This window comes from Brevibacillus sp. HB1.4B, assembly GCF_013284285.1.
Classification (GTDB): domain Bacteria; phylum Bacillota; class Bacilli; order Brevibacillales; family Brevibacillaceae; genus Brevibacillus; species Brevibacillus porteri.
Window position 1 is genome coordinate 1 of the sequence record NZ_JABSUT010000009.1, and the last position, 57,671, is coordinate 57,671.

At 46.2% G+C, this 57,671-nt stretch carries 54 protein-coding genes, 1 pseudogene and 1 riboswitch (1 of these 56 running past the window's edge); of the genes and pseudogenes, 9 read left to right on the forward strand and 46 right to left on the reverse strand.

Annotation, left to right across the window (positions count from 1 at the left end):
* Nucleotides 1-18: 18 nt before the first annotated feature.
* The 10 genes from HP398_RS20720 to dacB form a co-directional block, all read right to left on the reverse strand.
* A complete protein-coding gene (locus tag HP398_RS20720; RefSeq protein ID WP_173623526.1) occupies nucleotides 19-921 on the reverse strand; it encodes a DMT family transporter in 903 nt (300 codons plus the stop codon).
* A 61-nt stretch (nucleotides 922-982) separates the two neighbouring features.
* Nucleotides 983-2,158, reverse strand: a complete 1,176-nt coding sequence (locus HP398_RS20725) for an acyltransferase (RefSeq protein WP_026043117.1) — start codon at nucleotides 2,156-2,158, stop codon at nucleotides 983-985.
* 127 nt (nucleotides 2,159-2,285) lie between these two features.
* Nucleotides 2,286-3,065 (reverse strand): YqjF family protein, encoded by a 780-nt coding sequence (locus HP398_RS20730; protein WP_254476257.1) that lies wholly within the window; start codon nucleotides 3,063-3,065, stop codon nucleotides 2,286-2,288.
* A 20-nt stretch (nucleotides 3,066-3,085) separates the two neighbouring features.
* Nucleotides 3,086-4,498, reverse strand: coding sequence for an FMN-binding glutamate synthase family protein (locus HP398_RS20735; protein ID WP_106833166.1), 1,413 nt, complete (start codon nucleotides 4,496-4,498; stop codon nucleotides 3,086-3,088).
* Between the two features lie 241 nt (nucleotides 4,499-4,739).
* Nucleotides 4,740-5,924: a DUF418 domain-containing protein gene (locus tag HP398_RS20740; RefSeq protein WP_173623527.1), complete on the reverse strand. Its 1,185-nt coding sequence runs from the start codon at nucleotides 5,922-5,924 to the stop codon at nucleotides 4,740-4,742.
* Between the two features lie 131 nt (nucleotides 5,925-6,055).
* On the reverse strand, nucleotides 6,056-7,399 hold the full coding sequence (brnQ, locus tag HP398_RS20745) for a branched-chain amino acid transport system II carrier protein (protein WP_017248950.1): 1,344 nt from the start codon (nucleotides 7,397-7,399) through the stop codon (nucleotides 6,056-6,058).
* 188 nt (nucleotides 7,400-7,587) lie between these two features.
* Nucleotides 7,588-8,280, reverse strand: coding sequence for a YheC/YheD family protein (locus tag HP398_RS20750; RefSeq protein ID WP_017248951.1), 693 nt, complete (start codon nucleotides 8,278-8,280; stop codon nucleotides 7,588-7,590).
* A 23-nt stretch (nucleotides 8,281-8,303) separates the two neighbouring features.
* The gene (gene panD, locus HP398_RS20755) at nucleotides 8,304-8,711 is read right to left on the reverse strand and encodes an aspartate 1-decarboxylase (RefSeq protein ID WP_017248952.1); all 408 of its coding nucleotides are present in this window, start codon (nucleotides 8,709-8,711) and stop codon (nucleotides 8,304-8,306) included.
* 84 nt (nucleotides 8,712-8,795) lie between these two features.
* Nucleotides 8,796-9,860 carry an Ldh family oxidoreductase gene (locus tag HP398_RS20760; protein WP_106833169.1) on the reverse strand — a complete coding sequence of 355 codons (1,065 nt, stop codon included), beginning with the start codon at nucleotides 9,858-9,860 and terminating at the stop codon, nucleotides 8,796-8,798.
* 166 nt (nucleotides 9,861-10,026) lie between these two features.
* On the reverse strand, nucleotides 10,027-12,921 hold the full coding sequence (dacB, locus tag HP398_RS20765) for a D-alanyl-D-alanine carboxypeptidase/D-alanyl-D-alanine endopeptidase (protein WP_173623528.1): 2,895 nt from the start codon (nucleotides 12,919-12,921) through the stop codon (nucleotides 10,027-10,029).
* A 179-nt stretch (nucleotides 12,922-13,100) separates the two neighbouring features.
* Between dacB and HP398_RS20770 the strand changes: the two genes are divergently transcribed.
* Nucleotides 13,101-13,643, forward strand: a complete 543-nt coding sequence (locus HP398_RS20770) for a hypothetical protein (RefSeq protein ID WP_017248955.1) — start codon at nucleotides 13,101-13,103, stop codon at nucleotides 13,641-13,643.
* Between the two features lie 263 nt (nucleotides 13,644-13,906).
* Here the strand turns inward: HP398_RS20770 and HP398_RS20775 are convergent, their stop codons facing one another.
* Genes HP398_RS20775 through HP398_RS20785 form a run of 3 tightly spaced genes read right to left on the reverse strand, consistent with a single transcriptional unit; the run spans nucleotide 13,907 to nucleotide 16,311 of the window.
* Nucleotides 13,907-14,638, reverse strand: a complete 732-nt coding sequence (locus tag HP398_RS20775; protein WP_173623529.1) for an ABC transporter permease — start codon at nucleotides 14,636-14,638, stop codon at nucleotides 13,907-13,909.
* Between the two features lie 12 nt (nucleotides 14,639-14,650).
* Nucleotides 14,651-15,400: an ABC transporter permease gene (locus HP398_RS20780; RefSeq protein ID WP_173623530.1), complete on the reverse strand. Its 750-nt coding sequence runs from the start codon at nucleotides 15,398-15,400 to the stop codon at nucleotides 14,651-14,653.
* Nucleotides 15,400-16,311: an ABC transporter ATP-binding protein gene (locus tag HP398_RS20785; protein WP_173623531.1), complete on the reverse strand. Its 912-nt coding sequence runs from the start codon at nucleotides 16,309-16,311 to the stop codon at nucleotides 15,400-15,402. Before HP398_RS20785 ends, HP398_RS20780 begins: the two co-directional genes overlap by 1 nt.
* A gap of 152 nt (nucleotides 16,312-16,463) precedes the next feature.
* Here HP398_RS20785 and HP398_RS20790 point away from each other — a divergent pair, with 152 nt between their 5' ends.
* Together HP398_RS20790 and HP398_RS20795 are read left to right on the forward strand one after the other, a co-directional pair.
* The gene (locus HP398_RS20790) at nucleotides 16,464-17,177 is read left to right on the forward strand and encodes a response regulator transcription factor (RefSeq protein WP_017248960.1); all 714 of its coding nucleotides are present in this window, start codon (nucleotides 16,464-16,466) and stop codon (nucleotides 17,175-17,177) included.
* On the forward strand, nucleotides 17,178-18,560 hold the full coding sequence (locus tag HP398_RS20795) for a sensor histidine kinase (protein ID WP_017248961.1): 1,383 nt from the start codon (nucleotides 17,178-17,180) through the stop codon (nucleotides 18,558-18,560). It begins immediately after the preceding gene.
* A gap of 77 nt (nucleotides 18,561-18,637) precedes the next feature.
* Here HP398_RS20795 and HP398_RS20800 read toward each other — a convergent pair whose 3' ends face one another.
* The 16 genes from HP398_RS20800 to HP398_RS20870 all read right to left on the reverse strand — a co-directional run bounded on the left by HP398_RS20800 (nucleotide 18,638) and on the right by HP398_RS20870 (nucleotide 34,022).
* Nucleotides 18,638-19,669 (reverse strand): ABC transporter substrate-binding protein, encoded by a 1,032-nt coding sequence (locus tag HP398_RS20800; protein ID WP_017248962.1) that lies wholly within the window; start codon nucleotides 19,667-19,669, stop codon nucleotides 18,638-18,640.
* A complete protein-coding gene (locus tag HP398_RS20805) occupies nucleotides 19,666-20,424 on the reverse strand; it encodes an ABC transporter permease (RefSeq protein ID WP_106833178.1) in 759 nt (252 codons plus the stop codon). Before HP398_RS20805 ends, HP398_RS20800 begins: the two co-directional genes overlap by 4 nt.
* On the reverse strand, nucleotides 20,424-21,206 hold the full coding sequence (locus HP398_RS20810; protein WP_020477525.1) for an ABC transporter ATP-binding protein: 783 nt from the start codon (nucleotides 21,204-21,206) through the stop codon (nucleotides 20,424-20,426). Before HP398_RS20810 ends, HP398_RS20805 begins: the two co-directional genes overlap by 1 nt.
* Nucleotides 21,191-21,871: a thiaminase II gene (gene tenA / locus HP398_RS20815; protein ID WP_173623532.1), complete on the reverse strand. Its 681-nt coding sequence runs from the start codon at nucleotides 21,869-21,871 to the stop codon at nucleotides 21,191-21,193. Before tenA ends, HP398_RS20810 begins: the two co-directional genes overlap by 16 nt.
* A gap of 7 nt (nucleotides 21,872-21,878) precedes the next feature.
* Nucleotides 21,879-23,174: an acetylornithine deacetylase gene (locus HP398_RS20820; protein WP_173623533.1), complete on the reverse strand. Its 1,296-nt coding sequence runs from the start codon at nucleotides 23,172-23,174 to the stop codon at nucleotides 21,879-21,881.
* Nucleotides 23,167-23,940: a thiazole synthase gene (locus HP398_RS20825; RefSeq protein ID WP_017248967.1), complete on the reverse strand. Its 774-nt coding sequence runs from the start codon at nucleotides 23,938-23,940 to the stop codon at nucleotides 23,167-23,169. The genes HP398_RS20820 and HP398_RS20825 overlap by 8 nt, the downstream gene beginning before the upstream one ends.
* A gap of 5 nt (nucleotides 23,941-23,945) precedes the next feature.
* Nucleotides 23,946-24,149, reverse strand: coding sequence for a sulfur carrier protein ThiS (gene thiS / locus HP398_RS20830; RefSeq protein WP_017248968.1), 204 nt, complete (start codon nucleotides 24,147-24,149; stop codon nucleotides 23,946-23,948).
* Nucleotides 24,150-24,348: 199 nt separating this feature from the next.
* Nucleotides 24,349-24,459, reverse strand: a riboswitch (TPP riboswitch).
* A 41-nt stretch (nucleotides 24,460-24,500) separates the two neighbouring features.
* Nucleotides 24,501-24,884 carry a kinase-associated lipoprotein KapB gene (gene kapB, locus HP398_RS20835; RefSeq protein WP_017248970.1) on the reverse strand — a complete coding sequence of 128 codons (384 nt, stop codon included), beginning with the start codon at nucleotides 24,882-24,884 and terminating at the stop codon, nucleotides 24,501-24,503.
* Nucleotides 24,885-24,917: 33 nt separating this feature from the next.
* Nucleotides 24,918-26,129, reverse strand: a complete 1,212-nt coding sequence (locus HP398_RS20840; protein ID WP_017248971.1) for an alanyl-tRNA editing protein — start codon at nucleotides 26,127-26,129, stop codon at nucleotides 24,918-24,920.
* Between the two features lie 82 nt (nucleotides 26,130-26,211).
* Entirely contained in the window at nucleotides 26,212-26,439 is a 228-nt protein-coding gene (locus HP398_RS20845; protein ID WP_026043118.1) for a hypothetical protein, read from the reverse strand.
* A 96-nt stretch (nucleotides 26,440-26,535) separates the two neighbouring features.
* Nucleotides 26,536-27,819, reverse strand: coding sequence for a glycoside hydrolase family 18 protein (locus HP398_RS20850; protein ID WP_017248973.1), 1,284 nt, complete (start codon nucleotides 27,817-27,819; stop codon nucleotides 26,536-26,538).
* A 64-nt stretch (nucleotides 27,820-27,883) separates the two neighbouring features.
* Nucleotides 27,884-28,192, reverse strand: coding sequence for a thioredoxin family protein (locus HP398_RS20855; RefSeq protein ID WP_017248974.1), 309 nt, complete (start codon nucleotides 28,190-28,192; stop codon nucleotides 27,884-27,886).
* 161 nt (nucleotides 28,193-28,353) lie between these two features.
* The gene (gene lanKC, locus HP398_RS20860) at nucleotides 28,354-30,972 is read right to left on the reverse strand and encodes a class III lanthionine synthetase LanKC (protein ID WP_173623534.1); all 2,619 of its coding nucleotides are present in this window, start codon (nucleotides 30,970-30,972) and stop codon (nucleotides 28,354-28,356) included.
* A 141-nt stretch (nucleotides 30,973-31,113) separates the two neighbouring features.
* Nucleotides 31,114-31,224: a class III lanthipeptide gene (locus HP398_RS31405; protein ID WP_371736766.1), complete on the reverse strand. Its 111-nt coding sequence runs from the start codon at nucleotides 31,222-31,224 to the stop codon at nucleotides 31,114-31,116.
* Between the two features lie 402 nt (nucleotides 31,225-31,626).
* Nucleotides 31,627-32,517 (reverse strand): NAD(P)-dependent oxidoreductase, encoded by an 891-nt coding sequence (locus HP398_RS20865; protein WP_017248977.1) that lies wholly within the window; start codon nucleotides 32,515-32,517, stop codon nucleotides 31,627-31,629.
* 32 nt (nucleotides 32,518-32,549) lie between these two features.
* Nucleotides 32,550-34,022: an aldehyde dehydrogenase family protein gene (locus HP398_RS20870; RefSeq protein WP_173623535.1), complete on the reverse strand. Its 1,473-nt coding sequence runs from the start codon at nucleotides 34,020-34,022 to the stop codon at nucleotides 32,550-32,552.
* A 102-nt stretch (nucleotides 34,023-34,124) separates the two neighbouring features.
* Between HP398_RS20870 and HP398_RS20875 the strand changes: the two genes are divergently transcribed.
* Entirely contained in the window at nucleotides 34,125-36,248 is a 2,124-nt protein-coding gene (locus HP398_RS20875; protein WP_173623536.1) for a helix-turn-helix domain-containing protein, read from the forward strand.
* Between the two features lie 45 nt (nucleotides 36,249-36,293).
* Here the strand turns inward: HP398_RS20875 and HP398_RS20880 are convergent, their stop codons facing one another.
* A complete protein-coding gene (locus HP398_RS20880; protein WP_173623537.1) occupies nucleotides 36,294-36,467 on the reverse strand; it encodes a hypothetical protein in 174 nt (57 codons plus the stop codon).
* A 63-nt stretch (nucleotides 36,468-36,530) separates the two neighbouring features.
* Here HP398_RS20880 and HP398_RS20885 point away from each other — a divergent pair, with 63 nt between their 5' ends.
* The gene (locus tag HP398_RS20885) at nucleotides 36,531-37,688 is read left to right on the forward strand and encodes a GNAT family N-acetyltransferase (RefSeq protein WP_173623538.1); all 1,158 of its coding nucleotides are present in this window, start codon (nucleotides 36,531-36,533) and stop codon (nucleotides 37,686-37,688) included.
* 55 nt (nucleotides 37,689-37,743) lie between these two features.
* On the opposite strand, the gene HP398_RS20890 is transcribed toward HP398_RS20885, so the two are convergent.
* A complete protein-coding gene (locus tag HP398_RS20890; protein WP_017248981.1) occupies nucleotides 37,744-38,748 on the reverse strand; it encodes a phosphotransferase enzyme family protein in 1,005 nt (334 codons plus the stop codon).
* A gap of 132 nt (nucleotides 38,749-38,880) precedes the next feature.
* On the opposite strand from HP398_RS20890, the gene HP398_RS20895 reads away from it, so the two are divergent.
* Entirely contained in the window at nucleotides 38,881-39,618 is a 738-nt protein-coding gene (locus HP398_RS20895; protein WP_017248982.1) for a MerR family transcriptional regulator, read from the forward strand.
* A gap of 81 nt (nucleotides 39,619-39,699) precedes the next feature.
* On the opposite strand, the pseudogene HP398_RS30975 reads toward HP398_RS20895, so the two are convergent.
* Nucleotides 39,700-39,888 (reverse strand): annotated as a pseudogene (locus HP398_RS30975) (serine hydrolase domain-containing protein); the annotation flags it as partial.
* A gap of 19 nt (nucleotides 39,889-39,907) precedes the next feature.
* Between HP398_RS30975 and HP398_RS20900 the strand changes: the two are divergent.
* The 3 genes from HP398_RS20900 to HP398_RS20910 all read left to right on the forward strand — a co-directional run bounded on the left by HP398_RS20900 (nucleotide 39,908) and on the right by HP398_RS20910 (nucleotide 42,712).
* Nucleotides 39,908-40,570 (forward strand): methyltransferase domain-containing protein, encoded by a 663-nt coding sequence (locus HP398_RS20900; RefSeq protein WP_173623539.1) that lies wholly within the window; start codon nucleotides 39,908-39,910, stop codon nucleotides 40,568-40,570.
* Between the two features lie 158 nt (nucleotides 40,571-40,728).
* A complete protein-coding gene (locus HP398_RS20905) occupies nucleotides 40,729-42,240 on the forward strand; it encodes an MFS transporter (RefSeq protein ID WP_017248985.1) in 1,512 nt (503 codons plus the stop codon).
* A 106-nt stretch (nucleotides 42,241-42,346) separates the two neighbouring features.
* Nucleotides 42,347-42,712, forward strand: coding sequence for a winged helix-turn-helix transcriptional regulator (locus tag HP398_RS20910; protein ID WP_017248986.1), 366 nt, complete (start codon nucleotides 42,347-42,349; stop codon nucleotides 42,710-42,712).
* A gap of 67 nt (nucleotides 42,713-42,779) precedes the next feature.
* Here the strand turns inward: HP398_RS20910 and HP398_RS20915 are convergent, their stop codons facing one another.
* From HP398_RS20915 to HP398_RS20975, 14 genes are all read right to left on the reverse strand, one after another.
* Nucleotides 42,780-43,343 carry an NAD(P)H-dependent oxidoreductase gene (locus tag HP398_RS20915; RefSeq protein ID WP_017248987.1) on the reverse strand — a complete coding sequence of 188 codons (564 nt, stop codon included), beginning with the start codon at nucleotides 43,341-43,343 and terminating at the stop codon, nucleotides 42,780-42,782.
* 179 nt (nucleotides 43,344-43,522) lie between these two features.
* Entirely contained in the window at nucleotides 43,523-43,999 is a 477-nt protein-coding gene (locus tag HP398_RS20920) for a GNAT family N-acetyltransferase (RefSeq protein ID WP_371736767.1), read from the reverse strand.
* Between the two features lie 122 nt (nucleotides 44,000-44,121).
* The gene (locus HP398_RS20925; RefSeq protein WP_173623654.1) at nucleotides 44,122-45,630 is read right to left on the reverse strand and encodes a fatty acid--CoA ligase family protein; all 1,509 of its coding nucleotides are present in this window, start codon (nucleotides 45,628-45,630) and stop codon (nucleotides 44,122-44,124) included.
* Between the two features lie 63 nt (nucleotides 45,631-45,693).
* The gene (locus HP398_RS20930) at nucleotides 45,694-46,953 is read right to left on the reverse strand and encodes an MFS transporter (RefSeq protein ID WP_173623541.1); all 1,260 of its coding nucleotides are present in this window, start codon (nucleotides 46,951-46,953) and stop codon (nucleotides 45,694-45,696) included.
* Between the two features lie 46 nt (nucleotides 46,954-46,999).
* Entirely contained in the window at nucleotides 47,000-48,301 is a 1,302-nt protein-coding gene (locus tag HP398_RS20935) for a CapA family protein (protein ID WP_173623542.1), read from the reverse strand.
* Nucleotides 48,302-48,341: 40 nt separating this feature from the next.
* A complete protein-coding gene (locus tag HP398_RS20940) occupies nucleotides 48,342-49,229 on the reverse strand; it encodes a MurR/RpiR family transcriptional regulator (protein ID WP_173623543.1) in 888 nt (295 codons plus the stop codon).
* Between the two features lie 553 nt (nucleotides 49,230-49,782).
* Nucleotides 49,783-51,291 (reverse strand): YcdB/YcdC domain-containing protein, encoded by a 1,509-nt coding sequence (locus HP398_RS20945; RefSeq protein ID WP_254476260.1) that lies wholly within the window; start codon nucleotides 51,289-51,291, stop codon nucleotides 49,783-49,785.
* A 45-nt stretch (nucleotides 51,292-51,336) separates the two neighbouring features.
* Complete coding sequence (locus HP398_RS30980) at nucleotides 51,337-51,477, reverse strand: hypothetical protein (protein WP_254476262.1); 141 nt, start codon at nucleotides 51,475-51,477, stop codon at nucleotides 51,337-51,339.
* Nucleotides 51,478-51,743: 266 nt separating this feature from the next.
* Nucleotides 51,744-52,409, reverse strand: a complete 666-nt coding sequence (locus HP398_RS20950; RefSeq protein WP_017248994.1) for a DUF1266 domain-containing protein — start codon at nucleotides 52,407-52,409, stop codon at nucleotides 51,744-51,746.
* A 13-nt stretch (nucleotides 52,410-52,422) separates the two neighbouring features.
* Nucleotides 52,423-54,279, reverse strand: coding sequence for a J domain-containing protein (locus HP398_RS20955; protein ID WP_173623544.1), 1,857 nt, complete (start codon nucleotides 54,277-54,279; stop codon nucleotides 52,423-52,425).
* Nucleotides 54,279-54,629, reverse strand: coding sequence for a hypothetical protein (locus tag HP398_RS31410; protein ID WP_371736771.1), 351 nt, complete (start codon nucleotides 54,627-54,629; stop codon nucleotides 54,279-54,281). Before HP398_RS31410 ends, HP398_RS20955 begins: the two co-directional genes overlap by 1 nt.
* A 328-nt stretch (nucleotides 54,630-54,957) precedes the next feature.
* Complete coding sequence (locus HP398_RS20965; RefSeq protein ID WP_173623545.1) at nucleotides 54,958-55,332, reverse strand: hypothetical protein; 375 nt, start codon at nucleotides 55,330-55,332, stop codon at nucleotides 54,958-54,960.
* Nucleotides 55,333-55,859: 527 nt separating this feature from the next.
* Complete coding sequence (locus tag HP398_RS31415; protein WP_173623546.1) at nucleotides 55,860-56,483, reverse strand: DUF2997 domain-containing protein; 624 nt, start codon at nucleotides 56,481-56,483, stop codon at nucleotides 55,860-55,862.
* A 12-nt stretch (nucleotides 56,484-56,495) separates the two neighbouring features.
* Nucleotides 56,496-57,671, reverse strand: partial view of an AAA family ATPase gene (locus tag HP398_RS20975; protein ID WP_017249000.1) — the 3' portion only. It continues 435 nt past the right edge of the window; 1,176 of the gene's 1,611 nt are visible here — the last part of the coding sequence; the start codon falls outside the window, past its right edge; its stop codon occupies nucleotides 56,496-56,498.

Below are 57,671 nucleotides of genomic sequence, written 5' to 3' on the forward strand. Positions count from 1 at the left end.
CTTAACGACAGCGCCAGTCTACAACTTTATTTTTACGGAACATATACGACGAGGCTGCTGTGTACCGATAAAAATGGAGGCGAGCACCAGGATCATCCCCACTCCATGCATCCAAGTAAATGCTTCGTTCAAGAAAAAGACAGCCACGAGAGCAGCACTTATCGGCATCATTCCAGTGAACAAGCCAGCTTTGGAGGCCTCCACCTTCTCCACTCCTTTGTACCAGAGAAAGAAGGATAAGACGCTAGCCGTAATCGCATAGTACACAAGAAGCCACCATACATTTGCAGGTACAGCACTCCAATCAAACCGCAAGCTTTCCCAAATCGCAAACGGAAGAAACAAGACAAAGCTGATGACATTAATTGCAGCCGTCATTTGGAAAGGCGTAATTTTCCCAGAAAGTCTTTTGGCGAAAATCGTAAAAAGCGCTTCGCTGACGACTGCAAAAAATACGAACAAATTGCCAAGCATGCTTACCCAGTTTTGCTCCACTCCGCTTCCTGTGAACGTAATGAAGCCGATGCCGCCCACTGAGAGACCGATCGCAACTAAGCTGTTGACGTGTAATTTTTCCTTGAGAATCCAGAACGAAAACAAAGCGATGCAGGCAGGTACCGTACTCGTAATGATACCGGCCGCAGTAGCCGTCGTCCACTGAACGCCGTACAGCATGCAAATACTAAACAGAAACACGCCGAAAAACGACTGCCAGAATAGCACCTTGCCTTCCTCACGGCTCCAAGACGTTTTCCATTCCCCACGCATAGCCAGCAGCGGCAATAGGATGATGATCGCGAGCAAAAAGCGCAGCTCCGAAAACAAAAACACAGGAACATGGGAAACAATTTCTTTACCGATGGAGATGTTGCTTCCGACCAAGGCCATAGCCAAGGCTAACTGAATGTAAGCTAACAGCATGACGACTCGCTTCTCCCTTCAACCTCCTACAATTCTCTACATATGGCCAAACTGCTTGCGATTAACCCGCGTTTTGCCATTCTTTTTGAGATGACGGGATCTTTTTTGTCTTTTTCTCTGCTGCCCCCACCAGCCAGGAACCAAACGGCAGTTTTCCCAGCCCATATGATATGGCAAAAGAAAGAATGGAGCACAAGGCGAATGCTACCATACTTCCCCACACGCCCGTGTGAAAAAGCTGAAGCTCGCGCAAAATCTTCATCAAGTACGTCAAGATCAGCGCATGAATCAAATAAGCTCCGTACGAATATTTCCCAAGGAGCCCTAGCCAATGTGTCCATTTGGACTGCTTTTTGCTCATCCATAGGCAGAGAGCGTACACAGCCAATAAACAAGCCATCGTATAGAGGAACATGGACGGTTTCAAGGATGTCGCTACGTTTAAATTGATCTGGCCTTGCCCTGAATCACGGAAAAGTTCATAGCCAATGACTGCGTACAGGACACCAACTGAAACAATGATCCATTGCCAGTATCTTTTCAGGAGTGCACGAAATGCAGGCAGCGTGACAGCGACCAAGCCACCGAACAAAAAGTAATAGAAATAATAGAACGCATTTCGATCGCGGTATTTGATGAAATATGTATCAAGCCAATTCATATCGAATCGGAAACCGTGCGCGGGGATGTACCGCGCTGAAAACCACATGAGGCCCCCATAAACCAATCCGGAGACACCAAGAGCGACAACGAGACGAAAGCGGCTTGTCACGAATCTGCGGAAAAGTTCAAATACTCTTTGCCAAAACGGATACAAAAGATAGAACTGAAAAATCATCACGACGAACCACAGATGATACGAGGATGTCCCTGTCAGGAAATTTTTGCATACATTCCAAAAAAAACCTGCTCCCTCCCCCAAGGGCTTCTCCATCAAGTAAAGATAAACCACCGACCATATTCCATACGGAACCAAAATCTCCGTTACCCGTTTACGTGTAAAGGAAATATAGTTCACTTTTTCGGAGTAGTTGTAAAACAAAACAAGACCCGTGATGAAAATGAATGCAGGTACCGCGAATTTTAGCAAATGAAACAACATTCCGTAGACGATCGACACCTGCTCTGTCAGTCCCGGCTCACGGATATACACGCCTATGACATGCTGATAAACCACAGCCAAGAATGCAAAGGCCCGGATTAGATCCAACTCACCAATTCGTTCTTTTCGAGCCATAACCAAATACCAGATCCTTCCTGTTTTTCGAAAAAAAGTGCTATCTCTCATCTTACCGACCAAAAGTCAGTCTGGCAAGCCTCAAATCCAAAAGACTGATACCCTTTTGTACTGGTATCAGTCACTACTATCCACCTTGATCCGAAGACAGATCCGCTAGACTTCGAATCGGCCAAATAAGACTTTGTACTCCACGTGAATACAGGGCTAGATGCGGAGAATCCGTGAGTGGGATTGACAGGTTTTCGGTCATCGAGTTTTCACGAATATGAAAGGCTGTCTCCTGTAGTTGCCACGGCTCGTGCACCACATCCGCATACATCATTTGCTTCGTTCTGTTACACCTGCAAAAGAGCGTGTATCGCTCCGTCAACCAATGCATCAGCGTTCCCTCTTTGACGAAAAATCTGTCAGCGAGAGGCTGGTAGCTACCTTCGAACCAGGGTGACTGAGGTAGACCAGATAGCCGTCGAGAGGTAAAATCGATCCGATTCCCTTGGCGATGAAAAGTCATTTGGGCCCGATAATAAGGCAGTCGGTACCAAAATTTCGCAATCTGGATTACGAGGGGATTCGACGTATCCAGCGAAAGAAAATACACGCCTGTCTTCCCTTTCGCCTTCACATACGTCCGCACGTTGATTTCAGGGAAAGTCGTCGTGAATGGTACGGATGGCATCCGATGCAAACGCACGCCACTCAGCAAAAACGGGATAATACTGATCCATGCCTTGCCATCATATGTATCGAGCTCAAGTCCTGCTGGAATGAGCGCTTTGATAGACGCTGGTGAAATCGCCCAATGTAAAAAAAGAAGATGCTCCCACGTCTGTGTCATGGTCCATCCGTTGTACTGTGCGGCCGACTTGATTTGGATGATCCTCTGTTCGATACGAATCCCTCCCATTCGTACGTCGATCAAGCATTTTAACTGGAAGAGGATGAATGATAGGCAAGGGGTACTTTCGTCACTTTGCTCGTCATCTCATCGAGTGAGACGAGATCCGCAGCCGTAACTTCACGAAGAGACGTTTTCCCCAGCGCGAGGATGGCAATTTCCATTTCATCCACAAACGAAAGAAAAAAGTTAGCCAAGTATTTCGTGGCTGAATCGGGGTCAAATTTGTTTTTCAAGCTCCCAGGATAGGTGGTCAGCTCTGTCGGTGGTTCCCACGGTATTGCTTTTGTCACCTGATCATGAGTCATCGCCCACAAAACAGCCGTCCCCATAAATATGCCGTCTGCTCCCAAAGCAATTGCTTTCAGGCACTCACCCGGGGTATTATATCCGCCCCCAGACAATAAGGTAATTCGTTCTTTCACACCTTTCTTCTTCAAATAGCGCACGGCCCGGGTCAGCGCATAAATCGTTGGCAAACCGAAATCATCCTCCAGGATGGGAGGTCCTCCTTTTGTCCCCGCTTGTCCGCCATCAATACTGATAAAATCTACACCGGCTTGGATTACAATCTCCAGGTCTTTTTCAAGAATCGCACTGGCACAGATTTTGACACCAATCGGAACGCCGTCTGTTATTGTGCGCAACTTGTCTACGAGCTTCTTGAGATCCTCCGGCTTCGATACTTCCGGATGCCGCGAAGGAATGATAATCATCTCTTCATCCTGAACCCCCATGATTTCAGCAGCTCTTCCCTGGATATATTCAGCGGGGATAAAGCTCGCGGCAGCTGCAGTCGCCCCCTGCCCAAAATGGATTTCGATGGCGTCAGCCTGTCGCAAAATTTCCGGCTCCTTTGCCCACTTTCCCGAGTTGTATTGGAGAATCAGGTGTTTGGCGAATTTCCTTTCTTCCGGCAATAACGGGCCTTCACCCGTATTCGTCAAAGTCCCCACTGCGGCCGTTCCTTTTGCAATCGCGATTTTCACATCGGCACTTACACCGATACCGTACCCCATTGCCCCTACCATGAGCGGAATGTCCAAGGTTAACGGCTTTTTTGCCATGGGGCCAATCGTGATTTGCATGTCCACTTCTGTATCCTCACTCGAAGGCAGCTTGGCCAGCTGTGCAGGAGAAAATATCAAGCTATCGAAGTTCAAGAACTTGCGCGGACTTCCGAAAGGACGTTCGATGGCTTGTCCAGTAGCTGCTCGCAAGCTGTTCTCCAGGACGTAGCGTGGACTGACTTTGGTCATGGCGGAGACCATCTCAAAAATATTTTCCGGATAGCGGTCTGACATAAGGCGCTTCATGAACTTGGCGAGCAGCCACTGGGTAAGAGGTCGAAAAAGACAGATCAAAAGCAGTCCCACCACGAGGAGTGCAGCTATCGATCCTACAAAGGAGCCGATCAAAAATGAAATCCAATTGCCAGCCATCCTCTTTCTCCTTCCTACTGTCAGAGCGCTGCTGCTGTTACTAGGTATGTGAGATAGGAAAATTTTGCCCCAATCATGCCACTTTTATCCTACGCTCTCCCCTGGCCATTAAAGCTAGAAAAAACGCCCAGATTAACTGGACGTTTTCGAGCGAAGCCTTTTCCATAAATAAAAATAACAGGACGTCAGCACAAGCACGACAGCCATTGTCATGATAGTGTCAAATCGCATGAGATCCTCCTTATCGTTTCATTGGTACAAATTTGCCGTATGTCAAACAGCGCCACAGCCATTCTGCAGGACCAAACTGATAGTTGGCGAGCCACCAGCGACTAACGAAGATTTGCGCAGTGAAGATCACCAAGCTATACACCAATCCGAGAGCCAACCCAGGTGTTCCGTACAAATGTCCAACACGCACAACCAATACAGCGATGATGCTTTGGCTCAAGTAGTTGCTTAACGCCATTCTGCCTACCGGTTCCAAATACTTCAGCATGCGCTTGACTCTCTCTTTCCGATACAGAAGCAGAAGTGAAGTAATGTAAAAAGCGCTCAGGGAAAGACCGCTCCAGGTAACAAATGTCTGAACGGCAATCGAGATCGAGGCTGGAAATGTAACAATGCCGAATTGAATAAGCGGAATCATCGGTACAAGCACAGCACTCAAGCCCAGCGCAATCCACCATACGCGACGAATGGCCGGAATAAACTCTTCCGTCCTCTCAAATACTCCCCGCTTGGCTGCCAGAAATCCGAATAAAAAGAGCGGCAGAACAGATAGGATAACAATAAACTCAAGGGAGAAAACGACCGGAATTTCGTAAGCAACCCGGAATTGCAACCACTCGATGATCGAGCCATTGGTATAAGCATCGATTGCTTTTTGTATGAGCAGTGATTGATCTGGCATAGGAACGAGGTCTTCAGGAACGGTCAGCATAAGAGCGTACATGGCCTGCACACCGATCAAAAGCGTCCACGCCCACCTTTTGATCGTCTTTTCTTGCCTGTGGTAAAACAGCAACAGAAGAAAACCAGCTAGGGCATACGTATGAAGAATGTCTCCATACCAGAGGAAAACAAGATGTGCCATCCCCACAATCAAGAGCACCAATAATCTGCGAGCAAACAGTCCCTGATAAGGCAGCTGTTTGCTCTCGGCACGATGCATAAACAGAAAAAAGCCTACGCCAAACAAAAACGAGAAGATAGTGTAAAACTTCGTCTGTACAAACATGTTAAACAAGAGCCGTATCCAACCATCCATTTCTGAATGGGTATTGACCATCCCTGCATCTGGTAAGAACATGATGGGATACAAAAATGACGGCATATTCACCAGCAAGATCCCCAAGAGGGCAAAGCCTCTAATCCCGTCTAGCTGCCGAATTCGCTCACCTTCCGCAACAGGTGCTACTTTCACGTAAATGAACCTCCCCAACTGCCCCTTAGGCTTTAACACATTTAATACGAATGAACCTCGAAAAAAGTAACAAATGCTTCTACCACAACAAGAGAGCTTCGCGAAAACGAAGCCCTCTCTTACGTGCTGCCTTATTTTGATGGGGAAGTCTTTGTTCCTGTTCCTGTGCGGTTTGTTCTATTCTGAAAATCGAGCAGAATACCGACAAAACCAGCAAATATTGCGGGCATGATCCAACCGGCCCCTTCCTTATAAAAAGGAAGAACACCCAAGATATCGTTCCAGCTCTGATTAAAAAACGTAAGATTCATCAAATCCACGACACCAAAAACCGTCACAACTGCGACAGTCGTCATATACACAGACGAATGAGCAGGTATCCAGCGCTCTAGCAACGCCAACAAAATGAGCACGATCGCAATTGGGTAAATTGCGCCCAAAATCGGGACAGATACGCTTAAAATCTCCGATAATCCCAAGTTTGCGACTCCCATGCTCAGGACACAGAGAATCACTGCCCATCCTCTGTAGGACAAACCTTTGAATCGTCCATGAAAGTATTGGCTGCAAGAAGTTACGAGTCCAATCGATACACAAAGGCAAGCGACGGTAAAAATGACACCAAGAATCAGCGTACCGCTTGTCCCAAATAGCTGCCTCATGATAGCTGTTAGGAGCAGCCCGCCATTCTCCGGCCTACCTAAAGAGGCTCCAGATGAACCGAGCAATCCCAAAATGACATAGATGAATGTCAGCAACATACCTGCTCCGAGACCTGCTTTGATCATATTCGCAGACAATTGCTTTTTGTCTTCGATTCCCTTGCTTCGCAGCGTATTGGCAATCACGATACCAAATACGAGTGCAGCCAAAGCGTCCATTGTTAAATACCCGTCCAGAAAACCTTGCACAACTGGATTGGAGGCATATTTTCCTGCTGGTACCCCCGTTTGGCCCAGTGGTGTGAATAAGCTCTTGATGTAGATCAAGGCAATCATGGTCAACAATGCAGGAGTCAGTATTTTCCCAAAGCGATCAATCAATTTGGAAGGAGTCAGACTAAACCAAAAGACAATGCCAAAAAATACGATCGTATAGAAGAAAAGACTCCAGGTGGAATCAGCGGCTTGTGCCGGCAAAAACGGCGCCATTCCCATCTCGTACGCGAGACTGCCTGCACGTGGGATAGCAAGTGCGGGTCCAATCGACACATAAATCAAAATAGGAAAAATAAGAGCAAAGCTTGGATGAACACGACTCGCTAATTGGTAAAAGCTCCCTGCTTTTGCGATGGCAATCACCCCAAGGATAGGAAGACCGACAGCCGATAATACAAAGCCTGCAATCGACAGCCAAACATAGGAACCAGCCTCTTGACCCAGATAGGGTGGAAAAATAAGGTTCCCTGCACCAAAGAACATCGAAAACAGCATAAAACTGACCAGCAACATTTCTTTCTTAGACAAGGTTATCATCGACGTGTATATTACCTCCCATCGTATTGAGAGGCATTCTATCAACTTTTGCGTTCCTTCGCTAGTAGCAAAGCCATAGTTGTAATTGCAAGATCATTATCATTTTTCCTACAATAATTGAAAGTAGAAAAACAAAGGAAACCACCTGCCATTTCTTACCGTTTGAACATCGACAAGTGGTTTTCCTCTTATCGTTTTCTCATGGAGACAATTCGTTTGTAAAAGGACTGATCCTCTAGCTTTTGAAAGAGAGAAAGAGCGGGTCGGAAGTTGGCTTCAATAATCCACGGTTTGCCATCCACATCAATCCCTAAGTCTAAACCGATCTCCCGGAGTGTCGGATAGGCTCTTCCCAATCGATTAGCTACCGCCGTAGCTACCGTGCGGATGTCACTCAAGAGATGCGGACCTGCTTCTATATTCGACAGCTTGATTGCCGTGCCGATGGGTAAAACTTTTCCACGACTGCGAGCTACATTTGTCACAACATAGCCCGGACCTGCAAGCTTTGCACACCACCCTGTTATGACCCAAGGCTCCTTGTAGCTCCTACGCTGGATCATGACACGCACATCAAAAGGTTTGCCGTTGATTCTACCAAGCGGGATAAGTGGCTGGAGCAGGTATGTTTTTGGCCGAAACAACGATTCCACGTATCGTCTCGTGGCTTCTTTCCCATCCACGAGACGACGGCGACTTCCACTATGAACCAAATACTGCTCTTCTCCTCGCGCCGTTACTTGAATAATTCCTGCCCCACCGCCGCCTCCTGAAGGCTTCAGCATCACGTGTGTAAACGCTTCTGCATACTCCCATAGCTCTTCAGGAGAGTACACGCGGGTTTTGGGCAAATACTCCTGCAAAAGTTCGTCTTGGACCATGTGCTTATGCTTGCCCCATTTTCCTACGTTTGGCGGTTTAATGGCAGTGTCTCTCCATTCTTTATTAGATGATGCTCCTCTATTTTCGTGATACGATTCTGTTCGTCCACAAACACGACCTTGGGGACAAGCTGTTCGATCTCGGATTCATCGTACATGCCCATACTCAAAATGATGACTAGATCTCCTGGCGAAAATAGGTGGGCAGGTGGTCCGTTCAAACAGATGACTCCGCTACCCGATGCCCCGGGTAACGCGTATGTTTTCCAGCGCGTGGCATTACGCAAACTGGTTATTTGCACGATTTCATATGGCTTGATATCTGCCGCATCCATAAGAGCAACGTCAATTGTGATACTCCCCACGTAATCCAGTTCGGCCTGTGTAACTGTCGCCCTGTGAATTTTGCCTTTGCACATGTGTCGTTGCATTGGCGGTTCACTCCTTTCCAAACCGATGACATTAGTCTATGTGCAATGTATTGTCCATGAAACCTACCACGATAGGAAATCTGGTTAAGGGACATGATACGCAGCCTGCAAATCGACGCCATAGGTGCGGCATAATTGGCTTAGTTCTTTCGTCAGATTCGGATCGAAAGGAATACCGTTTTCCATACGTTCTTGCTTTTTTCGGCTCTCGATCTCCCCAGGAATGAAAATTTCGGATACCCCTTTCTTCGTAGGTACGCTTTTCACCTCACGAATGTATGCATCCATACTGGCGCAAAAATCGGGCAGTGGCATAAATCGTTCAATATCCACCGTCAAGAATAGATGTCCAACGTTTTGTGGATCGTTCCAATTGTCATACAGGCTTTTTACATGTGGTCCCGTTGCTGCACCCGTTAGCAGCCCACACAAGATATCAATGAACATTGCCAATCCATAGCCCTTTGCTCCCCCGATCGGCAAAAGTGAGCCAAGCAAGGCTTGTGTGGGATCAGTCGTTTCCTTCCCATCGGGATCGATGGCCCAATCGGCAGGAATCGTTTCCCCTTTTTTTACGGCTAAGGCGATTTTTCCCCTGGCAGCGACACTCGTAGCCATATCTAACAAAAAGGATGGCTCTTCCCCTGCCGGTATTCCCACCGCAATTGGGTTTGTTCCGAAAAAAGGGCGTATCCCTCCTGTAGGTGCCATTGCTTCGGGGGCATTGGAAAGGACAAGAAGAATCCTTCCTTCTGCGATCGAGCGTTCTGCATAGTACGAACAGGAGCCAAAGTGGTTGGAATGACGAACACCAACAACCCCGATTCCCATCTGCTGTGACAACTTGATCGATTCCTCCAAAGCCGCCACCCCGACTACCGCACCCAACTGGTTTTTGCCGTCTACCAGTGCTGTTGCCCCCTCCTGTTTCCATACCACTGGTTCATCGTTCAATTCAATCAAGCCTGTTTCGATTCGTTGGATATAAATCGGCAGCCTCGCCAGACCATGGGACTCGATGCCGCGCAAATCAGCATGGACGAGAGATTCTGCGACAAGCCTTGCATGCTCGCGTCTGGCACCTGCCTGTACAAACACTTCTGTTACGACTTGCTCCAAACGCTTCCAATGAAAGAGTGCAGGGTGCATCTTCTCTTTTTCCCCTCCTTCACCGCTGTTCTGTACTTCGCCTGCTTCCTAATCTGAATATAGATATGTCACCCACTGATTGACCGCTACAGGCATTGACCCAGTTCAATCGACGGTCAACGCAAAAAAGGAGCTCCCGATAGTGGGGCTCCTTTTTACTTGACTCCTATTCATAGCTGGCCAGTATCGTGATGATCTGGTCCTGCATCTTGGTAAACAGCTCTTCATCTTTGACATAGCCATTAAACATAATCGAAACGACGAGCTTCTCCCCGCCTTTGGTCGTGATATAGCCCGACAGTGTATTCACACCCGTCATCGAACCTGTTTTCGCATGAAGATTATTAGCGGCAGGTGTGTCCTTCAAGCGGTTTTTCAGCGTACCATCAATGGCCGCTATGGGTAAAGATTCATCATAAGGAGCAAATGTCGATTCCTTCGTCATTCCCTCTAGTACGGATGCGATGTGCCGAGCAGAAATAAGATTGTAGCGCGTCAATCCTGATCCATCCATCATGTCGAAGCTGGTATTCCCGCCGAGCGAAGATACGAATTCCATAACGATCTCTGCCCCAGCCGCTGCGCTCCCTTCCCCTTTCTTTGCAGCTCCGATTGTCTTGAGGAGCATTTCGGCGTAGTAATTGTCACTTCGCTTGTTGAGGTACTGAACGATTTCCTTCAGCGTCAGTGACTCAAATTGTGTCCATTTCACTGCTGCTGGAGGAACTGGCTGGATCAGCACTTCGCTTTTCGGAGCAAACGTAATTCCTTGCTGCTCCAACGTTTCCTTCAGTACGGTCCCCACGTACTTGGCTGGCTCTTCCACAGGCACACGCTCGTAATCGCCTTCGTGATCAAGTGGGAGGTTCCCTGACAGTCTGATGGTATTTGTGCCACGGTCCCGCAGGATAGCAAACGTATTTTCTTCTCCTTTTTGTACGGTCTTGGCTTCATTGATCACTTGCACGTATGCTGTTTTGGGAAGCACGTTGATTTCTACTGGTTCGCCAGCATCGTTAGCGGGCTTGAATTCGATCATAACCGTCCCACGGTTCAATGCTAGAGCCCCAATGGTCGGGTTGTAATAATAGCTCTCGTCATCCCATGCCCAGCCGAGGCCAAGCCGTTGTTGGTCAAAGTAGCTTTCATCCATCACGAGATTCCCATTGATACGTGTGATTCCTTGTTGCTTGATCCACCCTGCTATTTTTTCAATCGACACACCTTCCTGTACCTGAAGCGCATTCTCTGTGTGCAAAGCAGGGTCACCGTATCCTTTCACATATAGATTGCTTTTTTGTACGCCTGGTGAGGTGATTGGTGCGTCTCCATACAGCTCCGTTTTGAATACGTAATCCGAACCAAGCTGATTCAGCGCTGTGGCAGTTGTCAACAACTTCAGATTCGAAGCAGGGGTAAGCAGTGTGTCCGCATCCCGCTCGTATAAGACGGAATCACCTGTTGAATCCAATGATTTGATCATGATGCCTGCCGTAACACCTGCTGCTTCCGGCGTATCGAGGATGGGATCGATCAAAGAAGAGAGTGGGTACGTCTTTTTCTCTGGAGGGCTGAACCCTTCCGGTGCTGCAATATCCGGGTAGGTTGTTAACAAAATCCCGATTTGATCCTGTAGCTCCCTCGCATACTTCGATTTATAGATGCCGTTGATCAGAATCGAAAAGGCCAGCTTATGACCATTTTTTGCCGTTACATAACCAGACATTGTGTTAACTCCGCTTAATGAACCTGTCTTAGCAGCTAGATTCTTTTCCGCACTGGTTCCTTTCATGCGGTTTTTCAAGGTGCCGTCCACCCCTGCGATTGGGAGTGATTTTTCCAGCTCCGTTCGATATTCTTGCTCTTGCAAAAAGATGAGGGCTTCGATCATCTGTTCTGGAGTGATCATATTAAATCTCGATAACCCCGAGCCATCTACTTGGCGGAAGCCCGACTCAATGCCAGCGCGCTCCATCACGTCCGCTACCGCTTCACTGCCTGCATCAAAGCTCCCCTCACTTTTCTGGGTAACCCCCAGCGTCTTTACAAGCATCTCCGCATAGAAGTTGTCACTATCCTTGTTGAGCTCCACCGTGATCTCACTCAACGGTTTGGATAAGTGGGTATAGAGCGGCACTCCGCTTTGCAGCACTGTTTTTTTCACTTCGATCTTCGAATGTAAGGCAATCCCTTGTTTCAGCAACTGATCCTTCCATAGATCGCCCACATAAAAAGCCGGGTCTTCCATCGTGACATCTTCTTCATAAGGAGCTGCTTGCATCCCGATTGTACCGGATACGATAACTTCATTTTTTCCGCGCGGACGCTCGACGAGCACGTTGCTCTCCTTGCCCTCTGTCGTTTTTAACTGGTTTGTGACTGTTATGTATGTGGTAGCCGGATTCATGGTCAGGACAGGGGCATCGTTCACCGTTTTACCGGGGGTTGCGGTTAGCGTCGTAAAGTTTTTATTTACGGCTAATCCACTTACCTGAGCGCTGTACCCATACGGTTCATCATCCCACATCCAGCTCGTACCCAATCTGGTCTCATCGAAATAGCTGTCATCGAGAAGCAGGTTTCCATTGATTCGTTTGATCCCTAAATCCTTGATGGCTTTTGCCATTTGCTGCAAATCGTCTGGCTTCAGGCTAGGGTCCCCATAGCCTTTTAAAATCAAATCCCCTTGCAACACGCCACCGTTATTTATCTTTCCGGAAACAAACACTTCAGTCTTCCACTGATAATTCGGCCCCAGCTTATCCAGACCCGCAATGGTCGTAAACAGCTTCATGTTGGAAGCCGGGATAAAATTACGTTCGGCATTGTGCTTATATACGTACTTTTTGTCGGTTAGATCGTAAACCGCGATTCCAGCGTACATGCCCTTGCTATTCTCGTCATTTTTCAAATCGGCGATGAATTTTTCTATGCTGAGTGCCAGAGGACTAGTGGAAGTGACCTCTTCCCTGGCTAGTGCAGGCAAAGCTGCTACCTGCAACAAGAGAGCCAACACGAAAAACCACGTACCAACACGTCGAAAAGCAAACAAATGATTCATGATAACCTCCTTGTCATAGTCTGGGCGATTTCAACCAACAAATCACAGTACGCCATCATGATAGCACGTATTCTATTTATTCGGAATATTACCATTATACTAAAAGTCTACAGGCATGAACGATACCCTTTCCGTTCATACTACCTTCAAAACTTCTTTTGTTTGGAGGAAATGGCTTCATGTTCTATCGATTGCTGCTCTGTTTGTCACTTCTCTGCGCCTTTTCATTCTCCGCACTTGCCCAAACTGACATCGGTCGTGTACAAGTAGATCCCGCACCGTATCCTTCTCTTGCCGATCTAGTAAAAAGGTCAGACTTGATCGTCATCGCATGGGTAAACGGTGCTCATCAGCCTTATCCAACGGGACGCAGCGTTCCCCAAGGCAAGATCGTGAATTACACACAAAACCTCCAAGTAAAAAGAACGATAAAAGGCAGGTCATCCAGACCATTAACTGTGATTAGCACTGGTGTAGAGCCGCTTCCCGATGCCTCCAGTCCGCTCAACCTGCAATATCCTGGACCGCTGTCGGAAGGGAATTATTTATTGTTTTTGCGAAAAGTGAGAGGATCACAGCTGTACAGTACAGCAGGTCTCTGGCAGGGCGTTTACCCGATCTACCAAGGAAAAACGATCGCCCTGTCCAATCTTGGCTTTACGGAGTTGAACCAGCTGTCACAAGAAGAAGCCGTCCGAAAAATAACAGCGATATCCCGCTAACGCCACAGCAAAAAACCGCTCTCATATACGAGCGGTTTTTTGACATTTCCACCCTGTGCTGTCAGTTGCGCATCACGTAGATGAAAATCGCCATAGAAACAGCACAAGCGAGTACGCTGAGAATAAAACCCCAGATCACCCATTTGCTATTCGTCTTGTTTATGTGTTTGTCGTCCATGGAAACTTCTCCTCATTACAAGCATTCACCTTCTATTATAAGGTTGTTTGACAGGAAAGGGAAACCGTTAATGTGGTGAAAACTGTTAAAGACCTGCTCTCGTCAGATGGCGAATCCCCAGTGCACAGCCGGTCGTCACAAACAGTACACACATGACTGCAAACGTCCCCAGCTCTCCTAGCGATAAACTCTCTTGACTGAGCACGCCCATGCCAATCGTTAAAATCGACAGAGGAAAAAACATCCCGAGCCCAGACACATACAAGCCTAGCCCTACAAAAACAGCACACACACTAATGCCGACAGGTACAGCAAAGCTCTGTATCCGCGTGGAAAGCCATAGTTGGAAGGCGATGATGGTGAGCGAAGCCAGCCAGCCTCGTATGATCCATCCGAACACTTCCGGAGGAAACGAAAAATGTGCGTGTAGTCCAGCGATGAAACCCGCGCAAATATACAGCACGAGGAAAAAAAGCTGCACAGCAAAAAGGAGAACGCCAACCACTACCAGCTTCGCGAAAAAAATCGTTGGAGTCGATACAGGCGCTGCCAGTATCATGTTCCAGTTCCGATTTACATGCTCCAGTCTGCACACGAACGAACAGCAGATCGCGATGAGAATGGGCAAGAAAAATTCTCCGTAGAACAAGCTCACCTGCGTCCACAGGCTATACCAGCCATTTTGCAGGATCGCTTGGTTCATCCAGTAGTTAGCGAAGCCGATCAGCGTACTGAAAACAGGAAGCACAAGCAAAACGAGCCAAATACGAGAACGACGCAGTTTTACCCATTCAGCTCCCAAACATCTGAGTAGCATAAAAAATCCTCCCTATACGTCTTGCCGGGATACGTGAATGCTCCCAGCAAGGTAGAATGAGATGCCCATGAGTACGACGATGATCGGCAAATGAACGCCGATTTCACGCGTAGTAAACAGCATGGTTTCGTTCACGTACTGATACGTAACGGGCGAAAAATCTACATAGTACGACCAGATGAAAAGGCGTCCGACTTGTGGCGGAAACAAGCTCGCTGTCATCCCAATGAACCCCCCGATCATCCCGAGACATAGGCTAAATGCCTGATTTTTGATGGCGAGAGAGATCCATTGTTGCAGAGCAATCACCACGAGATTCGTAAGCGTTGTCCCTGCTACAAAGCGGAGTAATAGGCCAATCGGGACTGGCTCTGCTAAACCATAGCCAATGCCAAATGCCACGATCGCCACTACCTGTAAAATGACGGCTCCCCCGATCAAAACAGCCGCAGAGACGAACTTTGCCGCATAAACCGCTTTTCGACTGACAGAGGCAGCCAACAGCAGCTTCCACGTACGCCCTTTGTGTTCCATATCACAAATCCGTGAAACAATGACAGCCGAACCGATCGGCAAAAACAATCCGTTCATGGCTGTAATCGTGACCAGAATGGCGCTCCACGTCGTGGCATCCGGATTTTTCGTCATAGAGGTACTGACAGCCATAAACCCCCATGCCAGTTCGATACTCAAAAGAATGGCGAGCATGAGAAACAAACGCTTATGTCGAATTTTATAAAACTCCAGCCAAAGCGTTCCCATTACAAGCTCCCCTCCTTGCCTGTAAGGGAGAGGAAAATGCTCTCCAAGCTTTTTTTGTGCTCTTCAATCCGATAAACATCTATGCCCGCCATAATCAGCGCCCGGTTTGTCTGTGCTACCTCTCTATCCCCCATGCCTTCCATGACCAGGAAGCCATCTTGGAGACTTGGAGAAAGCTCCATCTCTTGAAGAACTCTTCTCGCTTTTTCATTGTCCTGCGTTTTCATCCACACATGAGGCTGACTATCCCGTTGCAACTGCTCCATACTCCCTTGAAACAGCAGTTTTCCCCCGTGAATAATGCCGATGGACGTGGCCACTTGCTCGATTTCCGAGAGCAGATGGCTGGAGAGCAAGACGGTCATTCCATACTCGTGTGGCAACGATTGAATCAATTCCCGAATTTCACCGATTCCCGCAGGGTCTAGACCGTTTGTCGGTTCATCGAGGATGACGAGCTTTGGAAAATGCAGCAAAGCCATGGCAATTCCCAGTCGCTGCTTCATCCCGAGAGAATACTGATCTACCTTTTTGTTCTTTTGTTTTTCCAAACGGACGATTTGCAAGGCTTTTTCTACATGTTTGTCCGGTACATCTCGCAGTCGCTGCATGACGCGCATATTTTCCAGGCCGGTAAGATGACCGTAATAGGAAGGAGCCTCGATCAAGGAACCCGTCTGACTCAAAATCTCAAGTCGGTTCCTGCTAAAATCCTTCCCGAATACAGATACACTCCCTTCACTTGGCTTGACTAATCCTAGCAGCATTTTAAGAGTCGTCGATTTTCCTGCACCATTTGGACCGAGGAAGCCATATACCTCCCCTTCTCCTACCGCAAGATTCACCCGCTGGACGGAATAGACCCCTCCATAGCGTTTTGAAAGGTTTTCCGTTCGAATCACCGTATTCATCTTTTCTCGCTCCTATCTGTTGGTCTCTCCTACGAAATCATAGAGTCCCAACCCGTCGATAAGCTGACAGGAACCTTACAACAACCTTAAATTGACTCTGAGTGGGTAGAACACACAATTCGAGCGAGTATAATGAATACGGGTGATTCAATATGGAAGAATGGAAACAGAAAAAAGTGCTCATCGTGGAGGATGAGCTTGAAATCAGAAATATGATCGATGGATTTTTGCGTAAGGAAGGATTCTCTCGTATTTTTCATGCGGGTAGTTGTAAAGAGGCGTTAGTGATTTGCGCTTCGGACAAGCCTGATGTCGCGATCCTGGATGTCATGCTGCCTGATGGAGATGGATTTGGACTTTTGACGTTGATCCGTCGCTTCTCGCAAATCCCTGTCATTTTTCTTTCAGCGAGAGGGGAAGATGAAGATCGATTGCTCGGACTTGGCCTGGGGGCTGACGACTATATTGTGAAGCCATTTTTACCGCGCGAGCTCGTTCTTCGTCTCCTGGTCATTTTACGACGCGTTTATGCGCCTCCCCAAATCGATCGTCTGCCCGTTTTCCAGCTTGGTGACAGTACGATCGATTTGGAGGCGGCAATCGTGACGAGAGATCACCGCGAATACGCTTTGACCGCCAAGGAACACGCACTCTTGCGAAAACTCTATGAAAATCGGGGACGAATCGTCACGAGTGATGCCCTGTGCCAATCTGTATGGGGTGACGATTACTACGGGTATGAAAACACGCTGATGGTTCATATGCGGCGCATTCGCGAAAAGATCGAGCCATGTCCGTCCACCCCTGAATATTTGCTGACGGTAAGAGGACTCGGATACAAATTACTCGTAAAGGAAGAGTTGTAGATGGATGGAGCCGCACGAATTTTACGTCGTTATACAGGTGCTTCTATCCTGATCGCCGTCTTTTTGCTCATCGTCAATTACATTATTCTTGGTACATTTGTTTTCAAAGGCATGAACGAAGGCTCTTCTCCCGTTCACGTCACACAAACTGTCGCAGAAGGTCTTCACAAGAACGGTACCAGCTATACGTTGGAACCAAATGCACAAGATTGGTTACAAAAGAGCCAGGCTTGGGCCATGCTGATTACGAACGATGGGAAAGTCGTCTGGGAGCAAGCCATACCGGACCAATTGCCCCGCGCCTATTCTCTGGCAGAAGTGGCGCAGTTTTCGCGGAATTACTTACAGGACTATCCTGTTTTTGTATGGGAGAATGAGATGGGGCTGGTCGTCGTGGGCTACCCGAAGGATAGTCTCGCCAAGTACCAGTTTCATTTCCCGATCAGTTGGATAAGTGATTTGCCGTATCGATTACTGGCTTTGCTTTTCGGAAATATACTACTTGCCGCTCTTCTCTCGCTTTTCATCGGCTCTCGACTCATTCGGGCAATCCGCCCACTGATTAGCGGGATTCACGCTCTGTCAGAAGATCAGCATACACATGTCGAGGCAAAAGGAATGTTCAGCGGGATTGCCAAAAGCATCAATCATGCATCGTCGCTTCTGCAAGAAAAGAACGCTTTGCTAAAAGCAAGAGACGAAGCACGCTCGAACTGGATCGCTGGAATCTCCCACGATATACGCACGCCATTATCGATGGTGCTCGGGTATGCCAGTGAATTGGAAGAGAGCAACGCAGTGCCTTACGAACAGCAGCAAAAAGCAAGCATTATTCGAAAGCAAGGGGAAAAACTCCGGTCTTTGGTCAGCGACTTGAATCTCGTTTCCATGCTGGAATACGAAATGCAGCCCATACATACCAAACCGATTCGGCTATCGACACTTGCGCGGCAAATTGTCACTGACTTTTTGAACAATGATTTGGCAGAGAGCTTTACCATCGAGCTGGATGTCACGACTGAGCAATGCTTCGTGATGGGCGATGAAAAACTTCTTGGACGCGCCATCACGAATCTGGTTCAAAACAGCATCGTGCATAACCCATCAGGCTGTCACATCCACGTGCAAACAACCCTGTCAGCCAATCAGCGCAATGCTCTCCTGATTATCACTGACAACGGAAAAGGCATCGAGCCATGCATGCTGCCTGACTTGGTGGAATTGCCTTATTCATCAAAAAGAAAATCTCCCTCACACAATGGTCATGGTCTCGGTTTGCCCATGGTTGCGCGTATTGCTGCCGCTCATCATGGACGCCTGCTGTTATCAAGCGATACAGGAAAAGGGATGATAGCAGAACTTTGTTTCCCCCTCTCCTCTTGATCGAAAAAGCACCTCCTCTGTCTCGCCAATGAAGAGTAGACTCTCAAAAGCGTGCAAAGGGGGTGCTTTTTGACTGATTACTTCGCGAGATCGCGCATGATCTCTTCTGCTTTCACGTCAGCCGTAATCAACTTCTCTTTTTTCATCCAATCAATCAGTGTTTGCCATGATTCCACCGTCTGGTATCCAAAAGGCTTTTCTCCCGCATCCATTAACGGAATCAGGATATCCAAGCTTTTGGTCTCAATGTCTTGTTCCAGCGGGAAATCGGCAGCCTGTTTGGTAAACAACAGATCGAGTGCCTTTTCCTTATTATGTTTCACATAGTCCTGGCCCTTGCCAATCGCACGCAGGAATCCTTCCACAGCTTTCTGCTTTTTGCCCAAAGTATCATCACTTGTCGCTAATACGAGCTCATAGTAGTCCGGTACACCAAACTCAAAAGGCTTGAACACATTGACTGGAACGCCGTGTTTCTCCAAAATCGGTTGCTCATGGTTGATATAGCCACCTACTACAGCATCGACCTTTTTGGCTGTCAACGCTGGAACGATGTCAAATCCGATATCCGTGAAGGTCAGTCCGGAATCATCGCCACCATTATGCTTCACGACTTGACGTACGATCGATTCATCGAGTGGAAGTGATGGATAACCGATATTTTTTCCAGCCAGCTTTTGCGGCGTATCGATTCCACTGTCCTGGCGCGTCATGATGACGTTTAACGGATGACGAACGAGTGCACCTATAGATACGACAGGTACTCCTTCTGCACGAGCTTGGATGAGCTGTGGTTGATAGCTGATTGCCAAATCCACTTTACCCGCCGCCGCCATCTTCAACGGATCATTGCTGTCTGAAGGCATTTGCATGGTCACCTTGAGGTTCTCGTCTTTGAAATAGCCTTGCTCCTCTGCGACGTATAAGAAGGAATGTACAGCATTCGGATACCAATCGAGCGCAATCGTCAGCTCTGTCGGCTCCGCTCCTTTATTAGCAGGGGCTTGCGTCTGACCAGCATCCGAGCTCGCCTGATTGCCGCAAGCGGCAAGACCTGTTGCCAATGTGAGTGCCATGAATGCTTTCGTCCATTTGTTGAAAGGTTTCATTGTTGTTCTCCTTTAGTTTTCATATGCGGGGAAAAATGACGTTCGATTCGTCCAACCAGCCAAAACAGCAGCATGCCGAGAATCGAGAGCAACAGGACCGAGGCAAACAACGCGGGAGCCTGAAAATTGCCGGATGCCCGTCTGCCAAAATACCCGAGACCCTCGCTCGCCCCAAGCCATTCTCCGATCGTCGCCCCAGCCACACTGTAGGTAGCTGCCACTTTGAGACCACTGAAGAAATGGGGTAAACTCGACGGGAGTTGCAGCTTGGTGAAAATTTGTCCGTTTGTTGCCCCCATCGTTTTTAACAACTGGAGCATTTCCTTGTCCGTCGAGCGAAGTCCATCATACGTGTTGACGACGATCGGAAAGAAAGTAAACAGAATCGTAACAGCGATTTTTCCAGATAAATCATACCCGAACCACAAAATAAATACGGGTGATAATGCAATAATGGGGATCGTTTGGGAGATGACGATATACGGATAGACCAAGCGCTCGACAATCCGACTGCGAATCATCGCGAAGGCAAGAGAGATTCCAAACACAATCGAGATCGATAGTCCTAGTAACACTTCCTGTAACGTCGCCCAAAGATGGACACCTACTAGAGAGGCACGTAAATCCCACAAAGACACAACGACAGCGCTAGGCGGCGGTAAAATGAATGGCGGCACTCCGAAGAAGCGACATACCGCTTCCCATACCAGGAGAAAAATGGCGATGGAGATGCCAAACCAGATGCCTCTCCCCATCATGCTTCTCTCCTCAACGGCTTCGTTGCTGCTTGGCGCTCCTGTCGCAGCAGTTCCCAAATTTGTTCACGCAATGCCAAAAATCCGGCTTGATTGCGACTACTTGCCGTCCGAGGTCTGCTTACCGGAACGGTTAATTCGATCGGCTTGGTGATCGGACTACCCGAAAGCACGATAATACGATCTGCAAGTAAAATGGCTTCGTCGATGTCATGTGTAATCATCAGCATCGTACTGCCTGTTTCCTGCCACTTTTCCATCAGCCACTCTTGCATGTCCATTCTCGTAATTCCATCCAATGCACTAAACGGCTCATCCAACAGCATCATCTCTGCACCAGAAAACAACGCCCGCAAAAAGGAAACCCGCTGACGCATCCCACCAGAAAGCTGGGCTGGATAGCTGTCAGCCCAATCCTGGAGCCCGTACCTTGGCAATTGCTGTCTGACGCGCTCATGCGCTTCTTTTTTCTTCATACCTTTGATTTCTAGCGGCAAAGCTGCATTTTCGACAATCGTACGCCATGGCATGAGCTGATCGCGTTGGGGCATATAGCCGACCTGCCCCAAACGATTTGCAACTGCTACACTGCCTAGTCTGATTTCACCTTGCCCCGGCTCAAGAAGACCTGCGATGAGCTGAAATAAGGTGCTTTTCCCGATCCCGCTCGGACCGATCAAGCTGACGAACTCTCCTTTTTCCACACGCAGATCAAAATGATCAAGAATCTGCTTGTCGCCATACGAAAAGCTGACATCGGCGAAAGCTAGTTGTTCTCCCACGGCCACATTTCCTCTCTGTAGGACATGTCCCAGAACATGTACTCCATTTTGGAGGTATTGACAAAATACTCTTCCAGTTTGGCCAGCTCTTGCTCGCTCTTTCCTTCCGCCAATTGGTTCATGATATCCATCAGCCAGATCGCCAGCTGCCCAAACTCATCGGAGCTGTACATGCGTACCCATTCCCCGTACAGTTCGTGTTCCAACGCCCCTTCTACTTGTGCCAAGCGCTTGCCGATTTCCCAATAGCTCCATGTGCATGGGAGTAGTGCACTCACCAATTCTGCCAACGACCCTTGATGAGCGACACGCAGCATGTAGCTGGTGTATCCCAGCATGACAAACGAAGGCTCTGTCGCTTCCAGCTCCGCGCGAGAGATGCCAAATCGCTCAGCATACTGACGATGCAGCTCCATCTCTGTGTTCAGCGTCGATTCTTGCAAAGCAGCGAATCTGGAGCTTGTTTCCAGATCGTACGCCTTCACACTCGCAATCGCGAACATTTTCGCATAATCAATCAGATAGATGTAGTCTTGTTTCATGTAATATTTGAATGCACTAACGGGCAGGCTGCCATCTCCAAGTCCGGTGACGAAAGGATGTTGATGAACACGCTCCCAGATCGGGGCTACACTTTTTCTCAAACGATCAGTAAAGGTTGTCATGCGATACTCACTCCTTCGCTTCCTTTGGGGTATTGCACCAGGTGGCAATAAATCGGGCCATAATCTGGGCAAAATGAACAAGCTGGTCAGGATCAATGGATTCATCTACGGCATGTGCATACGTGAGCTCACCGGGCCCGAATAGTACAGCCGGAATGCCTGCATGCGCAAACCAGCCTGCATCCGTCACCGTAGGCGACATATTAACGACAGGCGCTTGATGCATGTGACTTTCATAGGCGGATTGCAGCATTGCCAACCCCGGATGTTCCGTATCCAACTCCAGTGAAGGGAAAATTTCACCGCGCTCCTCAATCATCGAACGTCCTCCCCACCGGAATGTTGGAGGATTGTCTCTCAACCAAAGATCAGCTGCTGCTGCACGCCCGACATGATCCTCGATCTCTCGGATGATCTCTTCGTAGGATTCATTCGGATAAAAATGAACAGTAATCCATAGTGCGCAACGGTCTGCGATGAACGCTGCGTGACGACCACCCTCGATGACTGCGGGATTGATCGTATTGCTGCCTGGTAGAAAGCCGGGGTAGGACTTCATGACAGCCCAATCCCGTTCCAGCTCCTGTAGTGCGCTGATCACCTTCGTCATTTTTTCAATGGCAGAAGCTCCCCGTACGCGTCCGCCTGCATGAATGGTCTGTGCGCGCATTCCGTCATGCAGCGTCGTCGGACTCTCAATCGTGATCCAGCCTGTGATGACCCCGCCCTGTCCTTGCATTTGGAGATTGCTCGTATCCACTACAACGGCGTAGTCAGCTTGATAGCCTCGCTCGATGGCGACCAATGTCCCCGCTTCACCCGCTTCTTCTCCGATGACGGATTGAAAGAGCAGATCTCCTTGGAGCTCCATTCCGTGTTCGCGCAGCATTTGGATCGCAAACAAGCTCGCTGCCAGTCCACCTTTCATATCCGCAACACCACGGCCGTACAGGCGCCCATCCTTGCCATGTGTCAGAGTAAACGGTGGATAGGTCCACCCCGTGTCATCTCCGACTTCAGCCACATCGATATGCCCGTTGACAATCAAACTGTTTGCCTGACTAGAGGCACTCCCTGATAACCGGCCGACGATATTGTCGTCTCCTGGATATACCGTCCAGCGTTCGACCTCGAATCCCATCGCTTGCAATCTGTTGGCGATTACTCCTTGTGCGGCATCGCTGTTTCGCGCGGGAGGACTCACAGTCGGATGAGAAACGAGCTCTGCCAGTAATGCGAACAGCTCTTCTTTGCGGCTGGCAATCGATTCTACCGCTTCTGTCAGTCGATCCACGCTACTCAATCATCCCTTCAGTCGGGCTGCTTGCGGACGCGTAGCGCTTTTTCGCGATACGGCCTGCCAGGAAGCCTTTGCGACCTGCTTCCACCCCGAGCTTCATCGCTTCTGCCATCAAGACAGGATTGTCAGCGAGTGCGACTGCTGTATTCAACAAGACACCGTCAGCACCTAGTTCCATCGCTTTCGCGCAGTCTGCTGGCGAGCCAATTCCTGCATCGACGATAATCGGTACCTTAGCATCCTCGATGATAAAGCGGAGGTTGTTTTCATTGACAATCCCTTGTCCGGAACCAATTGGTGACGCACCTGGCATAACCGCATGTACGCCGACTTCTTGTAAACGTCTAGCAAGAATCGGGTCGTCATTGGTGTAGGTCAGTACGATAAAGCCTTCTTCCACCAAGATTTTCGAAGCCTCGAACGTACCAATCGGGTCAGGGAGAAGGGTTTTCGGGTCTCCAATGACTTCTACCTTGATCATGTCACACAATCCTGATGCTTTAGCCAAACGAGCAATGCGCACTGCTTCTTCAGCTGTATAGGCACCTGCTGTATTAGGTAGCAAGGTGAATTTTTTCAAATCGAGCTGTTCCAAAAAGTTTGGTTCTTGCGGATTTTCCAAATTCAAGCGACGAATCGCAAATGTCAAAATCTCTGCTTCCGACACCTCTACCGCTTTCCCTTGTGTATCCAAATCAGCGAATTTACCTGTCCCGAGAAGCAAACGGGAGCGAAACTCGTAAGGTCCAATTTTCAATGTATCCATCATAATGATCATCCTCCTCCGACAAAATGAACGATTTCTATGCGATCTCCGTCTGCAATCGGTGTTTGTTCGTACGTGGAGCGATCAATAATTTCACCATTTCGTTCTACGACGACAATCTTCTCTTGCAGGGAATAAGAAGCAAGCAAGGCTCGCACTGTCGTGATCTCTTCCGCCAACTCTACTTTTTTCCCATTCAGCTGAACAATCATTGATTACCTCCTTCTACTGGAAAAAAACGGCTTCCCCCGCCTGCCTGAGTCGATTCAGACAAACAGAAGAAGCCGTATACCCATCCCATCTCCCCAGACGAATGGCATAAAAAAACCATCCGCCTCGGATGGTTGAGTGAGATCTGATCATGCATGCACGCAAACAAGCATAGTTCTGCTCGGATGCGACACCGTGATACTGATTCCAAATACCTCTTCCTCCGCTGGCATGACCCAGGTCAGGTTCAACGGTCAGTAACACACTCGTTACAATCTCAGCCAACGTTGCTTGGCCCCCGTTTGGTAGTAAAGCTATGCAATTGTCGTACATTCGAGTACTACAGTACCACTCTATTTCGTGTTTGTAAAGGCTTCCTTGTGCATCTTTTCCAGCTCAATGAGACAACGCTCTGCCCAAGCTGCCATTTTCGAAAGCTTTTCCATTTCTCTCTCCATCGCCTGACGCACAGATTCCTTGTAGTCCGGAATCGCGCCATTATAGCGAATGACCCCTTGGACAGGCGTCATGAATTTTTCCATGTAAGAGAGTGCTGGACGCTGGTGAAACAGCGGCACATCTACTTCGTAGGAAGAATGCAAATCGCCTTGCGTCGGGTATTTAGTAACGGCCAACACTTTTACCAGCAGCTTCGAATCGTGGATTTCCAATACTTCTGCAATATATTCTCCAGTTCGCTGCGCCACGCGAACGATATCTCCCGGATTCCAGTTCATCGCGGTTTCCTCCTTTTATTCAATCAAATGTATTTACATTAGTGAGGCTTCCAGCAGTTTGCGAGCATGCAGCAATACTTCTTCCGCATCCACTACTGACTGACCACCACCCTGTGCCATGGCAGGATTTCCTCCGCCTTTTCCTTCAATGACCGGCAAGGTTTCTTTCAACACTTGATTGATGGCTACGTTGACTTCTTGCCCACGAGCAAACACGATTTGCATTTTGTCTTCGGTAGTAGCAGCTAAAAGGCAAATCGCATCTGGCGCCAGAGCAGTAGCCAGCTGTGCGAACTGCTGAAGCTGTTGAATGGTTTTGTCCGTGAAGGTATGCATAATGAGGCGAGAATGACCGAGTTGGCTAGCAGCAGATAGTTGTTGATTGACTTCCACTTCTAACAGCTGCTTATCCACTTCTGCCAATTTTGCCTTCAAGGTGTCACGTTCTGCAAGGAGGCGTTCCGTCTGTGCGATCAGTTCACCTTCATTGGTAGCGAGCAGCTTCGCCGTATCACGAACGACAGCTTGCTTTTGGTTGTAGTCCCGCAAAGCTCGCCAGCCACAGATGAATTCCAGACGAATGTTTCCGCGATGTCGCTCCCAGCCCAAGATCTTGATCATCCCGACTTCGCCCGTACGTGCAGGATGTGTTCCTCCACATGGGTTGTAATCAAACTCAGGAATCATCACGACACGAATGTTTTCAGTAACGGTCGGCTGTTTTTTCAAGGGCAGCGTTGCCAACTCCTCGTCATCAACGAACCGCGCTATGATGGGGTGGTTTTCCAGAACAATCTGATTCGCTCGCTTCTCTACCTTCTCCCATACATCTGTTGTCAACTCATCTAGTCGTACATCAATGGTGACACGTTCTTTGCCCAAGTGAAAGGCAACAGTCTCCGCTTGCACGACTTCCAGGAAGGAAGCAGATAAAATGTGTTGTCCAGCATGCTGTTGCATATGATCGAAGCGACGGTCCCAATCGATGTGACCCGTTACTTCCGCTATGCTTTCAGATAAGGGAGCTTCCAGTCTATGGCGAATTTCGCCTTCTACCTCTTCCACATCTACCACACGAATCTCTTCCAATACGCCCAGATCGGAAGGCTGTCCACCTCCAGTAGGGTAAAAAGCCGTTTGATTTAGTACTACGTAAGGTGTCCCATCTTGCTCGACACCAGCCCTCGTCACCTGGGCCGAAAACGTTCTTGTATAGGCATCCTGATAATAGAGTCTGTCGTCCATCGTTACTCCTCGCTGCATGGAACCATGGTTCCAGCCTGATTCTCCCACTTGGGGGCAAAACAAAAAAACGTATGTATAAAACTTAGCCAAACAAGTGATCCATTTGTTTTTCGCGCTCTTGGCGCTCCTCTGGGCTTGCCAGGTCATACTTTTTCAATAAATGAAACAGTTCATTTAGACGCTCTTGGCTGAGTTCGCCATTCAACTGATTCTTGAATTGACTCACACGCAACTCCGACAGATATGGAGTTTGTTCTGCCAGTTTTTTGTGTACGTCCTCATGGCTGTGATCCAATTTGCATTCTCCCATGATTTCTCCCCTTTTCCTTACTGTCATCTTCATCATACCATGATTTTTCATTCGAAAAAAAGGCGTACAACCCGCGATGGAATGTACGCCAGATGACTATGCGCGCTTACGAACGCGAAAGTTCTCCTCGATCAACAGCCAATTTTGCGGAAATGGCAAACCGAGTTTCCAGTAGCTGACGCCTCTCAAACCAAGTTGTTTAACTAGATTGAACTTAGCTTGGATCGACCGCGCATCCTCAAACCACACCTGATGTTGCTTGCCTTGATCATCGGTGTACGTAAAAAACGGAGCCTGTGCGCGATAGTCATACCGGATCACTGCATTATGCTGCGCAGCCAAAGCAATTGCGGCTTGTGGACTTAGAGCTTTCGCTGTCGTTCCTCGCTCGTACGGTAAGGTCCAGTCGTATCCGTACAGATTTTGGCCCATCAAAATTTTCTCGGCTGGTATTTCGGTAATAGCGTACTGCAAAACACGCCGCACCGGTCCGATCGGAGAAACCGCCATGGGAGGACCACCACTATAGCCCCATTCATACGTCATGATCACGACAAAATCGGCAAGCGCTCCTATCGCTTTGTAATCATGGGCGGAATACCATTTGCCAGCTTGCTCGGCACTCGTCTTCGGTGCGAGCGCAACAGACATCATCAATCCTGCTGCATGTATACGATCCCTTGCTTTTCGCAAGAAGTTCGCGTACGCTTCAGCACCGGTTGTGGGCAATGCTTCTAGATCAAAATGGATATCCCCCATTCCCAGCTCACGGGCGGTCGCGAGAATATTATCCAACAATTTGTTCTGGAGCTCTTGATCGTTCAGGATGAGTGCGCCCAATTCCGTACTGAACTGACCTTTTTCCAAATTCGTCACGACCATCATAAGTAGTACTTGGTTTTCTTTTGCGATCGCCGGAAAATTGTTCAGCGTTGGTCGATCGAGGGTGCCATCCCGTTTGATACGAAAGCTGAACGGTGCCAAATACGTCAGATGAGGAGCAGCCGTCCGAACATCCGCTTCCATCGCTGGTGGGACAGTGCGGCGCGGTTCCACATATGCATTGAAATCAGCCGCTCGTCTAGGGCGAGGCGGGATATAAAGTTTTTGCCCGACTTGTAGCGGTTTATAGGGAGAAATCCCATTGACGCGAGCAAGCTCTGCTGCGCTGATCTGGTAACGCTGACCGATGGTATACAACGTATCTCCTTGTTTGACCCAATAGTAGCTTCCTACAATCGGGATCACCATCGCCTGTCCGGTTGCCAGCTTATTGGGATCTGGCAATTCATTCGCCTTGGTGATCGCTTCTGCCGTCGTGCCGTACGTCTCGGCGATGCTCGCTAAGGTTTGTCCTTCTTCCACCACGTGGATTTGCATACGCCTCCTCCTTCGCATTTCTTCTCTCTCTGTCATATTCATGGCGAAGGAAATAGGTGTATGTCTAGGCCAGAGGTTTCAGTACATCGTATAAAAATCCAACGGACTGGATGGCATAATGGCGTTCCAACAATTCATTTCTGTGAAAAATAAGCAAGGCGGGAACGCTGGTCACTTGCCATTGTTCTGCCAATGCAGGCGCCGTATTAATGTTGATCTGATACAGAGGAACGGTAGGTAATGTTTCTTGCATGATGCCGAGCATACGTGCTGCGAGCTTGCAGGTCCCACACATCGGTGTATAGACAAAAAGAGCGACCGACTCCTTTTCTTGCAGGTATTGGATCAGTTCTGTTGAGGTTAGTTCTTGCAAGTCGTATCTCTCCTTTCTGCACATTGGACATGATACAGGATCTAAACAACCTTTTTCTCTTTCGCAAACCAAAAACGACAGTAACCAACCATAAGGTAGCACTGTCCATTTGGTACTCTTATACAATTATGGAACAAAGCCAACCACTACTCTACGCCTCATTACTTGATTGTAGTTGGGGCGGCATTTACACATGCTACATCTTGGCTATATTTTGTATTTTTATAAAAATCATCGATATTTATTAATGGAAGCCAATATAATGGGTTATCTTTCAATATCCCCTCTAAAGCTAGTATAATACCAGAACTCCCTGTTTGAAAGTCATCAGATAAACGATAACAAAACTGCCCTGGAAATAAAATATGATTTTCCTTAGGAATTAAAAATAGACGTAACAATTCAATTACACAATCTTTTTTGTTTGTATACGCAGAATCACTTTTTCCTAGGAGCGGCGGTATTATCAAAAAGCTTCCAGCGCCATCGTAAAGCCCCCCGCTTATGCTACATCTAACACGATATAAATTCGTAATTAAGCTCAATTCTCTTTCGTAACGTTTTTTATCACTAACATGATTTAGGTATACGATTGCTATTCCTATGCCTAACGATCCCCCTGAAAGGTAAGGTAATAAGCGATTGGAGTCATCAATCGTTTGCAATGTGCTTTTGTCTTCTTTGGTTTTTTCTAAATCTTTATCAATGCATTCGATAGATTTCAAGTAATAATTTTCCTTTTTGGTGACTGCATACAAAGCCGAGTAAAACAACGAGACTCCAGACCAACCATCCATTATACCGATTGGAATCCCGGCCCAATCCTGAACTTTTAACTCTTTCTTCTCGCTCATAAAAGTATCAATGATACTCGCTACAAATATTGCTTTGTCCAGAACACGTTCATCTTTTTCTTCTAAATAAAGACTAACGAACCCAAGACCTATACCTGACAATCCTGACCTTAAAGATAGATCAGACGAATTAAGATTCATGTTTGCAAAGATGTTCATTGCTTCTTTTTTATAACCGATTTCATACAATGTTGTCCCTATGCCTGCTTTACCTGTTAATAATCCACCTTGTTCAATAGAATCGATGTTTTTCATTAATTCATTTTCAATCCAATGGTTTATTTTCTCACTCACAGTACCAGATCTAAAAAATGCTAGCGCAGCTCCAGTGCCTCCATTTTGTACATTGTATTTCCCAGCTTTGCTTTCATATTGCCTGATATCCCCATGAATTAATTTTTCGCTAGGAACAAAATTTTTCTCAATACCATTTCTGAGACCTTCAATAATGGAGGAAATATCCTTTTTCATCACATTTTTATTTATGGCATGCGACCTACTCTCTTCTCCTATAAATGATAAATGCTGATTACATTTTTCCCTTATCATTTTTACAAATAGTAGAAAATCCTCTCCATAAACCTTTTCAATCCATTGATCTTGATAATCATACATATCAGAATCAATATCCTCGATTGGTCCAATTGGCAATAAGCAATGTCGTAGGATTTTCTTTATTGCATACCAATCCCGCTCTCCGTTATTTTTATTACGTGGATGAGAGAATCCGTATGTTTGCAGTGTAGGCTTTCCTTCCAAATCCTTAGGTCGTGCTGTTTCAAAGTCAATCAGAGTCACGTTTAAATCTTCGGATATGATAATATTTACTGGTTGTAAATCTCCCATTCCTACACCATTTTTATGCATTTCTTCGACAATAGACACCAATTTAGTAAGAATATTATGTATTTTGTCCTTATAGACTTTGACATCACCATTATTAATAAAAGGGTAGTTCGCTACAATCCAGGAATCTAAGTCCATTCCATCCACATACTCTTCCACAAGAAAACTATGTTTCCAATATGTAAAGTAATCTAGTATATTTACAATTCCATCTACTTTCGATAGCTTTGATAAAGCATCAAGTTCGATTTTTTGTCTTTCTAATGCATCAACTTTTTGACCATCCAATCCTGATTTTGGCCTTGCTTCTTTAATAATGACTTTCTTTTTATCTTTCTTCCTTTCTGTTACATAGATTCCTCCACCATTCGTAAAGCGAAGTGCAGTTTGAAATTCGTATTCTTCAAATTTATTATTTTCTACTTCAGCCTCAATAGATGTGGTATTTAAAGTATCTAAATACTGATCAAATTCTTTAACAAAAGAAGGTACTTGATAGTAAGGAACTCTTTCGTCTACAAGCAATTCACCATTCTCATCTTTTATGCACAGTTCGCCTTGTTCGTTGAATATCATTGCAAATCCACCATACCTATAGTAAACATTGCTGTTTTTCCAACACTTGTCACTCAGAATGTAGGGACCACTCTCAAAAGAATGAAGGGTGGTATATAGTAGATCTAATAAATGTAAAAAATCATCATCACTAGGAGGATAGATCGTAATAAACTTTCCCGAACTTGCTCTATTTGCGATCTTTGAGTTTGAAGTGAAATAATCCCATTCGCTTGCAAGATGTTTGAAATAGACTTTACGTTCAACCAATATATGACTGACCTTCTGTAAAATCTGTTCTGCATTATCAAGTGTTGCACTAATATGGATTTTCCAACCTTGAGCTTGCAAGGATCGTTCTTTAAACTTGTACATTTTCCATACAGAATTTTCTTCCCTGCTAACTACACAATCATCTGATAAATTTGTCACATTAAATTCTCTCTCAGTAACGATTGATTTGTTAGGAGTGAAATATTTCGAGTTTTCATTTAAATAATCATAATAAACCATGTCTGCCTTCATGATATACTCTCCTCTCATAAATGATTTATGAACCTCTCCCAATAATTTGTAAGCTACATCTTATGTATTCGTCTCAATCAAAAGGACCTAGTTGAAGTTACCCTTCAACTAGGTCTTCTCTGAAGAAGCACTTAACAACCATTACCCCCATGGCCAAGGGCAAATGTTACTATACAACGACCACCTAGCAGCTGCTTCACTTGCCTCGTTTTGAGGAAGTTTTTGTAAATTCAGTACTTGATTCATTATCATTCACCTCCTTCCAAAATTTAGATGAAATGTCGTGCCTATTATTTTTCAAAGCTATAAAGCTTGTACTATATTAATACTCCGGTCTTCATCGCGAACTAAAATTCTAACCACCTTTAAATCGAATCTATATTACATATTTTAACAATAAGTGATATTATTGTCAAATGAATTCGGAATCTGCGATAGATTCAGAAAATTTCTCAAATAGCTGATGGTACCTATATAAGGGCTTTCCAGCGCCACTTGCCCCACAATAGCTGTCACTCGGTTACAGAAGATTCTTGGAGAGTCACCGCTACTGAGTTTTTTATCTTTTATTTGGGGAAGAGAAGACCTACGAAGAAAAAAAGTAGACTACAAGCAATAGTTGCTGTAGTCTACTTTCTCTTTCAGATTCAACGCTTAACGCGCAATCGTAGTATGAGCCAACTCCTCCGTCACGGTACAGACGGCACTCGAATCCCAGCTACCCTTGCCTTGTGCTTTTGCTGCCTCATACATTTGCGCAACCGTACCACCAACGAGAACAGGCACTTGTTGTTCACGTGCGGTTTGCGCATAGAGCTGCAAATCTTTGTGCATATGATCCAATGAAAAGACCGTATTTTCATACGTACCGTACAAGATGTTAGGCCCAAAAACGGAGAGCACACGATTGTGGGCAGAACCTTTGTCCATGACGGCTGCCAGCTTGTGTGGATCGACACCTGCTTTTACACCGACACTGAACGCCTCGCCCAATGCTGCTGTGATGACGGCAACGACAGAGTTGTGGCAAAGCTTCGCCACTTGTGCAGAGCCAGATTCCCCCAGATAAAAAATTTCCTTTCCAATTGCCCTGAGATAGTCCATGATTTCTGGAAGCTTTGTCTCATCTCCGCCGACCATAATGGTCAACGTTCCGGCCACAGAACCCGCAGGTCCTCCACTCACCGGACAATCGTAGTAGTAGATCCCTTTTTCTACGCCGTGCTGATTCAGACGTTTTGCTGTAGTAGGATCAATCGTACTTGTATCAAATACGAAACTGCCCTCCCCTAATGATAAGAAAAGTCCGTCCGCACCCAGCATAACTTCCTCAACAATCGCAGGACCTGGAAGCGAAGTGAAAACGACACGTGCTACGCTACCCACTGCCTGTGGAGACTCGACGACTATCGCTCCTTTTTCCTTTGCCCAGGCTTTTGCTGCTGGACTTGGATCATAGGCATACACGTGGTAGCCTTTTTGCAACAGATTGCAGACCATCCCTTTACCCATTGCACCGATGCCGATTACACCAATCGCTTCCATCTTCGCTCCTCCTGCTTTTCCTATACTTATTCTTATGGCCGAATATAAACCGTTTTGGTCTCGACGTAAAAATCGAGCGCTGACTCCCCTTGCTCTCTCGGACCCAATCCAGATATCTTTTTGCCACCAAACGGAAACTGTGATTCAAAATGAGTCGACGGCATATTAACATGCGTGACACCTGACTGAATGCCTTTGACAAATTGGAAAGCTTTTTGTAAATCGTTCGTAAAAATCGTGGAGGACAAGCCAAATTCAACCTGGTTAGCCACTTGCATGGCATGTTCGAAAGAATCCACATCGATCACGGCGATCATAGGGCCAAAAATTTCTTCGTTGGCAATCGTCATCTCCTGCGTAATACCGGTAAATACCGTCGGCGCGACGAAGTAGCCCTGGGCGAGATCACCTTCTACAAGGCGCTTACCGCCGCATTCCAGTACGCCACCTTCTTCGATCCCCTTTTGTACATAATGAAGATACAAATTGAGCTGATGCTCGTCCACTACTGGCCCGTTATGATTGTCTGGATCGAAACCATTCCCGATTTTCAAGCCCTTCGCTCGCTCAATCAGTTTTGCTTTTACTTGTTCGGCTACTTCGGGAACAACCAATACGCGACTGGTCCCTGTACAACGTTGGCCATTATCGAAGAATCCACTCAGTACGATAGAATCGATAGCGAGGTCAATATCAGCGTCCGCGAGAATGATCGCCGGATTTTTCCCACCCATCTCTGCCTGAATCTTGCCTCCTCTGGCTCCAACTGCTCTCCCTAAGGCAAGTCCCACTTCCGAAGAACCCGTAAATGAAATCCCTTTGACCAGTGGATGATTCGCTAATTCATCACCGATGACCGCACCCGGTCCTGTTACCAAATTCACGACACCACTCGGAACGCCGCTTTTAATCAGGAGCTCCATCAGCTTTACGCTAATCAAGGAGGTGTTGCTCGCCGGCTTGAACACAACTGTATTGCCTGCGAGGATGGCTGGGACGATCTTCCACAAGCCAATCCCCAGCGGAAAATTCCATGGCGCAATAATCGCGAAAACCCCGATTGGCTCTCGCACCGTGTAACCAATTACCTGTTCATCAAAGGAAGGCACCGTTTGACCTGTCAAGCGAGTAGCTTCCCCAGTCAACTGCTTCATGGAGGTGATAGTCTTGGCGACCTCGCCTCTCGCTTCCCGCAATGTTTTTCCGACTTCACTGGTGATCGTTTCTGCGAGCTCTTCTTTGTGTTTTTCCAATAAGTGAATGAGGGAGAACAAGAATTCTCCACGTGTGGGAGCGGATTTTTGTGACCATTCACCAAAAGCATTGGCAGCAGCTTCAATGGCAGAACGCGCATCCAGCCCGTCCGATTTTTGAAAAAAACCGAGAACCTCTTTCGTATTGGCAGGGTTCGTGCTTGGGAAAACCTGTCCAGTATGGCTCGTCACCCAAGCTCCATCGATGTAGTTATTGTAGGTTGCTGTCAAATCGTCTCCCACCTTCCGCATCTTATAGGGTTATTGTATATAGTAAAAATTATGAATACAATGTATATACAGACACTTATTTCCAACTATTAATGTGTATTTCTCTACATGGAGGACACGTGGATGAATTCATTTTCGCTCCTGCTTGAAAAGCTGCATGAATGGTTTGGCGATCAGCCTTTTTCGATCTGGTTCCAATTTTCGCATGATCGACATTTTCGGCATATTTTCTCTTCTTTTCATGAAAACGCTACCACGAAGATTCCCCCTATGACAGTACCTCTCTGTGACAACGATGCTAGCCACATGCGTTATGCATATGCCCAACAGATGTACCGTTTTTTCTACGAAAAGGAAGGACAAGCTGTTATTTGCCTTTCGCATAAAGCAAGCCAACCGACCATCCTTACCTCTGACCAGTGGGAACTTTTGTGGTTCGGGATTCGCCTGTTGTTGGCAGAAGAAAAAATGACAGCAAAAGCGGAGGAAAGCAAGAAACTCTTTGAAGGGATTCGCTCGATATCTGCTACCCTTGACGTTCACCAAATCATCCGTGGCATCATAGGTAACGCACTGGCTGTTATCCCGGCTGCTGACGCAGGTCTCTTGCACTTGTATGATCCCTCTATCGACCTTTTGATTCCGAAAGCGACCGTCGGTTTTCATGATACGGTGTTCAAAGATCTCAAAATGCGGGTTGGCGAATCTATCGCGGGCAAAGTGTTTGAGGACGGAATCCCACGCATGTACAAAACCAGCCAAGAAACAACCCACGCGATGAAGGACATCTCTGCTGACAACTTTCACTCGCTGAACCACGCCAAAACATTGCGAGACTTGAATGGGTTGCTATGCGTTCCGATATCACGTGAAGAAAAGCGTATCGGCGTGCTAGTCCTCCATCAGTTTCATCAAGAAAATGTGTTTACGGAGTACGACCTCGACCTCCTTCAAGGCTTCGCAGACCAAACTTCCATCGCCCTGCAAAATGCAGAGCTCTATGCAGAAGTCAAGCAAGCGTATGAGCAAATGGCTGCCATTAGCGCCCAACTGCAAGCCAAGCACGATGATTTGATACAGCGCAACCATATCCATGAATCCATCAAGCAGTTGTCCTTGCAAAATAAAGGGGCAGAAACAATCGTAAAAACCCTCGGCAAAATGACAGGCCATTCCATCTATTTTGCCGATTGGCTTGAGCAAAAATTGTATCCTGAAAAGAGTGCTTTATTTTTTAGCTGGGATGAACTGTATACATTGCTGAACAAAAGAAGACAACCTGTTTCTGTCAAGCTGTACTCTCCTGATACTGGTGACAATCAATGGTTCTGTTTGTATCCGTTGATCAATGGAAGCATCTTTCTCGGAGGTCTCATGATTCCCTTAAACGAACGCGGGCTATCTGATCTCGCACGAATGACGGTCGAGCAAGGGAGTGCAGTGCTCATACTCGATTTAGTGAAAAAGCAATCGATCAGCTCCGTGCTATACAAGCGAGCACATGATCTTTTTCAAGAGCTGATCGCAAGCAAAGGCAATGAACTGATTGACCGCGCTCGTTCGATGGGGTTACAGCCGCAAGCAAAATACTACGTGGTTTATGCCCATCTGACACAGTGCCACGATCTGGCCTTGCTAGAAGCAAACATTCATCGGCTCATTACTCGTTGGAAATGGGAGTTCAGTAAAACTCAGATGTTTGTCTACGGCTTCCATAACCATGTCACCCTCCTCATCCGGTCTCTCGGCTCCCGAGATGGCAAGGACATCCGGGAGCGGCTGCAGCAGGCGTCTTATGAGTGGGAACTGGGCAAGGAAGCATCGTTATCGATTGGCGTGGGAAGTATGGCAAGCGGGATTGAACAAATCAGCAAAAGCTACGAAGAAGCCAAGAAAGCCGCTCACTACTTGACCAACCGCAGCCGTTTTGGTGTGCTGCACTATAAAGACCTGGGTGTCAATCGCCTCATGCTGAACCAGAGTCAGGACGATATTGATGCATTCATTCAAGATGTGTTTGCCCCTTTCTGGCAAGACCCGGAAAAATATCAGGAATGGGAACAGACGATCATGGCCTATATGAAATGTAGTCAATCTCCTCAATTGACCGCCAAAGAGCTGCACATTCACGTCAATACGTTGTATCAGCGATTGCGTAAAGTCGAGGAGCTTCTTCACATCGATTTGCGCAATCCGGAAGACTTGCTGAAATTACAGCTCGCTTGTCATTTGCGCCAGGAAGGATAAATCGAAAAAGGCAGGAGTTGGTTTACCATAATTTTGTTATGTTAATTATTTCTCCATGTAAATCGTGAACAGCAGACGCTTATTTTCTCTTGTAATATTTGGATAATCATCCATAATGAACATGGGGGCATCAGGCACCAGACACCCCAGAGATTCGCGCCCTACTACAGGTAAAGGAGTGATGATGTTTTGGATTCGCAAAAACAAATGGAAAAGCATATGAGAGGTTCCAAACGATAATTTCATCCCTTCTCTCATATGCTATGGGAGGAAATGAACGAAATGTTTGCTCAAAAGATGGTTCAAGGAACGGAACTCACAACCGATTGCTTCCATAGCGCGACCAATCTGTTCGAAGCATTGAAGCATCATGTATCCATCAAAGGGGTCATTACAGGTGTTATTCCTGGTAGAGTATTCCTGTCAAATGACGCGAGATCAGCCTTGTTGACAAGCCCCCAAGGTATTTTTCTAGGAGGCAGTGTTGATAATCCCCTCTTCTTTGAAGAAGTGAATGCATTGCTCAAAGAGGAGATTTTACCGCAGCTTGCTGCTGATGAACAGCTTGACTACGTCCTGTTTTATCCTACTGATGAGAAGTGGGATGACATTCTCGATATCGTGATGAAAGATATATTACCCATGAGAAGCGGGCGAATGATCTTTACTCACCATCTACAGGATCTATCCCCTCCTGCTGACGATTATATTGTCCCGATAGACAGCACCTTGTTGAAGCGTAAAGAATTGATAGGTCTTGAGGATGTTATCGATGAAATAGCGGAGAACTGGCCATCTATAGAAGCCTATGAAAACAAAGGATTCGGTTGTGCCGCGATTCAAGATACCGATGAGGGGCCTACCATTCTTAGTTGGTGCATGACGGATTGGGTAGTAGAAGACGAATGTGAATTGGGTATAGAAACCGATGAAGACTATCGGGGTAACGGATGGGCTCGAAAGACAGTATTGGGTGCTCTCTCACTCGCCAAACAACGCGGAATCAAAAGAGTGGGATGGCAGTGCTGGTCAAATAATATAGGTTCGCAGCGAACAGCCTTGTCTGTCGGTTTCGAGCTGCTCGCGGATTTTCCGGTTCTGTTCGGTTGGAACCTTCCTTTAAACAATTTCCTTGTCAACGGCAACCACTATATGCGTGGCGATCTGAAATATGGCGTGGAAAAAGACTACGCCCGCGCCGCATGGAGTTATGCCCAAGCACTCGATAAAGGCTGGGATTGGGATGGTGATCCGGCCTTGTATTGGAATGCTGCTTGCTTGTTCTATCTGAGTGGTGAAGAGGACCGGGCAAAGCATTACTACAAAAAGGCTCTCGAACTTGGCTGGGTAAGCATTCACCACCCGCATTATCATGATTATGTGTACAGAGAGCAGGACAGCGATCAGATCGGTCGAATTCTTGCTGAATTAGTAATCTAATGGAATTGGCCGCCGTTTTATCGGCGGCTTTTTGCTGAGCTCAACCATTTTTCCTCTACTTTTCTACCTTTGAATAAAAAAGAAATGGCTTGCCGTTCAAGTAGTTTTTGATCATAGGTATTGCATAGGGCTGTTCTTCTTTTAGCCCCTCGGTTTCCCTGGGGTCAGGAGCATGATGACTATAATTTTCAATCATGACCATCACCGTGAAGCTCTCAAGTGTGGGGAGCCAGTCCCCTTCTAGTTTCCGCAAACTCTCGTAGCCTTTTATGACAAGCTCTCTTTGTGCAGGATATATACCCAAAAGGGTATGGGCGATATCATAAAGATAGTAACCAAACCCACATCTTCCAAAATCAATCGGACGAGGATCTCCGTTGTAAAAAACAATGTTACCTTGGTGCAGATCGCCGTGAATGATTCCGTAGTTGCTGCTATTCTTGTCCATTTTGGCAAGACAAGTGAGTATTTTATCCGCCGCCAATTCATATAGCTCGAACTCTTCGTCTGTCAGAAATCGTTGGTAATGCTCCTTCAAACGAGTCATGGACTCCTTGAAGCGATCCTCTCCCCAGATCGGACGAGCAAATTCAGGGGTCAATTGGAAATCCTGGGATACTGTATGAAGCTTTGCTAGCAAGACGCCCTCTTTGTAAACTTGGTCTTCCGTAAGTTCATCATCAACATGCTCCCCTTCGACCCAATGCATGACGGATACGAAGACACAGTCACCATTCGCAAGATCAATGCTCACTGTCTTGGAACCATTGCGGCACGCTATTCCCGTTGGAATCGCTACCTCTATTTTTTCATGCAAATAGCGGAGCCAGGCAAGCTCGGAATCAATTTCATTTCTGTTCTTGTTTCCGTGAATACGGAGTAAATAGGTACCATCCTTCTCTGTTTCTATCACAAACGTGCAAGTGTCGGACAGTTGGTTGAAACGAATCTGTTCCCCATCCAAGTCGTATTCGTGCATTGCCTTTTGTGCGATTTGCTTGAACTGGGCCACTACGTTCTCGATGTCATCTTCAGAATCCAACTGAAATAACCTCGTCATGCGAATCCCCCATCCAATATATGGTTCATATGCTTACATTCGTTTGATTTTCGCCATACTCCTCTTTTCTTTTTTTCGCTTGACTCCAACCTAAGGTCAGACTGCAAACTCAATTTCAGGAGGTGAATCGCCATGTTGTATACCGTTAACGAGGTAGCCAAACTGTCTGGTACCACAATCAAGACACTGTACCATTATCAAAAGATTGGCTTGCTGATGCCCGAAATTGTTACAGAAAATGGATACAGATATTATGGTGAGAATGAACTCAAGCGGTTACAACAAATCTTGTTTTATCGTGAGCTGGATTTTTCGTTGGACAGCATCAAAGCTGCACTTGATCACGAACCAGACAGACTTCGTTGTTTATCTGAGCAGCAAGCGATGTTAAAGGCACGCCAGCTTCGAATGGAGCGCATCTTGCTTACTTTAGAAGAAACGATTCGACACGAAAGGAAGAGAGGAAATATGTCCACTGAGAAAATGTTTGATGGATTAAACGAAGAAGAATGGAAACAGGCATTCACTCAACAAAATGAGCATTTGCAGGAAGCCTACGATTTTCAATTGGATACAGAGAATCTGGACGTAACTTCCATGAATGAAAAAGCTGCCGAAGCGACTGCTTTCATGACATTTATGGCAGAGGCGTTGAAAAACAACAAAAGTATTGATGATAAAACGGTTGTTTCTGCAATCGAAAATCATCTTGCTTTTTTGCAAAAAGACCATCCGATTGATGCGAGAGCTTTCGCCGAGCAGTCAAGGTTTTTCCTATCAGATGAGTTCCACCGCACTATGTTGGAAGAACAGCAAACGGGATTAAGCTACTACATTTGCATTGCTGCCGAAAATTTTGCTTCCAAGTAACGTATAGTTAAACGATCGTTTAACAGTTAAAACGGGTGAGCTGCAACTCCCCGGTTTTTTGTTTCATCCCTATCTGATGCCTTAGATTACCGCCCCGATAATATGCTCCTTGATTAGCGTCCATCGATCCCGAGGATTCGGCATGAATTCCGATGCAATGGCTACAACGAGGTTTTTTTCTGGGATGCAACAGATAACATGACCGCCATCGCCTATTGCTGCGTATGCAAAAACACCGTCCTCTTCACGCAACCACCATAGATACCCGTATAGACAGGATGCCGAGTCGATGCTGGATATGGGGACCGGCGGCGGAGAGCTGTTGTCAATGTTGAGGCCGTGGCCGAAATTCGTTTGCGCCACCGAAAGCTATCTGCCGAACTTGTCCGTCGCCAAAGAACGATTGGAGCCGTTGGGTGTGACTGTCCTTTCTGTGGATGATGATCGTCTTCCTTTTGAGACCGATCAGTTCGATTTGGTGCTGAATAAGCTTGAATCGTATTCGCCGCGGGAGGTTCGTCGGGTGCTCACCGATGGCGGGTACTTCCTCACCCAACAGTCGGGAGGCACCGATTGCTTCGAGATCAACGAACGATTCGGCGTACCGTTACATTCAGCATTTGCGGAATGGAAGCTCGATGCCGCCATACATGGAGTGCGGGAGAATCACTTTGAAGTCGTGAAACAGTCTGAGCAGTTTCTTCGTCAACGCTTCTATGATGTCGGCGCATTGATCTATTATTTGAAGGCCATTCCGTGGCAGATTCCGGATTTCGAAGTCGATAAATACAGAGAAGAGCTACACAGCATTCATCTGCATATTGAACAGGAAGGTTACTTTGAGGTGACACAGCACCAGTTTTACTTGCTGGCAAAAGCATTGTCTTCGGTTATATTTAAATGTAATCAAATGGATTTCTTGGAGCTTGTCGCGCAGCGACGGCTCCTTTAACTTTTTTATGGCCAGCTTTTCGAATACGCGTGGAATGTAACGATGTAAAGTTTGATTTGCAACTGTTCTTTCCCTATTTTTTGGCAACGAATGCACAAATAATAGTCTTGTAGCGAAGTTTGCTAAATGAATAGAAAAGAGATAGGAGTTCGCTTTTTATGTCACGATCCGAAAAACGTAACCGCTTCATTATCCTTGCAATGGCACTTGGCCTATTGATGTCTTCCCTCGACAATACCATCACCTCGGCGGCCATTAGTCACATGATTAAAGATATCGGTGGCTTTGAAAGCATGAGCTGGGTTTTCACTTCGTACGTATTAGCCGCAACCAGTACGATGCTCATCTTCGGGAAAATGTCCGATCTTTTTGGACGCAAGTTGTTTTACTTACTTGGCATTACGATTTTTCTCATTGGCTCGGCACTTTGTGGCGTTGCCCAAAGCATCGAACAGCTAATTGCTTTCCGTGCCCTTCAAGGAATTGGTTCAGGAGCTCTCTTTCCGATTACTTTTACAATCTTATTTACGCTATCCTCTGATCCGAAATATACGGCACGAATCTCTGGCGTGTTTGCCGGAATCTTTGGGCTCTCTTCTATAGCCGGACCTCAAGTCGGGACCTTGCTCTCGGATTACTTGGGGTGGCGCTGGTGCTTTTATGTCAATGTTCCGATCGGTTTGTTGTCTCTTTTCACTCTTCTGTTTTCCCTGAAAGAATCCCGTTCTCATACAAAGCCAAAGATTGACTATTGGGGTACCGCTACATTAATCGTCGCCTGTATAGCTGTCATGCTGGCGCTTGAATGGGGAGGAAAAGCATATGAGTGGTCTTCGTGGCAAATCATTTCACTGTTTGCCCTGGCCGGAATAGTGGGGATCGCTTTTATTCTGGTAGAACGTCATGCACAGGAACCGATCCTTCCTTTCCAGATTTTCCAAAACCGTATGGTGGTCGCGACTTGTATCGCTTGTCTTTCTCAAGGTGCCATCATGTTTGCTGCCATCACTTATTTGCCTATTTTCGCCGTGGTCGTGCTCGGGTATCCGAACTCCAATAGTGTTTTGACCCCGTTGATGCTCTCTTTGACGGGAGGTGCCGTGGTATTCGGAATGTTGCAAACAAAATTTTCCTTCCGAGCTCTCATGGCGTTCTCTATGCTCGCTTGTGTAGTAAGTTCTATTTTACTTATGTACGTTTCAACGGGCATTTCCTTCTTTTACTTAACACTCTTGATGATTCTGTTCGGGTTTGCTGCAATCGGGCCGTTGATGAGCGTTGCACAAAACGCGATCGTGCATTCGGTCGATAAACCATATATCGGTATTTCTTCCTCGATCGTTGGGTTTTGTCGAAACCTGGGGGGTGTACTCGGTGCATCGATCACGGCTGCTGTTGTGAACCAAAATTATGCAAGTATCGTATCCACAGGGGCATCATTACATGGCATTTCCTCGGAGAAAGTAGCTTATCTGCTTAATCCTGAAGTTCTCATGCGTGAGCCGTTAAAAATCGAACCGAGTGTTCACTCTTTTCTGAGTGACTCTCTAGGAAGTGCCATCAATCATGGTTATATCGTGGGATTGATTTTCGCCGTTATAGGTTTCTTTTCTGTACTATACGCAGGCCCTGGCAAGCTAGAGCGCCATCAAAAGAGTGTCGAATCATAAAGGTCCACGGGTTTCTTGCTCGGCATCACTTTCCAAAAATGGCAGTATGATATATGGTAAAGTATATGTATTTACTAATCATACTTCCCAAAGGAGAGTGTGCTTTGTGCGTGAAACCTGTGTTCCGACTGGCGTGGAGCTGAAAGACACTGGCTTTGGATATACGTTGTCTTTAATAGGCGGGAAATATAAAATGATCATTTTGTATTGGCTCGCTGAAAATAAGGTGATGCGGCATAATGAGCTGAAGCGAAGTATCGGTACCATTTCCTTTAAAACGCTGAGCTTGATGTTAAAAGAGCTGGAGGCAGACGACTTGATCATCCGCAAGGAATTTCCCCAAGTCCCTCCCAAAGTGGAATATTCCTTATCAGAGCGTGGGCTATCTCTCATCCCCTTGTTAAATATGATGTGCGACTGGGGAGAGAAAAACAGCTTGCCCTCTCAGGAGGATGTAAAGCAACAGGCATAACAATTGTTTCTAACAGGAAAAGAAGTATCTCCCGAACGAGGAAATACTTCTTTTTTCATGGGTCTTCTTACAGGCTATCAATGAATTTCACATAATCTTGCGCGCTCTTATCTAATACGCTGCCGGTCGCCTCAAGTTCTTCACCAGGTACATTTTCGCCTGACTCAGTCTCCGTACCATAATACGCAAAGAATGAACGATAATCCGCATGGCAGTAACGGAAGGTTGTTTCAAAAGGGGTCAATATTTGCTCAAGTGTATACCGATATCTTCCCTCTTCCTGATAATCCTCTTTCCTAATTCCAGCAGATACGGCTAATGCAGCTTTGCGATTCTTTAATTTATCGCCTCCCTTTGAACCGTATGCCCAACCATATGCGAAAACATCGTCAAGCCATTTTTTCAGGAGCGGCGGACAATTAAACCAGTAAACCGGGAACTGTAAAACAAGATTCTCATGCGATTCAATCCATTGCTGTTCTTTTTCCACATCAATGTTTCCATCTGGGTATGCCTGATGCAATTCATGGACGGTATACTTTTCTGGATATTTTTTGAGTTCTTCTACCCATCGCTTATTGATGACGGATGTTTCGATGCTTGGATGAGTGACGATGACAAGAGTTTTCAAAGTAGGTTCCTCCTTGAAGGTTTGTTGTTTTATGAGTATAAAATGCTTGCTGCAAATTTGTAAGTATGCACATTTTGTTCAGTTACTTACATAAAGGTGAGTGTAAAGAACAGAAAAAAGCCTCCCCTCGACCTAATGATTCTAGGTTTGTATCGTTGGGAGGCCCCTTTGCAATTGTTTTATTTGAGCTTTTTCTCCATATACAACGTGCCTTCAATCGGATTAAAACGATAGGGTTCAATTGGATAAAATTCCAATGAGCGGTACAGCTGAATCGCTTGTTCCATCGTAGGAAGCGTATCTAATCGGATGAACGAATAACCTCGTAATTTTGCTTCGTCCATGATCGCCAAGGCTAATTTTTTCCCTAAGCCTCTTCCCGTCCATTCAGGCTTCACGTACAATCTCTTCATTTCGCAAACTTGATCATCTATTTTTCGTAAGGCAACACATCCTGCTGGCTGCTCGTTATCTAACGCCAGCAAAATACAACCGGCAGGGGGTACGTATTCGCCCGGTATATTTTGCAATTCGGTTGCAATGTTTTGAAAGCTCAAATCCACTCCTAATGAATCTACATACTCCAAGAAAAGTTCACGTGCTTGATCGTATTCATATTCCTCCGTTGCATGAATCAAACACAGCAATCCAAGCACCTCCACATCCCGTTCTACATTCTACAAACTGAAACTCGTGCAGGTCGGTGACACGAAAAAACCAGCTTACAACAAAAGGATCATGGTGTGAGCTGGCATTTTTCATTTCTTCGTGCGATCGTTTAAGAGGTGCGCAACGAGCGACGCAAGATTTTCCCTGTACTGTTTTTAGGAAGCTCTGCTACGAATTCGACCTGACGAGGAACTTTGTATTTCGCCAGCTTGTCACGACAAAATGCCATGATATCCTCTTGAGAAACCGCTATTTCCTTCAATGCCACAAATGCCTTGACTGCTTCGCCATGCACCTCATCAGGAATCCCGATCACAGCCGCCTCGATAATCGCAGGATGCTGGTAAAGCACTTCTTCTACCTCACGCGGGTACACGTTATAGCCGTCAACGAGAATCATGTCTTTTTTGCGATCAACAATGTACACATATCCTTCTTCATCCATACGAGCCATGTCTCCCGTATACAGCCAACCATCTCGGAGTGCCGCGGCTGTATCATCTGGCAAACCGAGGTACCCTATCATAACGTTTGGCCCATGTACCACAAGCTCGCCTACTTCTCCACGTGCGACTTCGTTACCTTCGGGATCGACGACCTTGTTCTTCACAAGTGGGATATCGACTCCAACCGATCCTGGCTTTCTAGTCCCGTGCAATGGGTTAAAGGTTGTAGCTGGAGCTGCTTCTGACAAACCGTAGCCCTCCAGTACCTTGGCATCGTATTTCGTTTCGAACTTATGCAGGAGCTCGACGGGCATGGATGCACCTCCCGAGCAGTATATCCGGATAGAGGAGAAATCTTCTTTTGTCGCATTCGGGAGCTGTAGCAGATAGTTGTACATGGTCGGAACACCTGCGAAACAGGTGGCTTTTTGCTCCCGAATCGTTTGGAGGACGTCTACGGGATGAAATTTCGGCACGATAATAATGGCTGCTCCCGTGCGAATCGGGCCATTCATGCACACCGTCATGCAGAAGACGTGAAACATCGGAAGTACCGCGACCATGCGATCTTCGGCCACCAGCTCGAACAATATCCCCATCGCTTCCGCATTCGAATCCATATTGCGGTGGGAGAGCATCGCACCCTTTGGCTGACCAGTCGTACCTGATGTGTACAGGATTACAGCGAGGTCATCTTCGTTTCGTTCCGGCTCCACGTACCCTGCCTCTGACTCTTGCCCTTCTTGTACAAGCTGATCGATCGTGATTTCATTTTCAATGGATTCCGTGTAGATGAGAAGCTGCAAATCTTCTATTTGGTCTTTCATCGGGGTTAGTACCGGTTGCAACGCGGATAAGGCGATGGCTGCCTTTGCTTTACTGTTCGATAGAATGAAGCTAATTTCGCGCGCCGTATAGATGGGGTTCATGGGAACAACAACAGCTCCTACGCGGAGTATCGCATAGTAAGCGCTAACAAAATGCGGCCGATTATCCATGAGTAGGGCGACAGCATCCCCTTTTCCAATCCCGTGCTGGGCAAGTCCTGCTGCGAGATGTTCGACTTGCTGATTGAATTGTGCATACGTAGTCGTTTCTCCCAAAAAGACAAAGGCTGGACGATCCGCAAACTGTTTCGCGCTCTGCATGAGGCTTTCATTCAAATGATACACCACACATCTACCCCCTTTTCAGAAAATTTTAACATCTAGAACCAAGCCTATAAAGTATTACTTTTAGGAAACATGGGAGATTGGCGGTGCTGATTGACTGACTTGTTCATTGCGCTTCACAAAGAGCAGGAATAGCACGCCACAAATGATGAAGAGCAACCCGTTGACGATCATGGCGTTGCCAAAACCAGTACCAATATCTCCGGCTGACTGAACGATAGATCCCGTTACCAGCGGTGAGATGATCCCTGCCAATGTAACCAGACTGGACAACACGCCTACCAGAAGTCCCGTGCGTTCCGGCAACAAGCTGCTGACAATAACAGAGGCAGCTGTCCCCACAGAAAAAGCAAATCCTTTTCCTAGGCACAAAAGGATCAAGACAAATACCGTAGATTGAACAAGGGTAACACCGTAAAAACACAGTCCCCCTAAAATAATCGAAACACCGCCAACCAGAACGTATGATTTGCGATAGCTACGATGCTTTTTAAAGAAACGATCGCCAATCGATGAAATCAGTATGGTCATCAGTCCAGCCAAAAGTCCTGTGCCAGCAATCGCATAAGCCATTTCTTGATTTGTAAACTGGAAAACCTTGACGAGATATACAGGCTCCCATACGGATGCGAAGGTCGTCCCCCAAATTTGTGCGAAATAGATTAAAAAACAGAATAGAAACGTGGATGAGAGCAAGACACCGGATATATCCGACCATTTCGCTTTTGATAAGATGGGAGCTTCTACTTTTGCAGGAGCGACGCTGACAAGTGGTTTTTCTTTTCCAATCCACAGCCAGACCAAGAGCCATATCAGACTGAGTGCACCCATAAACGCCCAGGAAAATCGCCATCCATAGCTATCAATTAGTGCGACGATCATCGGTGCGGAGGCAACCGCACCGACGAATGCACCGAAGTTCACGGTTGAATAAACCAGTCCACGCTTTTCTTCGGGAAACCATTTGTTCAAATGGCTGACAACCGTTGCCCAAAATGGCCCTTCGCCTATTCCAAGCAATACCCGCGCAACGACAAGCATCGGCAAACCCGCGATCGCATAAGCGCCGAATTGGATGACTGTCCAGGACAGTGCCATGATCGCCAGCATTTTTTTCGTCCCGATACGGTCCGACAATGCCGCGCCTACAATCCCTGCAATGGAGAAAAACCAGAAAAAACTGCTTCCGACAAGTCCCCAATCTTTCTCGTTCAGCGAAAATTCAGTCATAATCGGCACGGCAGAATATCCCGCAATCGTTTTATCCGCATAATTGATCATGTATAACACAAACAACATAACCATTGTGATCCTGGCCATCATGTGAATCACTCCATTTGTCTAGGAAATAGACTGCCATGATTCCCCGCTATTTTGAAAGCCTGACGCGCCCAATTCCATCCATGATCTCAATCACTGTGCCATATGATTCACTTAAAGTCTTGAGCCCCTCGAGGATTGAGGTATCCCCGCTTAATTTCGGCCACCCCATACGATGTACAGGCAGATCAAAGCCTAATTCAATCGGATGCAGCTCCAGTTCGAGCAGCTCACCATCTTGCATTTTCCATAAAGGAATAACCGACTCCCACACCTCTTTGTGCACACAGAGTCCGCGTGTGTAGTTGGCACTCATCGCTTCCAACGCATCTGCCACATTATGGGTGTAATTCAGGCCATAGTGCTCGTAGAAATCAGCGGGTTGACTCGTAACTGCTTCTGTCTGAAAAACAAAATCTCCCAGGCTGTAAAAAATCGGCCGATTTTTGTAGATTTCAATGCCTCGCAATAAATGGGGACCGTGTCCCACCACTGCGTGGGCGCCTGCATCGATGCAAGCTTTTGCAAAAACAGGCAAGAAATCAGCTGCAATCTCTTTCGCTTCTCCCTTCATCTCATGTGCGTGAATACTCACGATGACGTAATCAGCCCGCCTATTTGCCTCCTCAATCGTTTTGACGATTCTGTTCAGATCGCGCGGATGCGGTTGGGTAGTCGTCCCCTCTTCGTCGCTTACCATGAAACGTGCATTTCCAAAGAGAAAGATCTCCTTGCCCGGATCGTTCATGAAGCCTTCCTCGATGAGAAGCTTGTTGAAGGCGTTAATGTCTGTTGATTCCGCAATGGCCCTCAAATCAGCGAGCTTTTCTTCTGTAATGTGGTGTGTCATGACATAGCGCATCGGATTGATCCCTGGTCTGCCGATACTATCCGAACGCTGATCTCCGGCCGCCCACCATGGATGAAAAGTCGACGTCGCAGCGATCAAGGCTACCCTAGCTCCTTCGCATTCGAGATAACGCGGAGCCCCCGCTTCTGCGAGATTTTTGCCTACGCCAGCATGGACGAAGCCATACTCATTGAGATATCGTTCGGTTGCTTCTAGTCCGCCATACAAATAATCGAGCGTATGGTTATTCGCCCAGCCAATCATGTTAAAGCCGTAATCTTTCATGACTTGCAATACGGAAGGTGGTGACATCGCCCACGTGCCTCCGCTTTGCGCGCTGGGATAGCCCTCATTATCGTGTACGGTCGTCTCCAGATTCGCAATGCGTACGTCGGCACGGTGCAGCAAGCTGGAAACCTCTTGAAAAGCTTGGTCCCTGTATGGCAGATTGCGTGTAATAAAGCTGTCACCAGTCGCAGTAAACCAAATTGGCTTGGTCATTGGCAGGATTCCCCTTTCCCTTTTCTCATTTTTTCTGTTTTCAAAAGATCGAGAAGTCTTCCTCATCCTCTCCGACAAACGAGTATAGCTTCGAGCTGATTTCATCATAGTGCTGCAATCGTTTCTGGACATTTTCCGCGTCGTGGAGCATGACGCCTTTGATCAAGACATTTAGCATGGAGAATAATGTGGGCATACCGCTAGTGGCAACGGGTTGGGGGGTGGTGATTTTCAGAAGATGATCTGCGACTTGGCTGATGGGGGAGAACTCGCCTTCCGTGATCGCCAAAATCTTCGCTCCCAGCTCTTTTGCTGAATGGACCATGGCGACCGTCTCGCTAGGATGACGAGGAAATGATATCGCGATGACCAACCATTCCTGATCTCGTTCGGTGAGAAAATAATCTGCGTTATCAACTGCTCCCGTATAAAGATGTGTGTTTCCTTTGATGGCATTCAACGCTGAGAACAACCATTTTACAGGAATATGGCACCAACGAAATCCTACCACTACAATTCGGTTTGCCTGCACGATGCTTTTGACCACCTCTTGGAGCAACGTGTAGTCAATTTGCTGCAAGCCTTGTTGGAGATACGCAATATCACTTTCCATCACTTGATGTGCGTAATTGCTCTGATCGAGTGTAACCTCGGTATCCCGATATTTCTGGATCGGCCCCTTCCTTTGGTCTCCTATTAATAGAGACTTTTTGATTTCTTCCTGAAGCTCTGTGTATCCGGAGTAACCCAATGCGTAACAAAAGCGAATGACGGTCGCTTCACTGGTATTCGTAAACTCCGCGATTTTTTTGGCGGTATGGATCGCAAGTAAGCTCGGCTTTTCAATCGCGATCTTACAGATGATTTTTTGGCTTGCTGTCAGTTTTCCATACTGCTTCCGAATCCGTTCTTTTACGAGTTGTGCCATACCTGAAGCTCCTTTATCATTCGTATTTGTTTTAATTTTGAGAATAGTATATCTCTTGCAAGAAATCACTTCAATACCTCTTAGAAAATGTAGTTTTTGCTTCATTTTGGTGGATAACGAAAAGGGACCCCCACAGTTGGAAGGCCCCTTCTCTCGTCTTTATCGTTCTGTATTGAGACATTCATTTGGAATCCAGCCCCATTCCCCGGTGCTCTCTAATTCGCACCAGCTCCATCCATTCAATAGCTTAGTTTTCATTTTAAACCAATAACTGCGTTTACTAATTCAAAGTTATAGCCCTAGTTTCTTTAAAAATCTTATTAAACTCCATTAAACCAATCATAGGTTTGTTGTCTATTGCACTAAGTATTTGCTTTTCAAAATCTCTGTTCGGCCTTTTACACCATATGTTCTCAAATGAATTTCTACCATCGGTAATTAAGTATCCACTCGCCTGCCCCCGTTCGGGACTTCCATCCTTGAGACGACGCCCATGCTAGGCGCACCAAAAACAGCCGATATTGCTGCGAGAGCAAATCGGCTGTTACGTCATTTATTGGCGGGACACCTTGACGAGCTCCCCTGTCGAAGCATCGATAAAGCTATAGCCATTCTTCCATTTGCGCTGATAGACCAACTGCGGTTCGGGAGCTCTTTGACCAGCAAACTGCTCCCACACGTAGACCAGTTCCAGCTCAATTTCTTGTTGGATCGTTTCTTTTGCTTCTGCTGCACTTACAATCTTCTTGGAATCTGGAAGGGTAATGCCCGGGTTGAGAGGGTGGAGGTTTAACTCTGTAATCGTACCCGTTGCCTTGTCTACCCCCACCATATAAGACTCGTCAGATACTTCGATCCCGTTGCGTTTTACGTGGAAAGTGAATGAATACGTTTTATCCTCTTCCTTATCCAGCTTGTTCTTGTCTACCCAATCCGGAATATCTGCTTCAGGAGTCTCTACGATAAGCGATAGCTCCGTTAACGCCGGGTCAAGATAAGGTACGAGTGCTGCGATCGCTTTTTTCTTCGCTTCCTCTACACTGATTTTCTGCTCTGTTTTTCGTTGGTCTGGCAAATTCAGATCGAAGTCGATGAGCCGATCACTCTGTTCATCTGTCGTGAGGCTAACCAGCTCAAATGCAGTCGTACCTTTATTTGAATCGTTCATCCACCGATAGGATTCGATTGTCTGAAGTCCTTCTAAAAGATTGTCCTTGTGATCATCGTATTTAAAGGTCGCACCTGAAACATCAATACCAAACTGTGTTTTCAGCCATTTCTCTCCTTGTTCGCGGGAAGCTATTTTGATGCTTTTCCCTTCTCCTTTTACACGAACACCCTCCCCTGCCAGTTCGGCTTCTTCCCCTATGACTTTGCCGGTTAGAGCATCGATCCAACCAATGGTATTTAGTTGATATATAAGCATCGGTTTCTTTTCTGCCGGTTTTCCATTTTGAGCATAGGAAATCGGCTGCTCCGATACGTATACCAGGTCCATCTTAAGCTTGTCCTTATAGATTTTGCTTGCTTCCTCAAGTGTTATCGCTTTTTTCGGATCAGGCCAGTTCACTTTGCTAGGATCGATGAAATCATACGCTTCATAGCGAATAATATGTCCAGCATGATCAACGGAAACGGAAATAGAGTTGTTGGACAGAGGGAGGTCATTGATGAGAGAGTGGTATTTCACGGTGGAGCGAGCCCATTCCAGCTTGTTGCCTTTCCCGTCACTTGATCCTGCTTTTCCTCTGCCGAGTTTTTGTGCGGCTTTCAGCTGTTTTGCTTCCGTACCGAATAATTCCTCGATAAAAGTTGAAGCCTTGTCTCTGGCAAGCTTTTCTTCCGGATAATCGGCTGAAGCCCATGCTGGATTTTGGATATCCATGAAAAGCAGTCGGCCGGTATGCGCATCCAACTCAAGGCTAACGGATGAGTATGCGTCATACTCTTCTTTTTCATCTGTTTTTGGCATGTTGGTGAAGTGCAAGCTCCAGATTGGTTCCGGATAACCGCGAAAGCTGTCTTCCTCATAATGTTTATCAATTAGCCGATACCCTTTCAACTCTGGAATCGCCTCAAATAGCTTGTCTAGAGAATTCTGAACATCTTAGGAATAATCATTTTTTTGAGACTCTGCCTTTTTCACATCGCTTGCTGCTTGTACCGTTGGTTGATGGGTAGTCCATGCAGGTGCAGAGGCAAGTAAGCACGCCGCTATAACCGTCATCATGGATGAATTAAGTTTCATTAGGCACCTCCAAATAGTGTTCAGATTTGCGGATAAGTTCGGTTTGACCTTACCACTGGTAAGACGGAGGGGCAATTATTTGTGTCACATATTATTCCAATATTTTAAGATAATCCCATACTTCTATTAAAAAACACGCCCTCGTGTTAAACGACGAGGACGTGTTGGTAACCACTCTGTTGTGAACATTTGTTTGCTTACTCAAAATCAAGCCAGCCCTTCATCTTCTTGATACGATTGAGGACTGATATTTCACGAAGGTCAGATCATTCATTACTGTTGAGAGCTACATTCCAATCAACTTGACGCATGGGACTGTGCCTAGAGGCGAGCAGCTTGGTGTAGAAACCTCGATTTTCTTTAGCAGTTTGGAAAGACGTATCCGGAATTAAAAAATCAATTCCTGCCACAAAACCGGCAATATATTCACTCCATCCGGAATACGCTTGTTGTGCCAGTCTTGCAGCACTCAACATATATTCGATTGCCTGATCCTTTTGCAAGTAACCCAGTTTCAAACCAGCTCTGGATAAAAGGATACACCAAGCATAGTCATGAGCAGCAATCCCCTCTGAAGGTAAACATCTCGAATAGTAATCGACAAGAATCAACTGAGATTTCGATTGATGGTCCTCGGGTAACGCTTGAATGTATGCCGTTCGTTCTGATTCGGAAAAAGTAAATAAGAAATGACGGAGACGATTGAATTCTTCCCTCTTCCCTTCCGATATGAGCCATTTTATTGTATCAATTAGTGCGGTCTTATCTGTAATCTGTTTTTCCTTAAGAAGAAATAGGCACGTTCGTCTACTTAAATTTTCATGATATAACGCATAATAGTAGGCTCCACTTTTGCTAAAGCAAACAGACGAAAGAGCTCGCAGAAATAATCTGTGACCCTTCTGATTATATGTAAGAACGTTGGGTGCCATCGCTTCCTCCTTATTAGAATCGGACCGTTTTGTAGGTTCTGACAAACAGTCGAAGCAAAAATGCATAGAGAACTAGTAACAATACGGAATAAATCACTGCTTTAACGGGAACTTCATTAGTGACATTATGTACAACAATTAGTTTATCGACAACAAATTTGGAATCTTTGTATTTGGATCCAAAGTCTGTAATCTGTAAAACTTCCCATACATACTCAGGTAACTCTTGCGGCATTTTCACGATTGTTCCTGGCGAATCAATGAAATTACTTTTTTGTATCTGCACTGCTTGATTGGCATCTGAGACCAATAAAACGATTGATGAGTTATCAATCTTAGCAACATAAAACCATCCTGTGGGGAGAATACTTCGAGCCCAATTACGTTGCTTACTGTAGGAAGAATTATATCGAGTACTGATAGCACCGGTTTGGGCTTTTGCTTGATACTCTGTTATTCCTAGAAAATGAACACTGGGAAGCTTTAATTGGGCGATATCAGAATAATCCAGTTGATTCAGCACCTCAGTGGAAGATAGTTCTACAGGATGAATCATATTTTTTAGATAGGAGATAGGTGTTAATCCGGTATCATTGATGAAAGAATTAGATAACAAAACATGTAGAAAAAGAATGAAGGATAGAGTGAATACGACACCTGCTTTGGGCAACTGCATCCAAAACAGTTTCACACTGCCAAAAAAATTGGGCTTCCCAAGCTTTTTATACAATCTCTTTATGACTGATCTTCTGGTGAAAAAGGGCCTCCGCTTGGCCTGCTCCACCATCTCAGAACGGATATGTGCAAGGCTGGTTATGGCATCAATATCATTCGGAAAACTCTCCAATATCTTCAAGTAGTTCTCCTCTGCCTTCTCTAACTCACCAAGTTGAATGAGGCATTTCCCCAACAGACGCAGGGTACCCATATTGGCAGGCATACGTGAGAGGATGTACAGACATTCGTCTTTTGCTTCTACGAATTGATGGGTTTCATACCATATCCGAGATCGAATCAGATACCAATCGATGTCATCTGGATAAATACGGATTCCGTGTTCCATTGCAGCAAGAGCAGACTCCTTTTCACCCATTCGAAGGAAGTATTCACCCTGTAGCCGAAGCAAGTCAGGATCATCTGAATACATCGCATATGCTTCATCAAGCGATTGACCTGCCAGTTCCAGATTGTTTTCCTTAAGTGCCTGATATGCCGTCTCCCGCTTGTTCAGAAACACATCGTAGTCTAAATCGGCTGCATGCTGTATAAAGGTATAACGAAGAGCAGGTTCATCCAATTGTCTACAATAAAAATGGTAAAACTCTTCGGTGAAATGCTCCATTCGATCATCCGGATCTTCTGTTGCTAGTTCACGCCAACGAAAACAGTATTCGATGAATTCCCAAACTCTTTTAGGGAGAAACCGATGTTCATGCAAGAAATCCAATAATGTTACTTCTACTATTTCTTTGAGTCTTACATTCCAGACAATATCGTTATTTAAAAGCTTTGACCATTGTTCATGCCTGATACGGGAAGAGAAATCAGAATACACCTCTTCAACTTGTTCCATGAATTCATCTACTGGGTCAATCTCTTCTAGTTGGTCTATAGTTTCAACTGTTAGCTCGACGGTGTTGGGAGGATTGGGCCAGATATGGATGTTGTTTTCATCGCTGAACGACAGGCTAGTTTCTTTGATGTCTCCCTTTTTCGCAGCCTTCACTGCATGGTCATATGCTTCTCTTAGCCTTTGATAGCCTTCCGGATCATCCTCTGGGTGGTGAACCTTCAGTTTTTTCGAGTAGGCTTTTTTAATCGATTGAATATCTTCTGTGGGTTCAATCCCCAGTACTTCCCACACACCCATTAGTAGTCGAACCGCCCTTCTACATGATCCAGTTGTTTTTTAAACGCTAAAGTTGCCTTTTTTATCAGTTGCTGCTCTTGTGTGGCTAACACAGCTTCGAACTTTTCCAGTAAATATGCAATTTCTGTGTGTTTGTCCCCAAGGGATTCTTCATACATCCGTTCACCCCGAGCAAGCAACAGTCTATTTTCGGCCCTGTCACACGGATGGATTTTGATATCTCTCAATTCGTTAAGGCCACTTGACGCGGATTGGCAAGGTGTCGCAGTTTGGCGATCATGATAAGATTTTCCCGCGCCGTTCGCTCCGATCAGCGTGACGACTTCGCCTTGACTAACTTCCAGCGAGATGCCCTTGAGCGCGTGAACATTTGGGAGAGACGCGAATCTTCAGGAGAGTGGCACGTCATCCCTGAGAAGGCGAATGAAACCGGCTTCCTTATTGGAAGATTGATCATGGAGACGGTTATACCATATTTAGGGATAAGGCGTAAATGTTTTTTTAAGTGGATAGTGGAAAGGCAGGAAAACAACATTACCTACAGGGGGTTTTGAGCTCTCAACATGGGTATAGTTCAATCGCAATCATATTATGCGTACATGAAGGCATATATGAAAAAGCCGCTTAACTAAGCAAGCGGCTTTATGTGGCTATCTACTTCGGTCTTCTCAAATACTATCAGTTCTTACGTTGTTGTCGATGCTCATTTAGAGCATCCATCCAAATCGTAACGAGCTCCGCAAAATACTTTGTTTCAATGAACGACTCCAATTCCTCGCCAGTGTCTATACCCGCTTCTAGCTGTTCCTCAACGTATGAGTTATAAATTCGAGTATAATCCCTCCGTATTTCGGAACTGTATAAATTTCCTGTCCCTTCTGATACTTCTGTTTCCCCGGAAACAACTCGTTGTATCCTATCTAAGATTAAGTTTTTTGAAAGTTCCGATCTAACCTGGCCTTCCAAATACTCTTCCACTAAGGAGAGGTAATCAGGTAAGCTTATTCGTAGTTGATCAGCTTTATCATCGAAAAAAATTTTGTAAGGTATCATAAGAATCCTCCTAGATTACGGTTCATAAATTGGGTAAGCTGTAGTAATCCTTCCATCTTTGTCTAGCCTCATTTCATTTTTAATGCCAGATGAATGACTACCTTCCCATTTTTGTATCATTTCTGTTCCATTTTTCTTTATGGAGGGAAATAGCAGTCATTACATCATCTGTTGACTAGTGTTTTGGAAAGAAGTTTGCGTTCTCATCCTTCCTGACATAAGATGTGCCGCTAAATATCTCAACTACTCCGTCATATACTCCGTGCGAATCTGGACTACTTGGGGTTCAGACATCTACTTCCACTTCGAAAGTAAATCCTTCACATCCTTGAGGTTCTAGGTTCTAGCTCCTCCTCTACAATAACAAACGCAATCTCCCAAGGTGGACATCATTCTATATTCTTATACTCCTTAAACCATTCATGTCCGTCGTGTCTGATCTTATAGGTTCCAGGAGCTTTAAATCAAACTCAATGAAAAAAGGACTCCCTAAAGGAAGTCCCCGACTCAACTTGCTCTTATTCCACTTATGATAGTCTTAAGATTTGGATCTGCTGATCTTCAACCGTCGTATCGTATTCGTGTGTCCATACCCGTTCTACTTGGTTCTGGCCACAAAGTTTTTGTTCCATAAGCTCGGTCAATTCTACACATGAACGACCGAGGACACCCTCAACCTTCTCTTCCATTTTTCCTTGGCTATCCATTGAGATGCTAACTTTCTTTTCACTCTGGCCAATTGTTAACACAAACGACGTGATTGCACCTGATTTTTCTTCACTGACACTAACAGTACCTCCTGCATTCGTAATCCATTCTGTTACCGCTTCAACAGAATAGTGCAAGTAACCCTCTCGGATACTCGTAAGAAGCACTTGGGCTTGTTTCTCCAATTCCTCCGGTGAGAGAATATCTGATTCAAAATGTGGTATCATCCCCCCTTCACTTTCCACGAAGAAGACATGAATCCCATCCTTCATACCCGTCAGGAGTTTGCCAATGATGGTGCCTCCGATATTTAGTCGTTTTTTAAATTGGGACTGATAGTCGACCCAAACCCGATTTTCTGGTTGGAATCCTCGGCTACGCATTGCCCGAAAAAGAGTACGTTTGTCCTGAAAAGTCATCGTAAATGAAGTGCAGTGACTCACTTGGGGCACCTCCTAAAAGTCAATGTTTCGACCTACTGCTTCCTCTCGAGTAAAACCTGGTAATGCCTCGTTTATCAGGCTTGCGCGAACAGCATATTCCTTCGCCCAAGTACGAAGCTGTTCCACTTCCAAACGCCTTGATTTGGCCAAAGGAACTGTCCGCCTCATGGCTTGTAAGATATCATCAGTCACGATGTCTCGTTCATGGTCCCCTTCTGAAACTCGTTTGGAGAAAGCATCCATCAGTCCCTCGTGTATGGAATATTCTATCTCTGCACCAGTCAAGCGAATTCCTTCGCCCCAGTACCCTTCCCCTGATGCTTCTACAAGTTTGGGTATATCAAACACTGTATTGTGTCGCTTTAGACGATCCAGATGAATTTTAATAATTTCTGTACGCTCCTCTGGAGTAGGCAAATCCACAAAAAAGATTTCATCAAACCTGCCTTTACGCAGAAGCTCTGCCGGGAGCTGCTCGATTTTGTTCGCTGTAGCAAACACAAACACTGGACTTTTCTTCTCCTGCATCCATGTCAGCAATGTTCCAAAAATTCTCGTAGCAACTCCTCCATCTGACATTCCACTTCCTATACCAGAAAGAGCCTTTTCAATCTCATCTATCCAGACGATGGATGGAGAGACGGCCTCGCACATTGCAAGAGCAGAGCGAATGTTTGCCTCCGATGAACCTACGATGCCCGCAAATACTCGTCCTAAATCCAGGCGTAGAAGAGGCATTTGCCAAGCAGCAGCTACACTTTTTGCACACAAGCTTTTCCCACACCCAGGAACTCCCACCAGCAATACGCCCTTTGGCCACTGGATACCGAATTCTCTCGCTTCTGTTGAATACGAAGCCTTACGTTTTAATAACCAGCGCTTCAGGTTATCTAATCCGCCAATTTGATCAAGGCTAAGAGACTCCGTCGAAATATATTCCAAAATACCTGATTTTCGAATGATTTGTTTCTTTTCCTCTAAAATCGTAGAAACATCGGAATCAGAGATGCCTTTATTTTTTACTAATGCCTTTGCTAAACAATTTTCTATTTCACTACGAGTGAGACCTACAGCTGCACGAGCTAAAGCTTCTATCACCTCAGGAGATTGGTCAATCATAACCCCAGGTCGTCCCTTGTAAGCATCCGTGAAGTTTACGATAATCTGTTTTACCTCCTCCAATTCAGG

Bases quoted from the DNA above. Each gene is read 5' to 3' on its own strand.
- HP398_RS20845 (WP_026043118.1), bottom strand. From the start codon at position 26,439: ATGGGAGAATGCAAATTGGATCACAGCCATGAGGACGTACACAAAAAA.
- dacB (WP_173623528.1), bottom strand. From the start codon at position 12,921: ATGAATCATTTGTTTGCTTTTCGACGTGTTGGTACGTGGTTTTTCGTG.
- HP398_RS20750 (WP_017248951.1), bottom strand. From the start codon at position 8,280: ATGGTCCAAGACGAACTTTTGCAGGAGTATTTGCCCAAAACCCGCGTG.
- HP398_RS20865 (WP_017248977.1), bottom strand. From the start codon at position 32,517: ATGGAAGCGATTGGTGTAATCGGCATCGGTGCAATGGGTAAAGGGATG.
- HP398_RS20880 (WP_173623537.1), bottom strand. From the start codon at position 36,467: ATGCTTTTCCATTTGTTTTTGCGAATCCAAAACATCATCACTCCTTTA.
- HP398_RS20930 (WP_173623541.1), bottom strand. From the start codon at position 46,953: ATGATGGCCAGGATCACAATGGTTATGTTGTTTGTGTTATACATGATC.
- HP398_RS20890 (WP_017248981.1), bottom strand. From the start codon at position 38,748: ATGACGAGGTTATTTCAGTTGGATTCTGAAGATGACATCGAGAACGTA.
- lanKC (WP_173623534.1), bottom strand. From the start codon at position 30,972: ATGAAGGCAGACATGGTTTATTATGATTATTTAAATGAAAACTCGAAA.
- tenA (WP_173623532.1), bottom strand. From the start codon at position 21,871: ATGACAACCTTTACTGATCGTTTGAGAAAAAGTGTAGCCCCGATCTGG.
- HP398_RS20950 (WP_017248994.1), bottom strand. From the start codon at position 52,409: ATGGCACCCAACGTTCTTACATATAATCAGAAGGGTCACAGATTATTT.
- HP398_RS20875 (WP_173623536.1), top strand. From the start codon at position 34,125: ATGAATTCATTTTCGCTCCTGCTTGAAAAGCTGCATGAATGGTTTGGC.
- HP398_RS20805 (WP_106833178.1), bottom strand. From the start codon at position 20,424: ATGGGGAGAGGCATCTGGTTTGGCATCTCCATCGCCATTTTTCTCCTG.
- HP398_RS20725 (WP_026043117.1), bottom strand. From the start codon at position 2,158: ATGGCTCGAAAAGAACGAATTGGTGAGTTGGATCTAATCCGGGCCTTT.
- brnQ (WP_017248950.1), bottom strand. From the start codon at position 7,399: ATGATAACCTTGTCTAAGAAAGAAATGTTGCTGGTCAGTTTTATGCTG.
- kapB (WP_017248970.1), bottom strand. From the start codon at position 24,884: ATGAACTGGAATCCGGGAGATATCGTTCGCGTGGCGCAGCGAACTGGA.
- HP398_RS20870 (WP_173623535.1), bottom strand. From the start codon at position 34,022: ATGCGGAAGGTGGGAGACGATTTGACAGCAACCTACAATAACTACATC.
- HP398_RS20850 (WP_017248973.1), bottom strand. From the start codon at position 27,819: ATGCAAATCCACGTGGTGGAAGAAGGACAAACCTTAGCGAGCATCGCC.
- HP398_RS20785 (WP_173623531.1), bottom strand. From the start codon at position 16,311: ATGAATACGGTGATTCGAACGGAAAACCTTTCAAAACGCTATGGAGGG.
- HP398_RS20795 (WP_017248961.1), top strand. From the start codon at position 17,178: ATGGATGGAGCCGCACGAATTTTACGTCGTTATACAGGTGCTTCTATC.
- HP398_RS20825 (WP_017248967.1), bottom strand. From the start codon at position 23,940: ATGATGGATACATTGAAAATTGGACCTTACGAGTTTCGCTCCCGTTTG.
- HP398_RS20800 (WP_017248962.1), bottom strand. From the start codon at position 19,669: ATGAAACCTTTCAACAAATGGACGAAAGCATTCATGGCACTCACATTG.
- HP398_RS20775 (WP_173623529.1), bottom strand. From the start codon at position 14,638: ATGCTACTCAGATGTTTGGGAGCTGAATGGGTAAAACTGCGTCGTTCT.
- thiS (WP_017248968.1), bottom strand. From the start codon at position 24,149: ATGATTGTTCAGCTGAATGGGAAAAAAGTAGAGTTGGCGGAAGAGATC.
- HP398_RS20905 (WP_017248985.1), top strand. From the start codon at position 40,729: ATGTCACGATCCGAAAAACGTAACCGCTTCATTATCCTTGCAATGGCA.
- panD (WP_017248952.1), bottom strand. From the start codon at position 8,711: ATGCAACGACACATGTGCAAAGGCAAAATTCACAGGGCGACAGTTACA.
- HP398_RS20895 (WP_017248982.1), top strand. From the start codon at position 38,881: ATGTTGTATACCGTTAACGAGGTAGCCAAACTGTCTGGTACCACAATC.
- HP398_RS31405 (WP_371736766.1), bottom strand. From the start codon at position 31,224: ATGATAATGAATCAAGTACTGAATTTACAAAAACTTCCTCAAAACGAG.
- HP398_RS20965 (WP_173623545.1), bottom strand. From the start codon at position 55,332: ATGATACCTTACAAAATTTTTTTCGATGATAAAGCTGATCAACTACGA.
- HP398_RS20760 (WP_106833169.1), bottom strand. From the start codon at position 9,860: ATGCACCCTGCACTCTTTCATTGGAAGCGTTTGGAGCAAGTCGTAACA.
- HP398_RS20730 (WP_254476257.1), bottom strand. From the start codon at position 3,065: ATGGGAGGGATTCGTATCGAACAGAGGATCATCCAAATCAAGTCGGCC.
- HP398_RS20770 (WP_017248955.1), top strand. From the start codon at position 13,101: ATGTTCTATCGATTGCTGCTCTGTTTGTCACTTCTCTGCGCCTTTTCA.
- HP398_RS20790 (WP_017248960.1), top strand. From the start codon at position 16,464: ATGGAAGAATGGAAACAGAAAAAAGTGCTCATCGTGGAGGATGAGCTT.
- HP398_RS20885 (WP_173623538.1), top strand. From the start codon at position 36,531: ATGTTTGCTCAAAAGATGGTTCAAGGAACGGAACTCACAACCGATTGC.
- HP398_RS20735 (WP_106833166.1), bottom strand. From the start codon at position 4,498: ATGGCTGGCAATTGGATTTCATTTTTGATCGGCTCCTTTGTAGGATCG.
- HP398_RS20900 (WP_173623539.1), top strand. From the start codon at position 39,908: ATGCTGGATATGGGGACCGGCGGCGGAGAGCTGTTGTCAATGTTGAGG.
- HP398_RS30980 (WP_254476262.1), bottom strand. From the start codon at position 51,477: ATGAAACTTAATTCATCCATGATGACGGTTATAGCGGCGTGCTTACTT.
- HP398_RS20840 (WP_017248971.1), bottom strand. From the start codon at position 26,129: ATGGACGACAGACTCTATTATCAGGATGCCTATACAAGAACGTTTTCG.
- HP398_RS20780 (WP_173623530.1), bottom strand. From the start codon at position 15,400: ATGGGAACGCTTTGGCTGGAGTTTTATAAAATTCGACATAAGCGTTTG.
- HP398_RS20955 (WP_173623544.1), bottom strand. From the start codon at position 54,279: ATGGGTGTGTGGGAAGTACTGGGGATTGAACCCACAGAAGATATTCAA.
- HP398_RS20935 (WP_173623542.1), bottom strand. From the start codon at position 48,301: ATGACCAAGCCAATTTGGTTTACTGCGACTGGTGACAGCTTTATTACA.
- HP398_RS20720 (WP_173623526.1), bottom strand. From the start codon at position 921: ATGCTGTTAGCTTACATTCAGTTAGCCTTGGCTATGGCCTTGGTCGGA.
- HP398_RS20940 (WP_173623543.1), bottom strand. From the start codon at position 49,229: ATGGCACAACTCGTAAAAGAACGGATTCGGAAGCAGTATGGAAAACTG.